Source organism: Methylocapsa sp. S129 (genome assembly GCF_009765995.1).
Classification (GTDB): Bacteria; Pseudomonadota; Alphaproteobacteria; order Rhizobiales; family Beijerinckiaceae; genus Roseiarcus.
In genome coordinates, this window is the sequence record NZ_LMUI01000016.1 from 336838 (window position 1) to 393529 (window position 56692).

The 56692-nt window shown below is 64.0% G+C and carries 52 protein-coding genes and 1 pseudogene (2 of these 53 running past the window's edge); 35 read left to right on the forward strand and 18 right to left on the reverse strand.

The genetic code is table 11. The features are described 5' to 3' along the window. From GSQ90_RS10870 to GSQ90_RS10900, 7 genes are all read left to right on the forward strand, one after another. Positions 1-298: the 3' portion of a MocE family 2Fe-2S type ferredoxin gene (locus tag GSQ90_RS10870; protein ID WP_158814838.1), read on the forward strand. 20 nt of this gene lie to the left of the window's left edge; the window shows 298 of its 318 coding nt (coding positions 21-318); its start codon lies off the left edge, out of view; it ends in the stop codon at positions 296-298. Between the two features lie 12 nt (positions 299-310). Then, the gene (locus GSQ90_RS10875) at positions 311-1543 is read left to right on the forward strand and encodes an NAD(P)/FAD-dependent oxidoreductase (protein WP_158814839.1); all 1233 of its coding nucleotides are present in this window, start codon (positions 311-313) and stop codon (positions 1541-1543) included. 120 nt (positions 1544-1663) lie between these two features. Continuing rightward, positions 1664-2215: a hypothetical protein gene (locus tag GSQ90_RS10880; protein WP_158814947.1), complete on the forward strand. Its 552-nt coding sequence runs from the start codon at positions 1664-1666 to the stop codon at positions 2213-2215. After that, on the forward strand, positions 2216-2521 hold the full coding sequence (locus GSQ90_RS10885; protein WP_158814840.1) for a transcriptional regulator: 306 nt from the start codon (positions 2216-2218) through the stop codon (positions 2519-2521). A 227-nt stretch (positions 2522-2748) separates the two neighbouring features. Next, the gene (locus tag GSQ90_RS10890; RefSeq protein WP_158814841.1) at positions 2749-3045 is read left to right on the forward strand and encodes a hypothetical protein; all 297 of its coding nucleotides are present in this window, start codon (positions 2749-2751) and stop codon (positions 3043-3045) included. Then, positions 3042-3443 (forward strand): hypothetical protein, encoded by a 402-nt coding sequence (locus GSQ90_RS10895; protein WP_158814842.1) that lies wholly within the window; start codon positions 3042-3044, stop codon positions 3441-3443. The genes GSQ90_RS10890 and GSQ90_RS10895 overlap by 4 nt, the downstream gene beginning before the upstream one ends. Before the next feature lie 107 nt (positions 3444-3550). Further along, positions 3551-5500 carry a caspase family protein gene (locus GSQ90_RS10900; RefSeq protein ID WP_158814843.1) on the forward strand — a complete coding sequence of 650 codons (1950 nt, stop codon included), beginning with the start codon at positions 3551-3553 and terminating at the stop codon, positions 5498-5500. A gap of 17 nt (positions 5501-5517) precedes the next feature. Here GSQ90_RS10900 and GSQ90_RS10905 read toward each other — a convergent pair whose 3' ends face one another. Beyond that, positions 5518-6393, reverse strand: coding sequence for a LysR family transcriptional regulator (locus tag GSQ90_RS10905; protein WP_158814844.1), 876 nt, complete (start codon positions 6391-6393; stop codon positions 5518-5520). Between the two features lie 101 nt (positions 6394-6494). Between GSQ90_RS10905 and GSQ90_RS10910 the strand changes: the two genes are divergently transcribed. Beyond that, positions 6495-6692, forward strand: coding sequence for a hypothetical protein (locus tag GSQ90_RS10910; protein ID WP_158814845.1), 198 nt, complete (start codon positions 6495-6497; stop codon positions 6690-6692). 251 nt (positions 6693-6943) lie between these two features. Then, positions 6944-7177, forward strand: a pseudogene (locus GSQ90_RS32830) (hypothetical protein); the annotation flags it as partial. Positions 7178-7215: 38 nt separating this feature from the next. Here the strand turns inward: GSQ90_RS32830 and GSQ90_RS10920 are convergent. Together GSQ90_RS10920 and GSQ90_RS10925 are read right to left on the reverse strand one after the other, a co-directional pair. Next, positions 7216-8304, reverse strand: coding sequence for a hypothetical protein (locus GSQ90_RS10920; RefSeq protein ID WP_158814846.1), 1089 nt, complete (start codon positions 8302-8304; stop codon positions 7216-7218). Continuing rightward, positions 8301-9173, reverse strand: a complete 873-nt coding sequence (locus GSQ90_RS10925) for a DUF6502 family protein (RefSeq protein ID WP_158814847.1) — start codon at positions 9171-9173, stop codon at positions 8301-8303. The genes GSQ90_RS10920 and GSQ90_RS10925 overlap by 4 nt, the downstream gene beginning before the upstream one ends. A 115-nt stretch (positions 9174-9288) precedes the next feature. On the opposite strand from GSQ90_RS10925, the gene GSQ90_RS10930 reads away from it, so the two are divergent. The 4 genes from GSQ90_RS10930 (at position 9289) to GSQ90_RS10945 (ending at position 14201) form a co-directional block, all read left to right on the forward strand. After that, positions 9289-11334: a glycosyltransferase gene (locus GSQ90_RS10930; RefSeq protein WP_246731528.1), complete on the forward strand. Its 2046-nt coding sequence runs from the start codon at positions 9289-9291 to the stop codon at positions 11332-11334. A 3-nt stretch (positions 11335-11337) separates the two neighbouring features. Further along, positions 11338-12075, forward strand: coding sequence for an ABC transporter ATP-binding protein (locus GSQ90_RS10935; RefSeq protein WP_158814848.1), 738 nt, complete (start codon positions 11338-11340; stop codon positions 12073-12075). Next, positions 12072-13481 (forward strand): glycosyltransferase family 1 protein, encoded by a 1410-nt coding sequence (locus GSQ90_RS10940; protein ID WP_158814849.1) that lies wholly within the window; start codon positions 12072-12074, stop codon positions 13479-13481. Before GSQ90_RS10935 ends, GSQ90_RS10940 begins: the two co-directional genes overlap by 4 nt. A gap of 297 nt (positions 13482-13778) precedes the next feature. Then, entirely contained in the window at positions 13779-14201 is a 423-nt protein-coding gene (locus GSQ90_RS10945; protein WP_158814850.1) for a MerR family transcriptional regulator, read from the forward strand. 209 nt (positions 14202-14410) lie between these two features. On the opposite strand, the gene GSQ90_RS10950 is transcribed toward GSQ90_RS10945, so the two are convergent. After that, a complete protein-coding gene (locus GSQ90_RS10950) occupies positions 14411-14686 on the reverse strand; it encodes a hypothetical protein (protein WP_158814851.1) in 276 nt (91 codons plus the stop codon). A gap of 282 nt (positions 14687-14968) precedes the next feature. On the opposite strand from GSQ90_RS10950, the gene GSQ90_RS10955 reads away from it, so the two are divergent. After that, positions 14969-16171 (forward strand): hypothetical protein, encoded by a 1203-nt coding sequence (locus GSQ90_RS10955; protein WP_158814852.1) that lies wholly within the window; start codon positions 14969-14971, stop codon positions 16169-16171. A 22-nt stretch (positions 16172-16193) separates the two neighbouring features. Here GSQ90_RS10955 and GSQ90_RS10960 read toward each other — a convergent pair whose 3' ends face one another. After that, positions 16194-16610: a RidA family protein gene (locus tag GSQ90_RS10960; protein ID WP_158814853.1), complete on the reverse strand. Its 417-nt coding sequence runs from the start codon at positions 16608-16610 to the stop codon at positions 16194-16196. A 163-nt stretch (positions 16611-16773) separates the two neighbouring features. Here GSQ90_RS10960 and GSQ90_RS10965 point away from each other — a divergent pair, with 163 nt between their 5' ends. Further along, on the forward strand, positions 16774-17151 hold the full coding sequence (locus GSQ90_RS10965) for a hypothetical protein (protein WP_158814854.1): 378 nt from the start codon (positions 16774-16776) through the stop codon (positions 17149-17151). A 13-nt stretch (positions 17152-17164) separates the two neighbouring features. Here GSQ90_RS10965 and GSQ90_RS10970 read toward each other — a convergent pair whose 3' ends face one another. From GSQ90_RS10970 to GSQ90_RS10985, 4 genes are read right to left on the reverse strand one after another with little or no spacing between them, the layout of a single operon-like run. Further along, a complete protein-coding gene (locus GSQ90_RS10970; RefSeq protein ID WP_158814855.1) occupies positions 17165-18127 on the reverse strand; it encodes a hypothetical protein in 963 nt (320 codons plus the stop codon). A 40-nt stretch (positions 18128-18167) separates the two neighbouring features. After that, the gene (locus GSQ90_RS10975) at positions 18168-19523 is read right to left on the reverse strand and encodes a hypothetical protein (RefSeq protein WP_158814856.1); all 1356 of its coding nucleotides are present in this window, start codon (positions 19521-19523) and stop codon (positions 18168-18170) included. Beyond that, positions 19520-19960 carry a hypothetical protein gene (locus GSQ90_RS10980; RefSeq protein WP_158814857.1) on the reverse strand — a complete coding sequence of 147 codons (441 nt, stop codon included), beginning with the start codon at positions 19958-19960 and terminating at the stop codon, positions 19520-19522. Before GSQ90_RS10980 ends, GSQ90_RS10975 begins: the two co-directional genes overlap by 4 nt. A gap of 57 nt (positions 19961-20017) precedes the next feature. Then, positions 20018-21094, reverse strand: a complete 1077-nt coding sequence (locus GSQ90_RS10985; RefSeq protein WP_158814858.1) for a hypothetical protein — start codon at positions 21092-21094, stop codon at positions 20018-20020. A gap of 281 nt (positions 21095-21375) precedes the next feature. On the opposite strand from GSQ90_RS10985, the gene GSQ90_RS10990 reads away from it, so the two are divergent. Beyond that, the gene (locus GSQ90_RS10990) at positions 21376-22221 is read left to right on the forward strand and encodes a nucleotidyltransferase domain-containing protein (protein ID WP_158814859.1); all 846 of its coding nucleotides are present in this window, start codon (positions 21376-21378) and stop codon (positions 22219-22221) included. 115 nt (positions 22222-22336) lie between these two features. Here GSQ90_RS10990 and GSQ90_RS10995 read toward each other — a convergent pair whose 3' ends face one another. Then, positions 22337-22576, reverse strand: a complete 240-nt coding sequence (locus GSQ90_RS10995; RefSeq protein WP_158814860.1) for a hypothetical protein — start codon at positions 22574-22576, stop codon at positions 22337-22339. Positions 22577-24375: 1799 nt separating this feature from the next. On the opposite strand from GSQ90_RS10995, the gene GSQ90_RS11000 reads away from it, so the two are divergent. The 10 genes from GSQ90_RS11000 to GSQ90_RS11045 all read left to right on the forward strand — a co-directional run bounded on the left by GSQ90_RS11000 (position 24376) and on the right by GSQ90_RS11045 (position 35672). Next, positions 24376-24660, forward strand: a complete 285-nt coding sequence (locus GSQ90_RS11000; protein ID WP_246731534.1) for a heavy metal-binding domain-containing protein — start codon at positions 24376-24378, stop codon at positions 24658-24660. Between the two features lie 380 nt (positions 24661-25040). After that, complete coding sequence (locus GSQ90_RS11005; RefSeq protein WP_210254878.1) at positions 25041-25283, forward strand: hypothetical protein; 243 nt, start codon at positions 25041-25043, stop codon at positions 25281-25283. Positions 25284-25546: 263 nt separating this feature from the next. Then, a complete protein-coding gene (locus tag GSQ90_RS11010) occupies positions 25547-25780 on the forward strand; it encodes a potassium-transporting ATPase subunit KdpA (RefSeq protein WP_158814862.1) in 234 nt (77 codons plus the stop codon). Between the two features lie 251 nt (positions 25781-26031). Next, a complete protein-coding gene (kdpF, locus tag GSQ90_RS32835; RefSeq protein ID WP_158814949.1) occupies positions 26032-26118 on the forward strand; it encodes a K(+)-transporting ATPase subunit F in 87 nt (28 codons plus the stop codon). Positions 26119-26152: 34 nt separating this feature from the next. After that, complete coding sequence (gene kdpA / locus GSQ90_RS11020; protein WP_158814863.1) at positions 26153-27862, forward strand: potassium-transporting ATPase subunit KdpA; 1710 nt, start codon at positions 26153-26155, stop codon at positions 27860-27862. Between the two features lie 29 nt (positions 27863-27891). Next, a complete protein-coding gene (gene kdpB, locus GSQ90_RS11025; RefSeq protein WP_158814864.1) occupies positions 27892-30006 on the forward strand; it encodes a potassium-transporting ATPase subunit KdpB in 2115 nt (704 codons plus the stop codon). A gap of 11 nt (positions 30007-30017) precedes the next feature. Next, positions 30018-30632, forward strand: coding sequence for a potassium-transporting ATPase subunit KdpC (gene kdpC / locus GSQ90_RS11030; RefSeq protein ID WP_158814865.1), 615 nt, complete (start codon positions 30018-30020; stop codon positions 30630-30632). Positions 30633-30696: 64 nt separating this feature from the next. Then, a complete protein-coding gene (locus GSQ90_RS11035; RefSeq protein WP_158814866.1) occupies positions 30697-33399 on the forward strand; it encodes a sensor histidine kinase KdpD in 2703 nt (900 codons plus the stop codon). Then, entirely contained in the window at positions 33396-34082 is a 687-nt protein-coding gene (locus GSQ90_RS11040) for a response regulator (RefSeq protein ID WP_158814867.1), read from the forward strand. The genes GSQ90_RS11035 and GSQ90_RS11040 overlap by 4 nt, the downstream gene beginning before the upstream one ends. Positions 34083-34268: 186 nt before the next feature. Beyond that, complete coding sequence (locus GSQ90_RS11045) at positions 34269-35672, forward strand: adenylate/guanylate cyclase domain-containing protein (protein WP_158814868.1); 1404 nt, start codon at positions 34269-34271, stop codon at positions 35670-35672. A 73-nt stretch (positions 35673-35745) separates the two neighbouring features. Here the strand turns inward: GSQ90_RS11045 and GSQ90_RS11050 are convergent, their stop codons facing one another. From GSQ90_RS11050 to GSQ90_RS11060, 3 genes are all read right to left on the reverse strand, one after another. After that, positions 35746-35973 carry a hypothetical protein gene (locus GSQ90_RS11050; protein WP_158814869.1) on the reverse strand — a complete coding sequence of 76 codons (228 nt, stop codon included), beginning with the start codon at positions 35971-35973 and terminating at the stop codon, positions 35746-35748. A 248-nt stretch (positions 35974-36221) separates the two neighbouring features. Next, on the reverse strand, positions 36222-37943 hold the full coding sequence (locus tag GSQ90_RS11055; RefSeq protein WP_158814870.1) for a SulP family inorganic anion transporter: 1722 nt from the start codon (positions 37941-37943) through the stop codon (positions 36222-36224). After that, positions 37940-38230 (reverse strand): helix-turn-helix domain-containing protein, encoded by a 291-nt coding sequence (locus tag GSQ90_RS11060; RefSeq protein WP_158814871.1) that lies wholly within the window; start codon positions 38228-38230, stop codon positions 37940-37942. The genes GSQ90_RS11055 and GSQ90_RS11060 overlap by 4 nt, the downstream gene beginning before the upstream one ends. A gap of 198 nt (positions 38231-38428) precedes the next feature. Here GSQ90_RS11060 and GSQ90_RS11065 point away from each other — a divergent pair, with 198 nt between their 5' ends. After that, positions 38429-39241, forward strand: coding sequence for an RMD1 family protein (locus GSQ90_RS11065; RefSeq protein ID WP_158814872.1), 813 nt, complete (start codon positions 38429-38431; stop codon positions 39239-39241). 418 nt (positions 39242-39659) lie between these two features. On the opposite strand, the gene GSQ90_RS11070 is transcribed toward GSQ90_RS11065, so the two are convergent. Continuing rightward, positions 39660-41171 carry a hypothetical protein gene (locus tag GSQ90_RS11070; RefSeq protein WP_158814873.1) on the reverse strand — a complete coding sequence of 504 codons (1512 nt, stop codon included), beginning with the start codon at positions 41169-41171 and terminating at the stop codon, positions 39660-39662. A 736-nt stretch (positions 41172-41907) separates the two neighbouring features. Here GSQ90_RS11070 and carB point away from each other — a divergent pair. The 6 genes from carB to GSQ90_RS11100 all read left to right on the forward strand — a co-directional run bounded on the left by carB (position 41908) and on the right by GSQ90_RS11100 (position 50139). Further along, positions 41908-45231, forward strand: a complete 3324-nt coding sequence (carB, locus tag GSQ90_RS11075) for a carbamoyl-phosphate synthase large subunit (protein WP_158814874.1) — start codon at positions 41908-41910, stop codon at positions 45229-45231. Positions 45232-45309: 78 nt separating this feature from the next. Beyond that, positions 45310-45783: a transcription elongation factor GreA gene (gene greA, locus GSQ90_RS11080; protein WP_158814875.1), complete on the forward strand. Its 474-nt coding sequence runs from the start codon at positions 45310-45312 to the stop codon at positions 45781-45783. A gap of 230 nt (positions 45784-46013) precedes the next feature. Beyond that, positions 46014-47018, forward strand: a complete 1005-nt coding sequence (locus tag GSQ90_RS11085) for a mitochondrial fission ELM1 family protein (RefSeq protein WP_246731529.1) — start codon at positions 46014-46016, stop codon at positions 47016-47018. Positions 47019-47042: 24 nt separating this feature from the next. Next, complete coding sequence (locus tag GSQ90_RS11090; RefSeq protein WP_158814876.1) at positions 47043-47870, forward strand: RNA methyltransferase; 828 nt, start codon at positions 47043-47045, stop codon at positions 47868-47870. 200 nt (positions 47871-48070) lie between these two features. Next, positions 48071-48385 carry a hypothetical protein gene (locus GSQ90_RS11095; protein WP_158814877.1) on the forward strand — a complete coding sequence of 105 codons (315 nt, stop codon included), beginning with the start codon at positions 48071-48073 and terminating at the stop codon, positions 48383-48385. Between the two features lie 11 nt (positions 48386-48396). Continuing rightward, positions 48397-50139, forward strand: coding sequence for an NAD+ synthase (locus GSQ90_RS11100; protein ID WP_158814878.1), 1743 nt, complete (start codon positions 48397-48399; stop codon positions 50137-50139). 2 nt (positions 50140-50141) lie between these two features. Here GSQ90_RS11100 and GSQ90_RS11105 read toward each other — a convergent pair whose 3' ends face one another. From GSQ90_RS11105 to GSQ90_RS11115, 3 genes are all read right to left on the reverse strand, one after another. Further along, positions 50142-50645 (reverse strand): GNAT family N-acetyltransferase, encoded by a 504-nt coding sequence (locus GSQ90_RS11105; protein WP_158814951.1) that lies wholly within the window; start codon positions 50643-50645, stop codon positions 50142-50144. Next, positions 50642-50980 carry a DUF1778 domain-containing protein gene (locus tag GSQ90_RS11110; protein ID WP_158814879.1) on the reverse strand — a complete coding sequence of 113 codons (339 nt, stop codon included), beginning with the start codon at positions 50978-50980 and terminating at the stop codon, positions 50642-50644. The genes GSQ90_RS11105 and GSQ90_RS11110 overlap by 4 nt, the downstream gene beginning before the upstream one ends. Before the next feature lie 358 nt (positions 50981-51338). Next, positions 51339-52481, reverse strand: coding sequence for a ceramide glucosyltransferase (locus tag GSQ90_RS11115; RefSeq protein ID WP_158814880.1), 1143 nt, complete (start codon positions 52479-52481; stop codon positions 51339-51341). A gap of 76 nt (positions 52482-52557) precedes the next feature. Between GSQ90_RS11115 and GSQ90_RS11120 the strand changes: the two genes are divergently transcribed. Then, complete coding sequence (locus tag GSQ90_RS11120) at positions 52558-53907, forward strand: glutamate--tRNA ligase (protein WP_158814881.1); 1350 nt, start codon at positions 52558-52560, stop codon at positions 53905-53907. On the opposite strand, the gene GSQ90_RS11125 is transcribed toward GSQ90_RS11120, so the two are convergent. Then, a complete protein-coding gene (locus GSQ90_RS11125; protein ID WP_158814882.1) occupies positions 53870-55054 on the reverse strand; it encodes a DUF2865 domain-containing protein in 1185 nt (394 codons plus the stop codon). The two genes, GSQ90_RS11120 and GSQ90_RS11125, sit on opposite strands and share 38 nt — an antisense overlap. A gap of 204 nt (positions 55055-55258) precedes the next feature. On the opposite strand from GSQ90_RS11125, the gene xseA reads away from it, so the two are divergent. After that, on the forward strand, positions 55259-56692 hold the 5' portion of the coding sequence (gene xseA, locus GSQ90_RS11130) for an exodeoxyribonuclease VII large subunit (protein ID WP_158814883.1). Its footprint extends 168 nt past the window's final position; 1434 of the gene's 1602 nt are visible here — the first part of the coding sequence; the start codon lies at positions 55259-55261; its stop codon lies off the right edge, out of view.

Genomic DNA, 56692 nt, shown 5'->3' on the forward strand with positions numbered 1-56692 from the left:
CGCCTGCGCGGCGGACGACATCGACGAGGAGGACGTGATCCGCTTCGATCACGGCGCCAGGACCTTCGCGATCTACCGGACCGACGACAACGTTTATTTCGCGACCGACGGCCTTTGCACGCATGAACAGGTTCATCTGGCCGATGGCCTGGTGATGGGTTCGATTATCGAATGCCCCAAACACAACGGCCGATTTGATTTTCGCACCGGCGCGGCCAAGGGCGCGCCGGTTTGCGTCGATCTGGCGACCTATCCGGTCAAGGTCGAAGGCGGGCGCGTCTTTTTGAACCTCGGTTGAAGGAATGCGGGGGTGACAAAAGCCGGAATCGTCATTGTCGGGGCAGGGGAGGCGGGCGCGCGCGCCGCGATCACGCTGCGCGCCGAGGGTTATGACGCTCCGCTCACGCTGATTGGCGACGAGCGGCATGCGCCTTACGAGCGCCCGCCGCTGTCAAAGGCGACGATCGTCAGCGAGGCCGCGCCCGCCATTCCGACGATCGGCGACGCCGCCGGGCTTGTCGGCTCGAATATCGACCACCTGACGAGCGTCTGCGTCGTATCGATCGACCGTTCCGCGCGCAATGTCGCGCTCTCCAATGGCCGCGCGCTTGCCTATGACAAGCTGCTGCTCGCGACCGGGGCGAAGCCGCGCCGGCTCGCGATCAAGGGCGCCGACGCGGCGGTCTATCTCCGCAACTTCGACGATTCTCTCGCATTGCGCGGCCATATGAAGGCAGGCCGGCGCATTGCGATCATTGGCGGCGGCTTCATCGGCCTCGAATTGGCGTCCAGCGCCTGCGCGCTGGGTTGCGAGGTCATGGTGATCGAGGCGGCGCCGCGCATTCTGATGCGCGGCGTGCCGTCGGCGATCGCCGATATCGTCGCATCGCGGCACCGCGCGGCGGGCGTTGAACTCGCGACCGGCGCGACGATCGCCGGCGTCAGCCGCACGGGCGATCATCATATCGTCACGCTCGCGAACGGGCGCAAAATCGAGGCCGATTGCCTCATCGCCGGCATCGGCGCCGCGCCCGACATCGCGCTTGCCGAGGCGGCCGCCTTGTCGATCGACAATGGGATCGCGGTCGACGGGCGATTGCGCACGTCCGATCCGCATATCTACGCGGCGGGCGATTGCGCGAGCTTTCCACATCCCCTTTACAACGGCCGCCGGATCAGGCTCGAAGCCTGGCGCAATGCGTTTGATCAGGGCGCCTTCGCCGCCAAAAGCATGCTTGGGGCGGCCGAGGAATATCAGGCCGTTCCATGGTTCTGGTCGGACCAGCATGACCTCAACCTGCAAATCGCCGGGCTGGTCGATGAGGGGCGCGAGACGGTCGCGCGCGATCTTGGCGAAGGCGCGCTTCTGTTGTTTCACTTGACGGACGACGGCCGGCTGGCGGCGGCGAGCGCGGTCGGACCGCTCGGCAAAATCGCAAGGGAAGTGCGGCTCGCCGAAATGCTCATCGCCAGACGCGCGCGGCCGGATCGCCAGGCTTTGGCCTCGCCGGACGTCAAGCTGAAGTCGCTGCTTGCCGCGTGACGTTCGCAGCCGAACAATCGGCTGTCGGTTGCTTTGTCGCCTATTCCCGGCATATTCGTGGCGCGCATCTCGCGAGCGCCGCGGCCCTCCGCGAAATAACAAGCAAAGCCCTTGTCGATGATTCTGCAAAGCAAGGAAGCCGCCTCTGCGCTCGACGAGATCGACGCGATAAGCCGCAAGGTGCGTCAGTCGATCGTTTACCAGCGCGCAAGCTTCAGTCTGATTCTGTGGGGCGTCCTGGTTTTCATCGGCTATCTCGTGACCTTCTTCGCGCCCCGTCATTCCTTTTATGCATGGATCGCCGTCTACGTTTTGGGCGTCGCGGGAAGCGTGGCGATTGGCGTCTTCGACCGTTTGGAACAGGTACGAAAATCTTTCGACTGGCGCCTCTTGTCCGCTCTCCTGCTCTTCTTCGGCTTCGGCTTTCTGTGCACGCTGACGCTCGGCGATTTCGCGCCGCGCGCGTTGAGCGCCTTCTGGCCGATCTATTTCATGCTGCCCTTTGCGATCGTCGGCCTTTGGGCGGCGCGGGCCTTCGTCTTTATCGGCGTCAGCGTCATGGTCTTGACGCTGATCGGCTTCTTCTTCGCCGGGCCATGGTTCAATCTGTGGATGGCCTTCGTCAATGGCGGCGGGCTCCTGCTCGCCGGTCTGTGGATGAGGCGCGCCTGAATGGTCGAGCCGTTCGATGAGATCATTCACCAGCCGCTCAGGCTCAGGATCATGGCGGCGCTCAACGCCATGCCCGCCAAGACGGGCCTGGAATTCACGCGCCTCAAGAGCCTGACCGGCGCCACCGACGGCAATCTGGGCGCCCATATCGAGACCCTGTCCAAAGCCGGCTATGTCGCGGTCGAAAAGGCGTTCGTCGCCAAGCGTCCGCAGACAACGGTCATCCAGACGTCGGCGGGCCGCGCCGCCTTCGCGCGCCATGTCGCGCATTTGCGAGAAATTATCGATCGCGCCGAAGGCGGTTGAGCGGACCGCGGCCAGGAGAAGCCGAGGGATTGCCTCCACGGCGGCGCTCTGTAACACTCGTGCGCCAGGGTTGAGCGCTGGGGGCCGACAAATCGGAAGCGCTTTTCTTAAAGCTGGCGTTCTCTGGCGGCCAAACTGCGGCTGGGCCGGCCCCGATAGCGCTCGGCGCTCCGCCGGACCGTAAACGGTCTGGACGCCGCGAGGCCTGGGGCCGCCTTGCCACGGTTTTGGAGGCTTTATGCATTCGTCTCATTTGCGCTTCGTCTTTCGCATCGCGCTCGCCGCTTTGCTTTATGGGGGCGTCGTCACTCATTGCCTGGCCCAGGCGGCTCCTGGCGGACCCGGCGGCGGCGGAGCCGCCGCGGGAGGAGGCGGAGCCGCTGCTGGAGGAGGCGGAGCCGCTGCTGGAGGTGGCGGAGCCGCCGCTGGTGGAGGCGGAGCGGCTGCGGGCGGCGGCGGGGCCGCTGGTGGGGGAGGCGGCGGCAGTTCTGGCGGGAACTCAGGCGGCGGGCATACGATTGTGAGCCCGGTAGGCGCTTCCGACCCCGTCAGCGCGGTCGAAGCCTTGTCTCACGCGACCGAGCAGGCCGTCGACGCCTGCGATGTCCATACGCTGCGCTGCGTCGCCGACGCCCTCGACGATTATGCGACCGGCCTGCGCGCGCTGGCGCCGCAATTGCCTCGGGAATTCCAGGACCTGCCCGTCATTGTCGAGAGGGCCGCGACAAGGGTGCGCACGGCCAGGACGAAGAAGGAGGCGATCCGGGCCGTCACGAATGCGATCGCCGAGGTCCACAAGCGGATCGCCTTGCTCAGGGCCGACGACCCGATTACGCTCAAGGCCGAAACGCGCGAAGGCTCGTTCGTCGTCGAGACTTTGCAAGTTGCCGACGATAGGCTCGAAAAGGCGGTCGGCCTATAGCGTGCGGTCGGGGCCGGGGATTTGATCCTTCGTCCGGCCCCGCGACAGCGCGAAGAGTGAGACCCTTGTCGCCATTCGATCGATGCCGATCGCGCTCCAGAGCGCCGATGCGCCGAATAAACTGGCTCGGCCTCGCGCTTTTGGCTTCCCTGCTGATTGGGTTGACGGTTGGCGCCGCGATCGCCCGCGCCGAGACGCGCGTCGCTCTGGTGATCGGCAATGGCGCCTATCGCGAAGTGGCGACCCTCGCCAATCCGCCCAACGACGCCGTCGATGTCGCCGCGGAACTCAAGACCCTGGGTTTCAAGGTCACGACCGGCGTCAATCTCGATCAGGCGGGCATGGAGCGGGCGATCGCCGAATTCGCGCTCGCCGCCGCTTCCGCCGACGTTTCGCTTTTCTATTACGGCGGCCACGGCTTGCAGGTCGCGTCCCATAATTATCTCATTCCGGTGGACGCCCAATTGCACAGCGAAGAGGACATCTACAAACACAGCGTGAATTTCGACGAAGTCCTCAAGGCGCAAGAGGGCGAGGGCATCCATCTGGTCTTTCTGGACGCCTGCCGCACCAATCCGCTGAAGGATGCGCCGGCTTCCGCGCATGCCGAGGGTCTGGCGCGGGTCGGCAACGCCGCCGGCTTTCTGATCGCCTTCGCGACGCAACCCGACAATGTCGCCTTCGACGGCGCCGGCCGCAACAGTCCCTTCGCCCAATCCCTGCTCGGCCATCTCGCCGCCGTCGGCCAGAACATATCCAGCATGATGATCGAGGTCCGCAAGGACGTCATCGCGGCGACGGGCGGCGCGCAGATCCCATGGGAGAATTCGTCGCTCACCCGGCAGTTCTATTTTGCGCCGGGCGAGGCGCCCAGCGGTTCGCCGGACACCTTGCTGTGGCAACTGGCGGGCGGACAGAGAGACGTCAGCCTTCTGCATATCTATCTCGACCGCTACCCCGAAGGCTCGCATGTCGGCGACGTCAAGGCGTTGCTCGCGGAGGTCGGCAAGACGGGCAAAGGCGCAGCAGACGCGCCGCCCGCGCCGGCCAAGGAAAACGTCGAAGAACTGCTATGGAAACTGGCGAGAAATGGGCGACAGAAGCCGCTCGTCGATCTCTATCTGGCGCGCTACCCCTCGGGCGCGCATGTCCAGGAGGCGACGGGTCTGCTCGCCAGCCTGCAACAGACGCAAGGCTCGGACGCGCCGCCCGGAATTGTCTGCGAAAGACTAGCGACCCATCCGCGCGATTCCACTGCGAATAATTCAGGCGTCGATCTCGATACGCTTGCCAAAAACGCCGAGCCCGCGATCGCCGCCTGCCGCGCGGCGGTCGACCAGAATCCGAATGTTTCCCATTATCTCGCCCTTCTGGCGCGCGCGACCGCCGCGGCGGGGCGACGCGATGACGCGATCGGTCTCTACCGCAAGGCGGCGGAGGCGGGCGACGTGCGCGCGATGGTCAGCCTCGGCCTCTTGCTGGAATCGGGCGACGGCGTCGCCAAGGATATTGCCGCCGCCAACGCGCTCTACGAAAAAGCGGCGGCGCGCGGCAGCGCCGACGGCGCGATCAATCTGGCGGTCGCGCTGATGAGCGGAAAAGGAGTCGAGAAAAACGCATCGCGCGCTGCGGCGCTGCTGCGGACCGCCTCGCAGGGCGGTTCGGCCATCGCGACGTACGATCTAGGCGTTCTGGCGCAGGAGGGCGCCGCGGGCAATCCCGCCGAGGCGCTCGATTTCTTTCAGCAATCGTCAAGCCTTGGCGACCCGCGCGGCTATCTCGCATCGGCCATTCTGCTCGACGAAGGACGCGGCGTGCCCAAAGATCCGGCCGGCGCGGCCGAGGAGCTGTTGCGCGGCGTCGCCGGCGACGACGGATCGGCCTTCAATCAATTGACGGCCAAAGCGTCGTCTTGGTCGCATGACACGATCAGGGCCGTGCAGGTCCGGCTGAAGGAGGCGGGCTATTATGCCGGCCTCGTCGACGGCAAGGGCGGGGCGACGCTCGCGCCCGCGCTCAAGCAATGGCGCCTGCTAGGTCCGCCGCAGAAAGGCTGAAGCCGGCTTGACGTCCGCTACGCCGCCATCAAGCGCCGCCGCCCGAGAAAACCGTCGCGGATATGGCGCGCCAGGCCCTGGGCGATCGGGTTGGCGTCGGTGCGCGGGAGATGGAGGTTGATGGCGAAACTGGCCAACTCCGGCAATCCCGAATCCGCCCCCAGCACATCGAGGCCATACGGAACCGTCGAGGCGAGGGACGCGGTCACGGCAAGATCGGTCATCACCGTCGCGGTAATCGCCTCGACGCTGCCATTGGCGTAGACGGATCGCCACGCGAGGCCCTGGCGGCGCAGTGCGTCGAACACGACGGGGCGGAATGCGCAGGTGTCGCTGACGATCGAGATCGGCAGCGGACGCTTCATATAGGCTTCGCCGCCCTTGCAGCCGACCCAGACCAGGCGCTCGATCGACAGGCATTCGCCATTGGATCGACCGACCGGCTCCTCGATCACCGCCAGATCGATTTCGCCAGCGGCCAGGGCTTCGGCGAGCATCGGCGAGGTTAAGCAGACGAGAGAAATCTCAACTTGCGGAAAGGCTTGCGCGTAAGTCTTCAGAACGGGCGGCAGGTAAGTCGTGACGAGATCATAGGGCAGGCCGAGCTTGATCTCTCCCGTGAAGGCCGGCGTCGTCAACTCGGCCCAGATCTCATCGTTGAGCCCCAGGAGACGCCTCGCCTTGCCGAGCAGCCGCTCGCCGGCGTTCGTGAGCTTGAGCCCGCGCCGGTCGCGCTCGAACAAGGCGCATTCGAACGTCTCCTCCAGGCGCTTGATCTGCTGGCTGATCGCGCCCTGGGTCAGATGCAACGCATTGGCCGCCGCCGTCATGCTGGCGGTTTCGGCGACCGTCACGAAGCTGCGAATGAGGGCGGTGTCGAGATTGCGGTTCATGGCGTTCCATTAGTATTCGTAATTCAAGACATCATAAACATTCGCTTTAATAATACAAGCGGCGATCCTATCTAGGGGGCGAACCCTCACTGGAGGCGATCATGTCTTCGCTCATTCATCATTCCGCCGCGCCGACTGGCGGCCCATTCCACGACCTCGCCGGACTTTTGCTCAAGCTGCATCGCGAATGGCGCGTGCGGCGACAGCTCGCCTGCGCCCAGATGCTCGATGGCGCCTCGCTGCGCGACATCGGCCTCGCGTCAAGCGGCATTGAGAGCGCTATCCGTCACGGCCGCTGAGCCGGCTGACGCGGTCGTATTGGCGAATCTGCCCGACGCCGCCCCGCGATCCCCGGGGTTGCGGCGCGGCGGCGGCCCGGCACGCTTCAAACCCGGATTTCGGAAGGTTTCGCGATGACGAATGGAATGCGCGGAACCGCCGAGATGACCGCGGCGATGGCGATTTCCGGAACGATCGGGTGGTTCGTCGTTTCCTCCGGCGAGCCGATCATCGACGTCGTGTTCTGGCGCTGCGTTTTCGCAGCGGCGACGTTCTGCTTTATGGCGCCATTCAGAAGCTGCCGACCAATGTGATCGGATCGCTCTCCTTCATTTATCCGGTTGTCGCGATTTTCGTGGATATCATCGCGTTCGGCCATCGATTGCAGCTTCTTCAGATCGCAGGGGCGGCCGCTATTCTGTTGTCGGCGGCCGGCATGACGCTCGGCTGGTCTCCCTTTAGGCGTCGCATCCCCAATCTGGCGATCGATTCATCCGCCAAATAGCGGCGTGGCCGGCGCCATCTATGAACAATCAAGCGCTGTCAGTGGCCCATCCCAGGGCCGTGTCCGCCGCCGGCCGCCCCCGAACCGGGACCGCCGGGCGATCCTGAGCCCGGCCCCGCGCCGCCGGGTCCGCTCCCAGGGCCGGGGCCTGGCCCCGGCGCGCCCGGCGCCGGACCGGCAGGCCCTGAAGCGCCCGCCGGGCCGCCGGCGAAGCGGATCGCTTCGATACGGGTCTGACCGTCGCTGTCGACCACAGCGTCGACAAACGCTCTCGCTTCTTCGTTCTCGGGAATTTGCGAGGCGGCGGGCGAGTCGTGAATCAACAGGCCAGATCCCAGGCGAAGATCCGCGCCGACGCGACGGACAAAGGATTCAAGCGACAGACGATCGATCCGCCCGCCGAACGGCGCGTCGTCGGCCCGGCCGCCGATGACGCGAAAGCCGTCTTTGGCCCTATGTCCGACCAGCGCGGCGCGTTTTCCGATCAGGCCCGCATCGAGGTCCACAAGCTTCAGATCGCCGATGAAGGATGAGCCGCCGTCATTCTCGATCTCGCCGACCACCTGATCGAGGCCGTCTCCGCGCAGTTCGACGGCGCTGGCGACGATCGCCCCGTCAATCCGGCGCAATCCGCTGACGGCGACGCGCGCGCCCTTGCGCCGCCATGGCGCGGGTTCAAGTCCGGCGAGAATGATGCTTTGCCCGAGCACATCCATCGTCTCGTCGGACAGGTTGTCGATCCGTCCGACGACTTCGCTGACAATAGCGATCCGGTGGGTTGAAAGGGCGCCTTCACGGGAATGGGCGACGGCGCGCACGATCTGTCCGATGCGAAGATCGCGCGCGGTTCGCGCCGCGCCGTCGATGTCGACATTCACATCCTGCCGATAGCCGATCCTTGAATCATTGACGATGATGCTGCCAAAGCGCTGGATGGCGCCGACGAAGCCGGTTCCGCCGATGCCGCGATCCTGCTCCTCGGCGGGTCCCGGCGCGAAACCCGTCCCGCCGATGCCGCGGTCGCGCGGCTTTTTGCTGGCTCCGGCGGCGGGAACCGCCGAAGAAGCCGCCGCGCCGCCGATGAGGCCAAGCAGGCGCCTGCGATTGATGTTCCAGGCGCTGCTCACGAGAGGGGCGACCCGGATGGCGCGTCGGGCGCCGCGGCGTCGGAGGGCGCTCCATCCTCGCGATAGACATAGACGCCAAAATTCCAGCGGCTATCGCCGCCCGCATCCGCCGCGAGCGATGCATGCGCCTCGCGATTGGCGGTCTGCAGCGCTTCCAGCGCGATTTCGCGCGCGCGGTCGGCGAGGCGACGCGCCAGCGCCGGAGACAGGCCGTCGTAATGCACCGCGCGCTCCAGGAATGGTGGCTCGGTCGAGAGGATATTGGCGACCGCCGCGGCGAAATGATCGTGCAGGTTGCGGCCGAAATAATAGAATTTGCGGTCGTCCTCGCCGCGCGGAATGAAGGCGGCCTCGGCCAGAACCACCCGGTCCTGCGCATCGCTCGTCACCAGCTTCCGGTCGAGCCATTCGTCGAGAACGGCGCGCGGCCGCACGTCCCGCGTCACCGACGCGACCAGGGATTCAAAGGACGGATCGCCGGCGCGCGATGTGCGCGGCAACGGCAACGGCAGCCCTGAGGAATCGGTGAATTCGGGCGCCGCGAGCCAGCGGGCGACGATCGCGCTGGTGCGCGACACCGCCGCGTTCACGACATTGACCGGCGCGCCGGCGCCGCGCAGGCGGCTGACTTCCTTGCGATGGATGCCGGTGAGCAGGCTCACGCGGCTGTCGGTCTGTTCCTTGTCAACGAGCGCGAATTCATGTTCGGCGACATTGACATAGAGCTGGCGCAAAAGCTGGACGAGGGCGGGAAACGTCATGCCGCTGCGAATGCAGAGATGGACCAGCGGCCTCAGCAGACGCGCCAGCGGCGTCCGTAATTGCTCCGCTCCGGGCGACGCGGTTGGCTGCGAGAAAAGTGGCGTCATCGCACCATGATAGCCGTAGGGACCGTGGGATACAATCCCACAAAAAGCGTCAACTGGATTGACGTGGGTAATTTTCCCACATAATAGGTGGGAAGATATCCCACGGAGTCAATCGATGATCGCGTCTCTGCATCCTCCAGCCCACGCGCTGGAGCTTCTCGAGCCTGTCGCAGAATCGCACGGCGCACCCAGTCCCCACAGCGGTTCGGCCATGAGCGCGGCCTTTCATTCGCCGAGCCGGCGCAAGCCGTCGGTCCTGCACATCTTCAAGATTTATTATCCGGACCTCTTTGGGGGAACGCTGACCGTGATCCATCGCATCTGCGCGGATCTGCGCGAGAGTTTCAGTTTCTCCGCTCTGGTCTGCACCGCGTTGGGCGGCGCCAGAACGATTGACGTCGACGGCGTCCCGGTCGAGCGCGTGCGCTCTCTGGGCGATTTCCTGTCGCTGCCGATGGCGCCCACCTATCCTTTCCGCCTCTGGCGGCGCATGCCGCGTCACGATTTATGCGTGATGCACGCGCCGTTTCCGCTCGCCGATCTGGTGCTCGGTTTCGGCTTTGGGCGCCGCCAACCTTTTGTCGTTCACTGGCACGCCGACATCACGACGCGGAGCGCTTTGCGCCCGATCGTCCAGCCCTTCATCCGCCGTACCTTGCGTCGGGCGAGCGCGATCATCGTGGCGGACGAAGTGCTGGCGCGGGAGACGCCCATTCTTCGGGAATTCGCCGACAAATGCCGCGTCGTGCCTTTCGGCATCGACGTCGAGAAATATATTATTCCCGAAGCGGAGCGCGCCGCGATCGCGACCGCCAAGCGCCAGAATCCGGGCGTCGTTCTCGCCTGCGGCCGCCTCGTTCCCTATAAAGGCTTCGATGTTCTGATCCATGCGGCGGCGCTCGGCGACTTCACCGTGTGGATCGTGGGGGCAGGGCGCGAGCAAAGCTATCTTGAAGAATTGGCCGCCGAACTTGGCGTTCAAGATCGCATCCGCCTGCTCGGCGCGGTGTCCGACGAGCACCTCGTCCGTCTCCTGCACCTGGCCGAAGTTTTCGTCCTCCCCTCGGTGACGGACGCGGAAACCTTCGGCCTTGCGCAGCTTGAAGCGATGGCGGCGGGTTGCGCGATCGTCAACACGGCGCTCAACACCGCCGTTCCGATGGTCGCCCGCCACGGCATTGAAGCTTACACCGTCCCGCCGCGCGATCCCGTCGCTCTGGCGGATGCCGTGACGGCTCTCCTTGGCGATTCCGAAACGCGCCAGCGTTTCGGCGAGGCCGGCCAGCAGCGCGCCGCGGCGTGCTTTTCGTCGCAAATGTTCAAGTCCAAGATCGAGGATATCTATTTCGAATCCGCTTCGCCGGTGCCGAGCCGCGTTGAGGAGCCGGCGCGGGCGCAAGAGCGCGGGCTCTCCATCGCCGGCATGGCGCGGCTCGCCGCGGTTCTCGCCTGGTCCGATGTGCGCCATCGCTATGTCCGCTCGATTCTCGGGCCGTTCTGGATGTCGCTGCAACTCCTGGTGACCGTCGGGGTTCTCGGCGCCTTCACCAGTCAGATGACGCGGACCGAGCCGTTCGGCGTGCTGCCGACGCTCGCCGTCAGCCTGACCGTCTGGAGCTTTCTGAACGGCGTCGTTCTCGACGCGATGAACGCGCTGCCGAATGCGGCGAATCTGATCAAGGATCGCGCCGTGCCGCCGCCGGTGTTTCTGATGCAGTGCTTTTTCCGGCAGGCCTTGTTCGCGCTGCATAACGCGATTGTTCCGCTTGGGCTTTGGCTCGCCTTCGGCAGTTTGAGGATCGACAACGTCGTCGCCGCGTTGCCCGGTTTTCTTCTGTTTTGCGGCTGTGCGCTCGGCCTTGCGCTGACGCTCGGAGCGTTGGCGACCCGCTTCCGGGACGTCAAGCCGATCGTCGAATCCTCGCTGATGCTGGCCTTCCTTGCCTCTCCGGTGATGTGGACCGCGGCGTCGAGCAATCCGAAAGCGCTGGTGCTGAAGCTCAACCCGGTGACGCATCTGTTCAGCGTCTGGCGCCAGCCTCTTCTTGACGGGACCCTCGCGCCTGAGAGCATGGCGCTCGTCGTCGGGTTGCTGGCGTTCCTGGTCGCCGCGAGCGGGTTCGCCTTGCGCCAGATGCGCCGCGCCGCGTTCTGGATCTGACCGATGTCGCGCGTATTGCTGCAAGACATTGTCATGGATTATCCCGTCCTGGGCGCCTATGATCGCTCGCTCAAGCGGCTTCTGTTCCGTCGCGCGCTCGGCGAGAGCCGCGTCAAGGTCGTGCGCGCGCTCGATGGCGTTTCACTCGCCGCGGCTTCCGGAGACCGGATCGGTCTGCAGGGACCCAACGGTAGCGGCAAATCGACGTTGCTGCGCCTGATCGCGGGCGTCTATCCGCCGACCAGCGGCGCGCGCGACATTCGCGGTGCGGTCATGCCGCTGCTCGGCCTCGGGGTCGGCGTCAATCCCGACTTCACCGCGGAGGACAACATTCGCCTGCTGCTGCGGATCGGCGGCCATGCCTTCGATCAGGCGGTTGTCGACGAAATCTGGGACTTCACCGAACTTGACGAACGGGCGCGAAGCCTGCCGCTGCGCACATTCTCTTCCGGCATGCAGATGCGCGTTCTCTTCGGCGCCGCCACCGCCTTCCCGACGGACATCCTGCTGCTCGACGAATGGCTCAGCGTCGTCGACCAAAAATTCTCCGCCAAGGCGGAGAAGCGCCTGCGCGATCTCGTATCGCGGGCGGACGTCGTCTTTATCGCCTCGCACGATCGCGACCTGCTGAACCGCGTCTGCACGCGCATCGTCACGCTCGATCAGGGCCGCATCGCCGGCGTCGCAACCGCGGACGCACGGGGCCGCAACGAATTGAACCTGGAAAGATTGCAAGCATGAAACGCATCCTCTTTGTCAGCGAATCTCTTGGCGAACCCAATCACCAACGCGGCATTTTCCATTTCACGCGCGAGCTTGCCCGCTCGCTGAACGCCGAGGGCCACGAACTGACGCTGCTTGTGGAGCGGACGGCGCGCTTTCGCAGCTTGCGCCGCGATCAGCGCCGCGCTCGCCTGTTCCCGGAGAACGAACATTCCGTCGAACTGCTCGCGCTCTACCGATTTCTTGGCGACGTCGGCGTCAATATCGTCGACATGAGATCCAGCATGCGTAAGACTGTGGATTGGGTTCGCAGTCGCTTGCAAGCGATCCTTTCGGTAGATGTGCTGATATGCCTCGCACAAGCGTTCATCGGCCGCGCCATGCGCGGCGCGGTCATCGCCAATGCCGCCGCGGTTTTCGACTATCTGCCGGCCGAGCTCGAACATTTGAAGCTGTTCCACAAATTTCGCCTCGATTCCGGCATCTACAGCTATCAGGAGCTCTCCGCCCTCGCGCGGCTTCCGGCGCCGCGCCTCGACGTCAGCGGCTATGATCTTGTCATCGTCGACAGCCCGACGCGCATCGCTATGGCGAAGAATTCGCGCGCCCGAATCGTCGGCGTCGTTCACGACCTGCTGCCGATCACCGACATTCGGCTGTCGGATGTCGCCACTCACCTGTTCTTGTTCCGACTGACAACGACATTGCGAAATGCGACGGAGCTTCTGTTCGTGTCGGAATATACGCGCGACCGGTTCCGCCAGCTCCTGCCGAAATTCGCCGATCTGCCGGGCAAGGTCGTCTTTCCGCGCACCCGGTTCCCCGCGCAATTGCCGCGCCGCGAGCCGGTCTCCCGTCCGACATTCGTCGTGATCGTTTCCTATGAATATCGAAAGAACCTGCCGACGCTGATCCGCGCTTTCGCCAAACTCCCTCAGGCTCAGCTTGTCATCATCGGCTCGCTTGGCCGCGCCTCCATCGTCCGGCGCCTGCCCGAGAACGTCACCTATACCGGCTTTGTCGACGATCAGGAAAAGCAGGCGCTGATGGGCGACGCCACCGCTCTGATCATGCCAAGCCTTGCTGAAGGATTCGGGGTTCCTATCATCGAGGCCTTCGCCGCGAATGTTCCGGTCCTGTGTTCCGACATTGCCGTATTTCGCGAAGTCGCCGGCGACCTGGCGATCTATTTCGATCCGCTTTCGTCGGCCTCGATGCGGGACGCCATTGTCGAGGCGATCGCGACGGAACGGGCTTTGCGCGACCGGATCGCCGGGCGGCGCGACGAACTGATCCACCGCTTTGGCACGCTCACCCATGCGCGCGACATTCTGGCGCCCTGTCCGCCGCGCGGCGAGAGCCCCGTCGAGCTGCATTTCGCCCCTTCCCAGGGGCGCCCAAACCCTGCCGTCGGCGCGTTGTAGCGCCCGACACAGCCCACGCGCCGGCCCTGATCGCATGCGACATCGGCGGCGATGGGCCGGGATGTCGGAGCTTGTCAAGCCAGCTTTGATTTTCGCGCGTCAATTTCGAAACGAAAATGGCGCCGCGCCGTCATGCCGCACAGCGCGGAGCGCCGCGTCGCCGCCACGACCCATATTATGCAATCTTAAAATGAACAATTAATAATTGCATTATATGGTGATTCGAGACAGGCTGACATTGTTGGAGATGAATCTGTCCGGTCCTTGTGATCGAGAACGTGGGCGAAGGGAGAGGCCATGAGCGGGTTGTCGTCGTTAGGGTCCGTCGCGAGCCAACCGTATCGCTATAATGATCGCGAGGAATTCACCATCGGCGAGATGGCGCGTGAATTCGGCCTCAGCCTGCGGACTCTGCGCTTCTATGAAGACAGGCGCATGATTCACCCGCGCCGTGAGGGCGGCTCCCGATTTTATAGCGGCCAGGAGCGGCTTCGATTGCAAATGATCCTCAGGGGCAAACAGCTTGGCTTCACTCTGAGTGAAATAGGCGATCTGATTGGCTCACAGGGCGGCGCGCCCAATTCGGAATTCGAGGAAAAGCTGCATTCCGATCGAATCCTCAACCAGATCAGCCATCTTGAACGCCAGCGCGCCGAGATCGAAGACGCGATCGCGCAATTGCGCGCGACGCAGATGCGGCGTGCGGAGCGGAGCGCATAGGGCGATGTCCGGAGGACACGTCCGGTAAGCGGACGATTTTTGCGCGTCGGGGATATCGTCCGAGCGAAAGGCCGCCGGCGATCGACGCATGCGGCCGAGTCATCACAATCGCAACGCGGATAGCCGCCGATCGATGAACGCGAGCCCGCGGTGGCGCATGGCGTCGGCGGGAGGGCGGAGGGCCGCGCCTGGCCCTCCGGTGGAAGCGCTTAGTTGCAGCCGCAGCCGTGCGAACCGCCGCCGAGAAGACCGCTGAGAACGCTGACGTTCTTGACGACCGCCGTGATTGGCGCGACGGCGGACACGTTGGTCTTGTTGTTGCTCAGCACGCTCACGTTGTTAAGCGCGGTGATGTTGAGCGCCGAGACCGAGGTCGTGATCGGAGCCAGGATGTTGCCGATCAGCGAGGTTGACTTATGCGAAGCGCCGGCGAAGGCCGGAGAAGCGATGAGAGCGGCAAGAGACACGGCAATAAGATATTTCATGACTTCCTCCATTGATGTTCAGGCAAGTGATCATCGAATGCCCGATGAAATAACTATTGCTGAATTATTATAATAAGCAACAATGTGTATATATTTACACTAAAATTTAATATTAACCCTATACTTACCTTACGTAAACCGCGATACATTACGCTACGTAAGCAAAAACTGTACTTATTTCTGATATATACGCTGTAACAATTGGATGTAGTTTGCAATAGACCACAAAATTTACCGACTGTTATCCTTAATTCCTCATCCTGCGCGTCGGAGACCTCGCGCATGATCCGTCGGAAGCTCTTTGCGGTCCTTGTCGTTCCGTGGCTTGCGACGCCTGCGGCCCTGGCGCAAACCGCTACGCCGGCGCCCGATACATTGGCCACGGGATCGATCGGTCTGCGCGGCGGATTTGATTCCAACCCCACTGACAGCGAGGGCGGTCGCGGCAGCGCCTTCGAGACGCAGACTTTCTCATTCGACTATCTGCGCGGCGCCGAACAAGAGGGGATCGGCGTCAAGCTTGCGGGGTCGAACACGCTTTACGATCCGCGCGTCGCGGCCCCGAGCACGAGCGTCGTCGCCGCGCTGACCGCGGCGCTGCGGCCGGCGCCGAACCTCACGCTGCGCACCAGCCTGACGACGACAGTCGACGACAGTTGGTCGCGCCGTTCGCAAGCGGAGCAATGGCATAACCGCATCGAATACGAAACGTCGCAATTTCGCGTTTTCGCCAATCTTGACGCGACGGTGACAGCGCTCAACGAACGCAACATCTTCGCCAATGGCGGATTCTTGCCTTCCGACGAAAACTTTGTGACCGTCACGGCTCTGTCAGGCGCGGCCTACAAGACCGGCTTTGGAGAATTTGGCGCGTCGGTCGCCGCTTCACGCGTCGACTATCTCGAAGACAGCGATTATCTCGGACTCGACCGCAGTCATGACACGCTGCAGCCGAACGCGTTCTTCTCGGCAAACTTGCGCGGCGCGGAGCTGGAAGGGTCGGTGTCGCCGTTCGCGGCCAATTTCGATACGAGTGATTTCGATCCCGTCCGGCAATTGCTTTACACGGCCAAGGCTAAAATTCCGCTCGGCGCGTGGACGTTGGGTCTTGGGTCGACGCGGACGGTGCAGGACACGACGCTGCCCTTTTCCGCCATCGACTTGACGCAGGCGCACGAGGCCTCGGTCAGCTACAAGTTCGACGCCCACAACGCCGTGAACTTCACGGCGCGCTTCAAGCGCGACGACTATCTCGGCCTCGGCGCGTGGAGCACGACCTTGCTCGGCGGCGTCGATTTCGCCCATGATTTCGGCGGCGGGCTGCTGGGCACCGCCACCGCGTCCGTCCGCCAGGTGAAACAACCCGGAGAGACGTTGCCCTGGTCGTTGAATCTGCAAATAGGTCTGCAGAAACAATTCGATTTCGGGGGAGGGCAGAAAGCGGCCGCCGATAACGCCGCCGGCGCCAAGCCTCCCGCGTCTTAATGAGCGGAACGGCGGAATCCTGTCAGGCCGCTGCTATCGCTTCGATTTCAATCAGGAAGTCCGGACCGTAGAGCCGCGACACTTCAACCAAAGTGACCGCGGGCGCGGCGGCCGGCGCAGTCGTCGCGAAAAAACGATTCCGCGCTTCTCGATAGGCGGAGAGATTATCCATGTCCCGGAGGAAGACTGTCAGCTTGACGAGATTGGCCGCCGTGCAACCGACCGATTGGAGGGCGAGCCCCAAGTTTTGGAATACCTGCGTCGCTTGCGCGGCAAAATCATCCTTGCCGACCAGTTCGCCCTCGCGGTCAAGCGCCGTCTGCCCCGCGATGAAGATGATCCGACCGGCGCGCATTTCGACGACCTGCGAATAGCCGGGCGGGGCGCCGAGTTCGGGCGGGTTTATGCGCCGGATTGACGCCGATGCATCCTCGCTCATTTTGAGTTTTTCGCTTGCCGCCATGCCCGCTCGCGCCTCCAAAAAGCCGCGCTGTTCAATAAACCTTGATTTGGACGCCGCCCGTCATAGGTGGAATGCTTTCGTAAGCGCCCGGGCCATTGCACCAGACGCGTCAGTAGCGCCGCTCCAATGAGGGAATAGCATGGGAAGCCTTCACCGAAAATCGTTCGCTGTTGTCGCGCCGTTTGTCGGCGCGGCGTTGATAGCGGGGGCGGTCTGCGCCCAGACGGCGGCGCCGCCAGCCGCTGCGAAACCGCACAAGAATGCGACGCCATCGGCCCTGGTCGTGGTCACCAATTCGCGCGCCGTCGCGCTCACCGAGCTGGACGCCACGCCGACGGGGACGTTCATACCGAGGAAAATCGCCGCCAATATCGCCCCCGGCAAAAAAGCTTCGGTGAGCGTCGCGACCGACAAAGACTGCGTGTTCGACCTGCATGGCGTCTACGCCGACGGATCGAACACCGATTCGGAGAGCGTCGATTTGTGCAAGGACAAGAGCGTCAATCTCGTGAACTGACAGGCCCCGCCGCTTACGGCGCAGCGCTCTGCGCCCGCGTCAGCGAGAAAATGCAGGTCTCCATCAATTCGCCCGCGTGCGGATCATCGGCGCGGGCGACGACATTGGGTTTGGGCTGCCGGCCGGTCTCATCCTTGGCGACCACCATATTGGGCGTCACAAGCTGGATATTGGCGCCGATGCCGCGCCCTTTTCCGAGCAGATTTTCGCGCAGTGCATATTCCTTGCCCAGATCCCGTCTTTGCCCGGCGCTCGTCGCGAGCGCCGTTCTGATTCCCTCCAGGAACGGCGCGGGATGGCGCGCCATCGCCAGCAGGATGGTTTCGCCGCCTGGACCGATCGCGACGGGAATATTGACGTCGGGAGCGCTGGCGAGGTCGCGGATGGCGCCGGGCTGCGTTTCGTCGAAGGCGTAAAGTTTGGATTGCAAAAGCCCGGTATAGCCGACCCGGAACGTCGCATCCGCGCCGACCGGCAATTTGTCATTCGGCGCGAGCGGCACGCTGACGCCGGCCGCCGCCAGGGACGGGAAGCTCGGGTCGGACACCAGGACCTGCCAACTGCAGGCAGGGCCGCCCTGGGCCAGTCCGGCCTGCGGAATCATCCAGGCGATCGGAATGCTGGCGCCCGGCGCAACCTCGGGATTTTCGGCGAAGGTCTGCGCCTTCACGCGCGCCAGCAGCGTGCGATCATCGGGCAAAAGATGAAGGCCGATATTGGCCACCAGCGCTTCCGCATCGGCTTTGGTCGTAGCGGCGACAACCCAACGCACGCGGCTCGCGCCCGCAAAGGCTTTTACGCGTTGGGCGAAGGCGGTTATGTCGGAATCATTGGCGAGGATCGCCGGCGCGCCGAAAGCTGCGCCGCTTGCAAAGCTTGCCGCCACGATCGCCGCCGCGCCGGCCAGGGCGCGTAGCGCGCGCCGGATCGGCTTGCCTTTGCCGGCGCTCTCGCGCGCTCGTTTTCGATCGATCATGGCTTCCTCGCCGTTCTCCGGAGGAGTTCTGGCCGGCGCTTCAGGCCGGGCACAGGCTCCGGTCGTTCGTCACCTTGAATTGATATTCGATCTCGGCGCCCAGACGGTCCTGCAGAAAGCTCTCCGTCGTCGTCAGCACCGCGGCGCCGGACAGGCCTTGCAGGTGCTTGCGCAGATCGGCCTGGAGCGCCGACAGTTCGATGCTGGGATCGCGCGTCGCCACCACGAACAATCGCACCTCGTCCTCCACAGGTTCGATCGGAATGGCGGTCATCAGGTCGAGCGTCGCATCGGAGGCAGGCGCCGCGCTCTGCGGGTGAAAATGATCAGCGTCGAGAATAACCGGGTCAGCCGCCCGCGACACGGCGGCGATGAAAATGCGAGGCGGGCGCAGCTTGCTCGCAAAAGGCAGGCCGTCGCGCGCCGTCACTCGCATGAGCAGCGTCTCGCCGCCGATGACCAGGGGCTGCCGCTGTTCGTCGAAACAATCGCTCAGCAATTGCAGCTTATCGGTTGCGGAATCGTAGCGGGCGCGCTGCGGTTCCGTGTCTCCGGCGTCGACCTGGATGCCGCGGGTCTGGGCCGCCGCCGCCGTCACGGGCGCCCAGGCCAATTCGATGGGAGCATGGGCAAGCGCCGTCCATGCGGTAAAAAGCAGCGCGAGCGCGCAAACCGCGGCGCCAAGCCCGATCGCCCGCTTCGGCGTGACGATCTCGTGCATGGCGAAAGGACCGAGCGCCTCTTCGACGCCGTCCAGCGTATCGGCGAAGACGAAATCGAGCGCCGCACCCGCATCGCTGGCTTCGGTTTTCAGGCGCTGAAGGGTCGACGCCTCGGCGGCGGCGAGCGAGCGGCCGTCGGGCGTCGTCGAAGGCAGGACCACCGTCATCCGCGCGCCGGCGAGCGCCTTACGATGCTGAACGATGTAATCGCCCACCAGCATCAGCTTGCCGCGCAGGCCATCCACGGGACCGACCGCGACGACGGGCGCGCCGGGGCCGCCCGGCAGCTTGATTTCTCCCGTCGCGAAAACCACGCCGGGATCGCGTCCAAACGCCTGGCAGATCGCCGCCAGCGCCAGGCCGAGCCCCGCCGAGCGGGCGTTTTCGTCGGAAAGGCGGCCGATCTGGAGATCGGATATGCGCAGGTTCCACGGATTGACGCGTCCGTTGCGCCGCCCGAGCCATAATTTGGCGCGGCGGGCGTCGACGAAGCGCGACACCGCCTCACGAACCGTCTGGCCGATGCCGTAAAGGCCAAAGTCGAAAAGTTCGGAAATCTGCGGCAATAAGCGGGCGGGATGGGCTTCGGGGGCGATATCGCCGGCGATCGCCTCGAACACTTGAGCAGACTCGCCGTTCGCACCCACAAGAGGCACGAACACGCGAGCGATCACAGCGCGCCATCCAGCAACTGGAGTTCAAAAGCCGACAGGTCAGCATCGCTGATCGCCGCTTCCTCGAACACCAGATGGAGCCGGCCGTCGCGATCGAAGACGCCGTCGGCGGCCAGATTGGCGCCAAAACGAACCCGCGCCGTGCGATTGGCGTAGGCCGACAGGCCGGTGAGGCCCTGGGCCTGAAGCTCCATGACATGGGCGCCGCCCGTCTCGCGCGACAGTTTGGCCAGGACCAGCCCGTCCGAACTCATCAGGCCCGCGTCCGGGAAGCGCCATTCGCCGGGCCCTTTGGCCGCAAGCGCCTGGAAGGCGGTGGTCGCCCGGCCAAGGCTGCGTCCGCGCCTTAGATCCTCTTGAGCAAGCGCTGTTTGCGTCGTGACGCGAAGCGTCCGCAGGAAGCGGGCGGCCTCACGGCTATCGAATTGGTTTGTCATGGAAATCTCCTTAACCGGCATCTTGCGCCATGCTGGCCCCCGATCACCGGTTTTTGATTACGGTCTGGAGGAATCCGTCTTCCACACAAACTGGGCGGTCCGGCTTGAAAGATCGTCGATATAGGCCTCAAGATCATTGTCGAAATCGGCTTTAAGACGTCGGCGCAGGTAGAGATTGGAGCCCATGACGTCGGCCAAGGACCGTCCAGCCATGATCGAGGCCAGCAGGCTCATTTCCTGGGCGTCGATGACGCCGGCGGCCACGGCGCCTTCCAGGAAGGGCGCGGCTTCCTCGGCGTCCATCAGCGGTTCGGCCGGCTCGTCTGCCAGCGCCTCGCTTTGCGTCGCCTCCATTACATCAAAGGATAGGAGGAACGTCTGATCCTGTCCGGCCAGGCGCGTCAGGATCGCCGATCCGAGCAGGCTGGCCGTGAAAGCCTTGGCGTCCTTATAGCCGGGGATCGGCGCCGAAAAGAAGGCCACGTCGAGTTCCCGCTGGTCCGGGCGGCGGCCAAACTGGCCGTTCATTTCCGCCTTCAGGATCTTGAGGAAGGCGTTAGCGGCCTTCAGCGTGTTGACCCCGACCGCATCGTCGCCGACCAGCCATTCCTTGGGACAAAGGCCGAGCCGCAGCACCTCGGCATAGGGACGATTGGCGGCGTCGAGGCATTTCAGGATGCGGTTGGAGAGTTCGAACAGGTCGCGCTTGTCGTTGAACCGGCGCATTTTCGGCTCTCCGCCCATCAGCGCCTTCCAGATCGACAGGGCGCCTGCGGCGCGAACTGCGCGCGGACCGATCGCATGCGAGCCGATCAAAGCGGCAAGGTTATCGGCTGAGGATGGCCCGTCGCCGCGGGCGCCGATGGGCCGGTCGAGAACATTGTCGAAGTAGAAGTCAGCGGCGTCCTCGGCGTTGTTGGGCGGCGGATAGGCCCAGGCGCCGACAAGGATGTCGGAATATTTGCGGTTTGACACCAGGCTGCGGTGGACGCGCTCGAATAGCGAGAACGGCTTGATCGCAACGACCTCGTCGCTGTCGCTCAAACTGTCGTTGCCATTGACCAGATTGGCCAGATGGCCGGCGAAATAGGCGACAATGTCGCGGCCGCCTTTGGGCGCGCTGGCCGGGCTCATGGGTGACGCTCTCGCTGCAATGCTTTCTCCAGTTCGACGAATCATCGTCACAGCGGCGGGGGGAGTAGATTCCCGCGCAGCCCGAATTTCCCCAGCGGTTACTATATCATAGTCGAAGGGCGTTGTTTGCTTTTACAGATGGCGATATTGGCTTAATCTTCGGTTTATTCCAAGCGTCGCGAAGGCGGCGCCCCGTAGACTGGCCGCCGCGGCGCTTCTTGTCGGAGGCGGCGGCCTTCCGCCGAGCTGGCGGATAAAATTAGACGCGTGGCGCCCATTCGATGACCGACCGTTCGCCGGACCAACTCCTGGAGCGCTTGATACCCGCACTTGCCGATGTCCCGGGCGTCGTCGCTATTGTGCTCGGGGGATCGCGGGCCAGAGGAACGGCGACCGCCAGTTCCGACTACGATCTCGGGCTCTATTATGGCCCGCGAGCGCAACTGGATACGGATCGCCTCCTCGATGTGGCGAAGGGTCTGGTCGACGATCCCCGCGCAGCCGCCGTGACTCCTGTTGGCGAGTGGGGACCATGGATCGTTGGCGGCGGTTGGCTGTCCATCGGCGGTCGAAAGGTGGACCTTCTCTATCGTAACGGCGAGGCGGTGACGCAGGTCATCCACGCCTGCACGGCTGGTCGCATCAATATGGACTATCAGCCAGGGCATCCGCATGGTTTCTGCTCGGCGATATGGATGGGGGAGGTCGCGCTTTGCCTGCCGTTGCACGATCCGCAGGCGATGATCGCTGAGTTGAAGGCGATGACGTCGCCCTATCCGGAGGCGTTGCGGGAGGCGCTCGTTCGCCGATTTCTGTGGGAGGTTCTGTTCAGCATCGAGAACGGGGAGATTGCGATCCCCCGTGGCGAGCAGACGCATATTGCGGGATGCGCCTATCGGGCGCTGTGCTGCATCGGTCAGGTGTTGTTCGCCCTCAACCGGCGCTATCTCATCAATGAGAAAGGCGCTCTGGATGAGGCGGCGGCGTTTCCGCTCACCATTGCAGAATTGTCGGGGCAGGCGGCGGCGGTCTGGCGGGCGATCGGCTGCGGCGAATTCGGCGACGCGTTCACGACGCTGCGGGCTTGCGAGCATGAACTGAAGGCGCTGGCCGCGGCGACCAGCTAGGCCGCTTTCAGCCCAAAGCCGCCCCATCAATGGGCCGCCATACGCGATCCCCACGCTTTCCTTGCCTCAGACGGCGGACAATCCAGCTTCGCATTCGCCGACGCCAGGGCTCCGCTCACTGTTCGGCAAATCCTGAATCCGTCAGCCGGATCATGTTGAGATCGAGTCTCAACCAATGGCGATCGATCGCATAATCCAACCCTGCCTCGTAATCGGGTTGCCTGCCCATATTCCTGGTCAGGAATTCAATTTTGACTTGCCCGGCCCTCAGGGTTTCGCCCGGACGAATTTGGTTGGCGTGGAAGATGCTTAGAACGGATTTTGCATAGTCTTCGTCTGCCGGAAGCGTAGCCATCTCGTCTTCCTCCCGCGGTGCTGAACCTGAAGATGTTGGGCCAGCATTTCTCCATATATGTAGCGCTGAGCGCATAAGGTATCCATGCGGAAGTCGGACTGCCGGCACAAACCCGATGTCAATCTCCTGCCGCCAAGCCGCTGATCGACAATCCGGATTGTGTCAGGGCCACGGTGGAGGAGAAGACGCCAGGACGCACGGCGCATACGCCGGAAAACTCTGACCTCTGGCGGCCCAAAGAAGAAGGAGCGGAGCGCTCGCGACGGCGTGCGACACTAAAAAATTGTCGCAGAGATATCTACCTGTCGCGACAGTGCGGCTCGCGCGACTGGTCTGGCGGCCCTACGTCGATCGAACGATCGCAGGGCAAGCTTCTTTATGACTCGCTTACGCGACTCCCCAACGAAGCGAATTGTAACTTTATGATCATTCGCTGTAGTCGGCTCTGTGCGGGTCGCGAGACTGACACGGCGCGCCGAAGCGCGCCGTGGTTCGGTTCAGGCATTCGTGGCGACTGCGCCTCATGTCTCGCCGCCTCCTATTGCCCCCGGAGTAATTTCGGTGACTGCGATGATGCGTTCCGCCTCGGCTTCTCTCCAGCGATCTGAATTCGACGACTTTTTATTCGCGCCGATTGGCGATGAGAGAAACGGAATGTTGCTCAGCGTCATTTCGGCGCTGGCGCGACTGGACCTGGATCCTTGGCTGGAGGCCGCCAGTTTAGCTCGGATGCCGAGGGAAACCGCGACCGAAAGAATGGCCGCATTGATCTTGGCGCTACCTGACCCGACATCGGCGCACCGGGATCCCGAGGCTATCGCCACCCGCTTGATCGCGCTCTTGCCGCGCCCGGGCGCCTCGAGCCTTCCGCAGCGGGAGGCTTTGCTCGCCCGCAGCGCGGCGACCAGAACTCGGGTCATCGTATTCGCGATCCTGATGACCCTTCTGTTGACGACTCAATTCCTGATGAGAAGTCGTCAACCGTCGGCGCAGGCCGACAGCGATCATGCGCCGGCGTCCAGCATGGTTTCACCGCCGGGTTCTAATCCCTAGCGATCGGGAGCGCCGCTGTTCGTGCTCGCCGCCGACGCCGAACGGCGAGCGCTTCGCATCGCCGGCAGCCGCATCGTCAAGCCGATGGAGAATGTCTGGGTAAAGGCCCCTTATGAAATCCTTATGCCGGAGGCCGTCATTCGATATGGCGTTCTTGCGGCGTTCGGCGCTAGCAAGACGGCCCAATCGATGCGGCCTTGTTCAGGAGATTGCCGTGTTTGAGAACACTCTCGGGGCCAGAGTCGCTGCAAGAGCGTCGGCCCACGGGGCGAATTACCGCCCTCTGTCGCTGACGGATTTTGCTCACATTCTGCTGGCGATTTTCTCCATCGGCGCCGCCGTCTTGTTCTTTGGGTGGTTGATGCTTTTAAATCCGCTCCGACCGGCGAATTCAGGCTTGGGCGCGGAGTCGGATTGCACCAGTTTGGGCAGGGGCGGCGTCTATTGCGCCAAGCCTCTTTCAGCCAACGGTCAATCCAATATTGGCTCAGGTCAGGAAAATGGTTGCGCCAGTTTGGGCAAGGGAGGCCGTGTCTGCGCCGAGCATCCCTGAATGAGAACCATCCCAATTGATCGGCAGAAGTGATGTCGATCTCAAAGAGCCCATTGCGATTCGGCTCTCAGTCAAATCAAACGCTGCATAACGCCCGCGAACGCGCGTCGTAACGACGCGTGCGAGCGAGCGGCGCTCGCTATTGTTGGACGCAAGTCGGGCCGGCGCAAAAAAGAAGCAAACGGTGGAAGTCATGCAAGTCAGTTACACCAACAGCCTCGAAGGCGGCCGGCGTCATCATTCAATCGGCCGCGTCAAGGCGTCCTCCGGCTGGCGCGCTGTCAACGCCCCCGCCGTCGAGGCCGACCGTTCGGCGGCCGTGCGCGCGTTGATCCGCGAAGCGGAAGAATATGACGCCGACGCGATTATCGGTCTCGATTTCGAAGTTGACAGCATCAACGGCGCCGATATTGGCGGCGCCCCGCTGCAGCGCGTCGCCGCGACCGGCATTGCGGTCAAGTTTGACGAAGCGGCCTGATCGGCGGCGTGGCCTCCACATGAGATGCAACCTCAAGCAATATCAAGCGACGATACTCTTCCAGCGTTCATCCCAACATGAACCGGAGACCCGCCCTTATGGGCTTCTTATGCGCGTGGCCGTACTTCGATATCGACCCTTTACGCAGTTCAGGTGCAATGTTCTCAGCGCGGCGAGCCAACTGAGCCGCGTTTGGAAGGAGATCATGCGGAGCGCACTCTCTGGTGAGCGCGCTGTCGAAAGGTGGCCCTTTTGCTCCGACTGGCGGGTCGGCGCACCGGACCGTTCATGATCTTCGATGTGGCGCAGGTCCCTCGCGATCGTCGTTTAATCGCCTGATTCCGCCCCGGACCGTCGCGCCCGTAACGATGGAGAGTTTGTTGTTCAATACGAGCGTCGAAGAAAAAGAAGCTCCTCCGGAGCCCCTCAGTCCTGAACCCCTCAGTTTTGTATTGGGCCGCGATCTTGGCGGCCACTGGATCGTCCAGGAAACACACGGACTTTGCGGCGGATTGTTCGCCAGCAAAGACGCTGCAATCAGCTACGCCAGATTCGAGAGCGCCGACCGCAAAAGCGTGATCCGCCTCGCCCCCGATCCCATCGAATTAAACTGTTCGTCCTAACCGCCGCCGCCGCGCGTCGCCGCGCGTCGCCGCGCGATTTGCCGTGCTTCATTCGTGCATGAGGACGCAAAAGCGATGGACATCCCGCTTCGTGACAACGGCGTTCCGGCAGCCTGGGCGCCCGGCGGAGGGCGAAGATCGCCGCCGACGGCTGAACTCGCTTGCGCGGAGGCGGCGGCGGCGGCCCTGCGGGAGGCGCTCGCGTTCCGATGCGCGGCGCGGCGCAAGGACAAGGCGTCCGGACGCGCGCCGGGGGAGGGGGCATGACCTTCGGCGGCTGGCTGCAAATCATCCTGATTCTCGTCCTTGTGGTCGGCTTTGCCGGGCCGCTCGCACGTTTCATCGCGAGGCTGTTCGAGGGTGGACGCACCTTCCTGTCGCCCGTCTTGGCGCCGATCGAGCGCGGGCTCTATCGGCTCGCGGGAATAGATCCCGAGACCGAGCAGGACTGGCCCGATTTCGTTCAACGGCGATGCGCCGGCAGCCGTTTGGCATAAGTCAGCGGGCTCAGCGATCATTCCCGTCAAAGTTGCGTTTGTACGCGCTCGTCCTCCCCATCTTTACGTTTTCCTTATGCCCTGCCGCCCAATGCCGAATGGATCGCTTACGTATTTCAATCGTAACAGCAGGGCTCAAATCTGGAGGCGCCTTGCTATGGCCGATCTTGTCTACGTCGTTCTCGGACTTTTGTTCTTCGGGCTGATGGCGGTCTACGCCAACGCCTGCAGCCGGCTGTGAGGGGAACGCCATGATCGAACCCATCATCGGCCTGATCGTCGGCGTCAGCCTCGGAATCTACCTGCTGTACACGCTGATCTATCCCGAAAAATTCTGAACTTGCAAAAAAATCTGACCTTGAAGGTGACGCCATGACATTCGTCGGCTGGTTGCAAATTGCGATCGTCCTCGCCCTCGTGCTCGCAACCGCCATACCTCTGAGCGGCTATATCGCGGGCATATATGCGGGCAAAGACAACTTCCTCTCGCCGGTTTTGCGGCCTGTCGAGCGCGGCTTCTATTGGCTCGCCGGCGTCGATGAGACGCGCGAGCAAAGCTCATTCCTTTACGCGATCGCCCTGATCGCCTTCTCGATCGCCGGCTTCGTCTCGCTCTACGCCTTGCAGCGGTTCCAGAATGTCTTGCCGCTCAACCCGCAGGGTTTCGACGCGGTTGGCGCCGATCTGGCGTTCAACACGTCGATCAGCTTCATCACCAACACCAATTGGCAGAACTACGGCGGCGAGACGACGATGAGCCATCTCACTCAGATGCTCGGCCTCACCGTTCACAATTTCCTGTCGGCGGCGACTGGCCTGGCGATCGCCTTTGCGTTCGTTCGCGCTTTCGCGCGCTCATCGGCGGCCACGGTCGGCAATTTCTGGGTCGATGTAACGCGCGTCTCGCTCTATATCCTGCTGCCGATCGCGATCGTTCTCGCGCTTGTCTTCGTTGCGCTCGGCGTGCCGCAGACGCTGGCGGGCTCGGTCGATGTGACGACGCTGGAGGGCGCCAAGCAGACGATCTCGATGGGGCCCATGGCCAGCCAGGAAGCGATCAAGCAGCTTGGCACCAACGGCGGCGGATTCTTCAACGCCAATTCGGCGCATCCGTTCGAGAACCCCAACGCCTGGACCAATATCCTCCAGATCTGGGCTTTGTTGCTGATTCCGGTCGCTTCGGTGATCGCCTTCGGCAGGGCCGTTGGCGATTTGCGGCAGGGGCGCGCGATCCTGATCACGATGGCGATTCTGTTGATCGTCGGCGTCGGCGTCATCTATTGGGCGGAAAGCGCCGGGACTTTGGGTCTGACCGCTCTCGGGCTCGATCCGTCGGCCGGCAATCTCGAAGGCAAGGAAATTCGCTTCGGGCAAGCGATGAGCGCTCTGTTCACGTCGGCGACGACGGGCACCGGCACCGGCGCCGTCATTACGATGCACGATTCGCTGACGCCGCTCGGCGGTCTCGTGCCGCTGTTTAACATCCTGGCCGGCTGTATCTGGCCGGGCGGCGTTGGCGCGGGGCTCTATGGCTTTCTCGTCGTCGCCATCGTCGCCGTCTTCGTCGCCGGCCTGATGGTTGGGCGCACGCCCGAATATCTCGGCAAGAAGATCGAATCGCGCGAGATGAAGCTCGCGATGTTCGCGGTGCTGATCTATCCGATGGTTGTGCTTGGCTTTTCCGGCGCCTCCGTCCTGCTGAAGACCGCGCTCGACAGCCTCAACAATGCGGGCCCGCACGGGCTTTCGGAAATCATCTACGCCTATGCTTCGACTAACGCCAATAACGGCTCGGCTTTCGCCGGACTGAACGGCGCGACGCCCTGGTTCAATACGACGCTGGGCCTCGCCATGCTGTTTGGCCGCTTCGCCTATGCGATTCCGGTGCTGGCGCTGGCCGGTGGGCTGGCGGCCAAGAAGAAAGCGCCGGCTTCGGCGGGAACTTTCCCGACCACCGGACCGCTGTTCGTCGGCCTGCTGCTCGGCGTCATCGTCATTCTCTATCTGCTGCAATATTTCCCCGCGCTCGCGCTGGGACCAGTCGTCGAGCATTTCCTGATGCTCAGCGGCAAGGCGTTTTGACAGCAAGTTTTCTTTGATCGGAGTTATCCATGTCCACGAATGCGAAGGCTCAAGGGCTTTTCGATCCGAAGATCATCCGCGCGGCTGCTCTCGACGCCTTGCGCAAGCTCGATCCGCGCAAGCTGGCGAAGAATCCGGTGATTTTCGTCACCGAAGCGGTCTCGCTTGTCGTCACCGGCTTCTTCATCCGCGATCTCATCACGCATGAAAGCTCGCCGTTGTTCTCCGGTCAGATCGCCTTCTGGCTGTGGTTCACGGTGCTGTTCGCCAATTTCGCCGAAGCGGTGGCGGAGGGACGCGGCAAGGCGCAGGCCGACGCTTTGCGCAAGACGCGCAGCGACACGCGCGCCAAGCGCTATGTCGACTCGAAAAACCTGAGCGAAGTCATTCAGCCTGTGAACGCCCAGGACCTGCGGGTCGGCGATGTCGTTCTCGTTGAGGCGGGCGACATCATCCCTGGCGATGGCGAAATCATCGAAGGCGTCGCTTCGGTCAACGAATCGGCCATCACCGGCGAGTCCGCGCCGGTGATCCGCGAAGCCGGCGGCGATCGTTCCGCTGTAACGGGCGGCACCACGGTTCTCTCCGATCACATCAAGGTGCGCATCACGGCTGCGCAGGGCTCGACCTTCATCGATCGGATGATCGCGCTCGTCGAGGGCGCCGAGCGTCAGAAGACGCCGAACGAACTCGCTTTGTCGATCCTGCTGTCCGGCCTGACGCTGATCTTCCTGATCGTCTGCGTCACGCTCTGGCCGATCGCCGCCTATTCCGGCACGGTTCTCTCGGTGACGGTGCTGATCGCCCTGCTGGTCTGCCTGATCCCGACGACGATCGGCGGCCTGCTGTCGGCGATTGGCGTCGCGGGCATGGATCGCCTGATCCGCTTCAACGTGATCGCGACTTCAGGCCGCGCGGTGGAGGCGGCGGGCGACGTCGACACCCTGCTGCTCGACAAGACCGGCACGATCACCTTCGGCAATCGCATGGCCGATGAATTCATCCCGGTCGCCGGCGTCACCGAGCGTGCGCTCGCCGAGGCGGCGCTGATCGCCAGCCTCGCCGACGAGACGCCGGAAGGTCGTTCGATCGTCGCGCTCGCCAAGAGCCGTTATGAGATCGCGGCGCCCTCGCTGCCGCCGGAAGCGACCGTGGTCGAATTCACCGCCCAGACGCGAATCTCCGGCCTCGATATGCCGGGGCGCGTCTTGCGCAAAGGGGCGGTGGACGCGATTCTTGCGCAGTCTGCGACGACCGGCACGGCCGCGCCGATGCGCAATAGCGGCGGCGCTGGAGTGCTTGTTCGTCAGGCGACGATTGGCGACCTGGCGCCGGCCGATTTCCGTCAAGCGGTCGATCGCATTTCGCGCTCGGGCGGCACGCCGCTCGCGGTCTCCGACAGCGGCCGGTTGCTCGGGGTGATCCATCTCAAGGATATCGTCAAGCCCGACATTCGCCCACGTTTTGCGGAGTTGCGCGCGATGGGCATCAAAACGGTGATGGTGACGGGCGACAATCCGATCACCGCCGCGGCGATCGCCTCGGAAGCGGGCGTCGACGATTTCCTCGCGCAAGCGACGCCGGAAGACAAGCTCGCCTATATCCGGCGCGAGCAGCAGGGCGGCCGCCTGATCGCCATGTGCGGCGACGGCACCAATGACGCGCCGGCTCTCGCGCAAGCCGATGTCGGCGTCGCGATGCAGACCGGCACGCAAGCGGCGCGGGAAGCTGGCAATATGGTGGATCTCGATTCCGATCCGACCAAGCTCATCGAAATCGTCGGCATCGGCAAACAATTGCTGATGACGCGCGGTTCGCTGACCACCTTCTCGATCGCCAATGATGTCGCCAAATATTTCGCGATCATCCCGGCTTTGTTCGTCACGACCTATCCCGAGCTTGGCGCGCTCAACATCATGGGGTTGAGTTCCGACAAATCGGCCATTCTGTCCGCCGTCATCTTCAACGCGCTGATCATTATCGCGCTGATCCCGCTCGCGCTGAAAGGCGTCGCCTATCGTCCCGTCGGCGCGGCCTCGCTGCTTCGCCGCAACCTGCTCATCTACGGCCTGGGCGGCGTCATCGTTCCCTTCATCGGCATCAAGATCATCGACGTCTTGATTTCCGCCTTGCATCTGGCTTGAGGAAAAAAGTCATGTTAAGCCAAATTCGTCCCGCCATCGTCCTGCTGGTCCTGTTCACCGCCTTGACCGGCCTCGCCTATCCCCTGGCGATCACCGGCATCGCCCAGGCGGTCATGCCCAACCAGGCCAATGGCAGCCTGCTCACGACCAGCGCCGGCCCGGTTGGCTCGGCGCTGATCGGCCAGAACTTTGCGACAGACAAATATTTCCACTCCCGTCCGTCGGCGACCCAGGCGCAGGATCCCGCCCATCCCGACGATTCCTCGAAGACGATCGACGCGCCCTATAACGCCGCCAATTCGACCGGCTCGAACCTTGGCCCAACCTCGCAGAAGCTGCTTGATCGCGTGAAGGCGGATGTCGACGCCAGGCGCGCCGCGGGCGCGACCGGCGTCATCCCGGCCGACGCCGTGACGACTTCGGCTTCGGGTCTCGACCCGCATATATCGCCTGAAAATGCCCTCGCGCAGGTCGCCGCCGTCGCCAAGGCGCGCAATCTGCCCGAAGACAAGGTTCGCGCTGTGGTCGAGGCCAATATCGAGGGCCGCGCGCTGGGGCTGATCGGCGAGCCCCGGGTCAATGTCCTGCGCCTGAATATGGCGCTGGACGCCCTGACGTCGTCCTGAAATTGCGCGACGTTGAGGCCAAGGGGCGCTATCATCGTCGAGACCTGACTCGACGCTGAGGCCTATGGTGCAAGAACGAGATCTGGACCGCCGGCCCGACCCCGACGCGCTGCTCGCGCTGGCGGGCAAGGAGACGCGCGGCCGGCTCTGGGTTTTCCTCGGCGCCGCGCCCGGCGTCGGGAAAACCTATGCGATGCTCGCGCGCGCCCGCGCGCTGAAGCGGGACGGCGTCGATGTCGTGGTCGGCCTCGTCGAGACGCATGGACGCGCCGAGACCGCGGCGCTGATAGAAGGCCTCGAAGTTCTGCCGCGCCGCGCGATCGAATATCGCGGCCAGACGATTGAGGAATTCGACATCGACGCCGCGCTGGCGCGCAGGCCCAAGCTCATCATCGTCGACGAACTCGCCCATACCAACGCCCCGGACAGCCGCCATCCCAAACGCTGGCAGGATGTCGAGGAATTGCTCGACGCGCATATCGACGTCTGGACCGCGCTTAATATCCAGCACATCGAGAGTCTCGCCGATGTCGTCTCGCGCATCACGGGCGTGGCCGTGCGCGAAACCGTGCCCGACACGGTCCTGCGCGACGCAGCCGATATCGTGCTCGTCGACATTACATCGGATGAACTGATCCAGCGTCTGAAAGAGGGCAAGGTCTATCTGCCCGAGACGGCGCGCCTCGCGCAGCAGAACTTCTTCACGATCGGCAATCTCACCGCCTTGCGCGAGCTTGCCTTGCGGCGGACGGCGGCGCGCGTCGACGACCAGATGGTCGATTATCTGCGCCAGCACGCGATCGAAGGCCCATGGGAGACGTCGGAACGCTTGCTCGTCTGCGTCGGCCCCGATGCGCTTTCCGAGGCCGTCGTGCGCACGGCGAGCCGTCTCGCCACCGGCCTCAACGCAAGCTGGGTGGCGGTGACGGTGCAACAGCCGGGGCGCGAAGAGACCGATCCGGCCAAGGCGAAGCGCGTTGAAGATGCGCTGCGCCTCGCCGAGCGCTTGGGCGGCGAGACGGAGCGGCTCGTCGGGCAGGACTTGCCCGCCGAAGTGCTGCAATTCGCGCAGCGCGAGAACATCACCCAGATTGTGATCGGGCGCTCGCGCGCCAGTCTGTGGGCGAAGCTGATGGGGCGTTCGCTGTCCAGCGCGATCGTGCGCCGCTCGAAAAACATCGGCGTGCATGTGGTCATCGGCGGTTCCGACAGGGATGAACCGGCGGCCCGCCAGTGGCGATGGCTCCGGCTTTCCGGTCTGCCTGTCGGCGCGCTCGCGGCGGTCGCTTCCGTCGCCGTCGCCGTCGGGCTTGGCTATGGCCTCGACGTCTGGCTGCACCTGCCCAACCTGTCGATGATCTTCCTCACCGCGGTTTTGTTCTGCGCGGTGCAATTCGGCCTGCGCTCGGCGGTGGTCGCCGCGGTCCTGTCCTTCTTCGCCTATGATTTTTTCTTCATCGACCCGCGCTATGAGTTTACGATCCAGGAGCCGCAGGAATTCTTCGCGCTGCTGATTTTTCTCGTGGTCGCGGTTTTCACCGGCCTGCTCGCCGGGCGCGCGCGCGATCAGGCGCAGAACGTGCGCGACAATGCGCGCACGACGCAATCGATCTATGAATTGTCGCGCAAACTGTCGGGCGCGGCCGCGCTCGACGACATCCTTCTGGCGGCGACCATCTATATGCACAGAACGCTCGGGGCGCGTTGCATCGTGATGATGCTGCCGGAAGATGGCGAACTGAACCTCTCGGTCGCCTGGCCGCCGATCGACGAACTCGATCCCGGGGAGACCAGCGCCGCGCGCTGGGCCTTCGACAAAGGCGAGCCCGCCGGCTGGCGGACTGGCACCTTGCCCAATGTGCGCTTCCAGTTCCGCCCGCTCGTCACGACGCGCGGGGTGGGGGGCGTTTGCGGCATCGAGCCGGCCGACCCGAACGCGACCATCTCGCCCGAACGCGAGCGCGCGCTCAATCTCATCCTTGAGCAAACCGCCATCGCGATCGACCGCTCGCTGCTGGTCAAGGATTCGGTGAAGACGGCGGCGCTGGAAGAGAACGAAAAGCTGCGCACGACGCTTCTGTCCTCGCTGTCGCACGATCTGCGCACGCCGCTCGCTTCGATCACCGGCGCCGTCACCACTTTGCGCCAGTTCGGCGAGACCATGGCGCCGGCCCAGCGCGCCGATTTGCTCGCCTCGATCGAAGAAGAGGCGGCGCGCCTCATGCGCTTTGTCGCCAATCTGCTCGATATGTCGCGCATCGAGGCGGGCGCGCTGAAGCCCAAACGCGACTATGTCGATGTCGCGGAAGTCGCACGGGCGGCGGTCGAGCGCGCGCGCAAGGTTTTCCCCGGCCAGCCGGTCACGACCAGCTTGGCGCGCGACCTGCCGCTGATACGCGGCGACGCCAATCTGCTGGAGCAGGTTCTGTTCAACCTGCTCGACAATGCGCAGAAATACGGCGGCGGGGCGGGCGTCGTGGTGCATGCGCGCCGCCTCGGCGTCGACGTCCAGATCTCGGTCACCGACGAAGGCGAGGGCGTCAAGCCGACCGATCTCGAGCGCATTTTTGAAAAATTCTATCAGGGCGGTCGCTCGGACGGCCGCAAGGCCGGCACGGGACTGGGCCTGTCGATCGCGCGCGGATTGATCGAGGCGATGGGCGGGACGATCCATGCCGAAAGCCCCGCCGCGCGCCGGCGCGGCACGCGCATCGTCATCCAATTGCCGGGCGCCGCGGCGCCCGCCGCCGCGCAGGAGAATGCATGACCGGTCTTCGCGTCCTGGTCGTCGACGACGAGCCGCAGATCCTGCGGTTTCTGCGCCCCGCGCTGGAGGCGTCGGGCTATGAGGTGCTCCATGCCGCCGCGGGGCGCGAAGCCTTGCGGCTGATCGCCAATTCGGCGCCCGACATCATCGTGCTCGATCTTGGCCTGCCCGACATGGATGGCAAGGAGGTGCTGGTCGAGGCGCGCAAATTCACGGCGGCGCCGATCCTTGTTCTGTCGGCGAGGGACCGGGAGGCCGAGAAGATCGCCGCGCTCGATCTGGGCGCCGACGATTATGTCGAAAAACCCTTCGCCATCGGCGAGCTTCTCGCGCGCCTGCGCTCGGCGTTGCGCCACCGCGGCGGCGGCGAAGCGCAGCCCATGCATGTCGAAGTCGACGGCCTCGCCATCGATATGGACAAACGGCGCGTGACGAAGAGCGGCGCGGCGGTGAAGCTGACGCCGAAGGAATATGATCTCCTTTGCATCCTCGCGCGCCACGCGGGCCGGGTCGTGACGCACGGGCAGATCCTCACTTCCGTCTGGGGCCCGGCGCATAAGGACGACACGCAATATCTACGCGTGTTCATCGGCCAGTTGCGCGCGAAGATTGAGAGCGACCCGGCCGCGCCGACCATCATCCGCACGGAGGCGGGGATCGGCTATCGGTTCAGCGAGGAATAGGGGAGGGGGCTGGCAAGTTCATGGCGCCAGCGTGATTTGTCGGCAGACCGACTCCTCCCGGCCGGCGGGGCCTTGACGCGGTGCGCCTCAATGCAGTCTGCTCGGCGCCGACGGAGTGAGATGACGGGACATTGATCGATCCCCGCTGGCGGCCGGACCGGCGAGGATTCTTGCGGGAGACGTGCGATGCGATCGTCTAGCGAAACCCAAGCCCTGTTCGACATCCTCAGACAATCGACGACGCCGGCGGCGGCGGGCGCGATCGAAGCTTTGGTGCGGGAGGGGAGCGACCGCGCCCTCTGCCGCGTCAATGCGCTCGACTTCGCGGCGACGCGGGGCCTCAACGAAGAGGAGGCGATCGCGGCCTTTCTCCACGCGGCCCGGCTCGGCCTCTTCGAACTCGCCTGGAACGTGCTCTGTCCGGGATGCGGCGGCGTGCTCGACACGGGCGCGACGCTGAAAAACGTGGATCGCGAAGAATATACCTGCACGCTTTGCGCCGCCGGCTACGAGCCGACGCTCGACGAAATGGTCGAGGTGACGTTTACGGTCAGTCCCAATGTGCGCCGCATCGCCGCGCATGATCCGCACACCCTGCCGGTGATGGAATTCTATCGCCAGGTTTTCTGGGGTTCGGGCATCGATCTTCCCGACGATGAAACGCTCGCCCGGGACTTTGAAGAGATCACGCTCGACTCGCTTGAGCTGCCGCCCGGCGAAAAGGCCAGCATGTCGCTGCAGGCGCCGGAGGCGTTCCTCATCGTCATCGATCCTGTCGTGCATCTCGCCCAGTTCATCGAAGTGACGGGCGAGCCGACGCGCGAGCGCCAGACGCTGAGCGCGGTGCTGACCATGGAATCGCCGGGCAGCCGGGTGACGATCCGGCCCGGCCCGCTTCGCATCCTCTTCGAGAACCGCACCAGCCTGCGCACATTGCCCAGCGTATGGATCGGCGGCGACAAACTGCATGGGCTCATGAGCAAACGCCGACCGTTCCTCACAGCCAAGCGGCTTCTCACCAATCAGACCTTCCGCGATCTCTATCGCACCGATACGCTTGACGTCGACCAACGACTGAAGATCACCAGCCTGACCTTCCTGTTCACCGATCTGAAAGGCTCCACCGAACTCTACGACCGGGTCGGCGATCTCGTCGCTTACGATCTGGTGAAGGCTCATTTTCGCGCGCTGCATGAGATCGTCGCCGCGGAGGGCGGCGCCGTGGTGAAGACGATCGGCGATGCCGTGATGGCCACCTTTCCGTCGCCCGATCGCGCCGTCGCCGCCGCGTTGCGCATGCGCGCCGCCATGCGCGACCTCGGCGCCGATCTCATTTTGAAGATCGGCATCCACGAAGGCCCGTGCCTGGCGGTGATGCTCAACGAACGACAGGATTATTTTGGCCAGACCGTCAACATCGCCTCGCGCGTGCAGGGCCTGGCGACATCCCCATCGATCTTCGCCACCGGTCCGGTGGTCAGCAACAGCCGATCGGCGGAGATACTTGAAGAGGCGGGAATCATACCTTCGCCCAAGGAGCATTCATTGCGCGGCATTGCGGAAAAGATGGCCGTGTTCGAAATTCCTTGAGCATGGCGGACATCCTTGTCTTGCCTGCTTTGTAACGACCCCGCGGCCGCCTCCGTGGATTGCCGGGGCCTTACTATTGCCGCAGGTGCACGCGCCGCTTCGCCGGGCTGTGAGGGGTGCGGGCCGGGCTGGCTTCGGTCGGCGGTGTCGCAATCTCAGTCGGCGTCACGGTTTGCGGCTCCAGGATCGCGTAGGGCGATTCGCTGGGCGCGAGGTTGCCGCTGCCTCCCATGGCATGGGCGTTCCCTGCGCCGAAGGCCAGAACGGCGAGCGTTGTTCCCAGAAGGAAGATATTGCGCATAGGTTTTTCCTCTTCGTTGCCCCAGAACGCATGGGAAAGGCCGCAAAGGTCACCCTTCGGTAGCAGGCTGCCGAGCTGCGACGGTCCTCGCGTGGCTTGTCTATAGGCCCGCGCCGTTCCCGATGATGTGGCGCTGGCTACATCGCGCGCTTGCGCCTCCGTCATTGCGAGCGGCGCCTACGCTCGCGCGTGACAGCGCGCCAGCAAAGCGCTTGGATGGATTGGGTTCTCTTACCGACCGTTCCGGCCTATCGGGCGACGCCAAGAACAAGTTCGGTTGTTGCGTGGCTCGCCTGCGCGCGCTCGCGCGCTTCGGACAGGGTATCGACATAGGCGACTTCCGTCTCGCGCAATCCCGCCGTCATCAGCGCGCGGCGAACCCCGGGCCGCGCTTGCGCGATAAATACGCTTGTGTTCGCGCGCCGCAGCTTAAGCACGAAGGCCCTGAGCGCCTTGGCCGCCGTCGTGTCGATCAGCGGCACATCGGCGAAATCGAACGCGAAGTCGCGTGGATATTTCCCGATGCCGTCGAGCGCGGCGTTGACGGCCGCCGTGGCGCCGAAGAAGAATGCGCCGCTGATTTTGTAGACCATGAAATCGGCGCTGCTCGCCGCATCGGAATCGTAAGTTGCGCGTTCGCTGGAATCGGCCTGGTCGTCTCCGGTCGACGGCGCCCCCTCGCGGATTTCGATCGCTCCGGCCATGCGGTGCAGAAAAAGGAACGCGCCCAGCGTCACGCCGACCGCGATGCCGAGCGTCAAACTCTCGAAAATCGTCAGAAGAAACGTCGCCAGCAGCACCAGGGCGTCGCCGCCAAAGCCGCGGACTAGGGCGATGAATTCTTCCCGCTCCGCCATGCTCCATGCGACGACGGTCAATATGGCGCCGAGCGAAGCAAGAGGAATGTAGGCGGCGAGCGGCGCGGCGACCAGCATGAACAGCAGGACATAGAGGGCGTGCAGCATGCCGGAGACCGGCCCCTTCGCGCCCGCGCGGACATTGGTCGCGGTGCGCGCGATCGTGCCGGTGACCGGCATCCCGCCAAAGATCGGCGCGACAATATTGGCCACGCCCTGCGCGACGAGTTCGCAATTCGAACGGTGTCGCCGCCCGCTCATGCCGTCGGCGACGACGGCCGAAAGCAGAGACTCGATCGAGCCGAGCAGCGCGATGGAGAAAGCGTCCGGCAGCAGCGTCCACATCCTGGCCAGATCGAAAGGCGGCAGCGCGGGCGAGGGCAGGGCGCGCGGCACGCCGCCAAAGCGCGAGCCGATCGTCGCCACGTCGAGATGCAGGAGGCCCGTGAGCGCGCTGCATAAAGCCACCGCGATCAATATGGCGGGCCAATTGGGGCGCAGCCGTCGCAGCACGAGGATGACGGCGATCGCCAGCACTGACAAAGCGACGGTCGGGGCTTGAATCGTTCCGATCGCGCCCGCCAGCGCGAACAATTTGGGGACGAGGGCGGCCGGCTCCCTGGCGAGGTCGAGCCCCAGCAGTTCCTTGAGCTGGCTGGCGAAGATGATCACAGCGATCGCCGCTGTGAAACCGACCGTCACCGGATAAGGAATATATTTGATATAGGCGCCCCAGCGCATGAAGCCGACGATCATCATGATCGCGCCCGCCATCATCGTCGCGAGCACAAGGCCCTCATAGCCCTGGCGTTCGACAATCGAGAAGATGAGGACGATGAAGGCGCCGGCGGGACCGCCGATCTGAAAGCGACTGCCGCCTAAAGCCGACACCAGAAAGCCGCCGACGATCGCGGTGTAGAGACCCCGGTCCGGACTGAGACCGCAGGCGATGGCGATCGCCATCGACAGCGGCAATGCGACGATCGCTACGGTGAGGCCGGCGATCGCGTCCGCCTGGAACCCGCGCAGGCCATAGCCCTCGCCAAGCACCGTCGCCAGCTTCGGCGTGTACAATTCCCGGAAGGTCGGCTTGCGGATCGCCTGATCGTTCATGGCGCGCTCCCTTCGGCCGCAGGCGGCAGCTTGAGCGTCGCCGGCTGGCGCAGACGGACTCCCCGGCCGCCGCCGTCGCTGCGCATGTTTTCACCGATCAGTTCGACGCCCGCCGCCTCCAGCGCCCCGACGATTTTCATCAGGCTGTCGACCACGCCGCGCACATTGCCCTCGCTCGCCTCCATTCTCTGAATCGTCGCCAGCGAGACGTCGGATAGTTTGGACAGTTCTCGTTGATCGATTCCGAGCAAGGCGCGCGCGGCGCGCAATTGGGGGGCGGTCAACATTTTCGGCCTGCGTTCAAAAAGATCGACGAGTTGTGTATCATAGTGCGGTAGTGACGTATAGAACATCACTATCACATCTTATTACCGCATCGCCTGCGAAGACCTTGCCGTTCGCCAATTTCCGCAATTGGGGCCGCCTGTCGGACGTTCCGCCCCTGCGCTCTGGCGCATGACAGCCCGCCAGCGTAATTTGCCGGCATGAACGACGCTCCTCCACCTGCCGCCCCCACGCGCCTCACCGCCCGCGCCCTCATCATCGGCGAGCGCATCGAGACCGCCGGGCTTGAGCGGCCCGACATGATCTCCGCGCTGCCGCTGGCGTTCCGGGTGGGGACATCGGGCATGGTCGCGCTGTTCCGCTTTGGCGTCGCGGTACTGGTCGGCCTGTCGCCGCTGGAGGAGGAGGACGTTCTCGCCAAGCTCAAGCAGCGCAGCTCGGGCGCCCGGGCCCGGGTCGATGACGAGACGGCGATCCTTGAAATCGCGCCCGAATTCGACGATCTCGCGCCGCCCGGCGGTCCGATCCAGATGAAGAATCTGTCGCCGCAGCGCTTTCTCGTCGTCGCCGACGCTCTGGCCAAGACGGTGGCGCTGGGGCGCGACGAGCGCGAGGTCAACGCCGTCTTCGACGTGATCGAGCCCTTCGCCGCCACGCTCGCCAAAACCGGCCGCCCGCCGTTCCGCCGCCGCGCGATGCTGCGGCTGATCGGCCAGGCCCTGCTCGCCCAGCATCGCGTCTCGGGCCGTGTGGCGGTCGAGGAAAAGCCGGATGTCCTGTGGGACCGGCCCGATCTCGAGCGCCTCTATGCGCGCCTTGAAGACGAATATGAGCTGAAGGAGCGCGCCAGCGCCTTAAAGCGCAAACTCGACGTTATCGTCGAAACGGCGCACGCCCTGACCGACATTATCGACGCCGACCGCGCGACAAGGCTGGAGGCGACGATCGTCATCCTGATCGTCGCGGAGATTTTGCTGACGCTGTATCAGCTTTATGCGGCGGGGCGGCACTGACAGGACGCCGCCTTCCCCCAAGGGGGAAGATGTCATGCGTAGCATGACGCGGACGAACGCTACGCGTTCGCCTTGGGAAGGGGAGTCGAGCGAAGAGCGATGGCTTTGAACTGATGGGCGCGGCCCCGGCGCCATACCTGCGCAGAGGTCGTGGGTCAGTTTGAATTTCCGCTTCCGACCCGAAGTAGACGTTCACGTTCGCTGCGCGCCGAGCGCCCAACCACGTCGTTCAATCCCAATTGATTGCCTCCGAAACCTGCCATTCTTGGCTCCCCTTGCGGCGCCAAGACGCCTGCCAAAGGCCGAATTGCTGAGTATTAAACGCACGCGTTTCTGCGCCCCGATGATGGTGAAGCGGACATGCGAGACGCCACGGACGCGGCCTGTTAGCGCCGCTGCACGCGATAACCATTTCTTCTCAAGGACTCCGTTTCAGCTTCGCTAGCGCGGCCGCCATGGTCTCGCGCTCGGGCGAAGGCTGATAGGCGGCGATGACTTCCTGAGCCGCGCCCAATTGCGCGTTCGCATCGCAGCCGTGGCCGGCCAGCCATTGCAACGCCACGAGAGGCTCGCCGGCGCCGAGGCGTTCGCCGAGCTCACTGTAGGGCAACGGATTGTCGGCGGTTGGCCGATAGACCTCGGCAAGACTCTCTCCGATCTCGCTCAGGGCCGCGGCGCAGAGCGCCGGCGTCGTATCGAGATCGAGTTGCGGCAAGAAGTGCAGCAGCACGAAGGTGTCCGAAGCCGCAGGAACTTCTTGCAGCCAAGCCACCGCGTCGGCGTTGCGATGGTCGAGCGCGCGGGCGCCGGCCAACAATCTCGGCCGATCGGCCGGATCGCTTTTATACAGCCCGTAGGCGAAATTCAGCCATGCGCGCAGCGTTGTTTTCGAGGTGAGCATCGAGACTTTGGGAGGATAATAAATGAGTTTCCAGCCTAAATTCTTGGGGTCGCGCGCCTCCACCAAATCCAACACATCGATATCAGACTTGCCATAGCTCCGCCCCAACGCCTCCCATTCCAGGGCTTGGGCGTCGCTTGCGCAGCCAAGGCTGATGAGCCATGGGATCGCGACCTTCGCGCCATAGAATTCGGCGGCGATTTTGTTGAAGTCCGGCTTCTCGCCCGGCTTCAAGGCGAGAGCTGCGGCGCGGCGCGACAGCAAGGCTTGCGCGTTCTGGCAAAGCACGGGCGTCGCATCGAGGTCGAATTGGTTCAACTCGCCGAGCGGAAACTCGTCGCGCGCCAGCATCGCCTCGGCGTCGCGTTGCCGGCTCGGCAGCGCCATGATTTTGGCGCGCGCCGTCTCCTCGACCGAATAAACGCCGCTATTCAGCAATGGAATCCACTGCGACAGATTAGCGTCGTCTGGCATTGCGGCGACCTTGGCCTCCAAAGCCGCTATCCCCGCCGCCACGGCGGCGTCGCCGTGAGTGCGCATCGCCTCCAGCGGAAAAATCGCCGCGCAGACCAAGCCGAGCGCGCCCAAAAGCCCGAAACCGGCGACCCGCTCCGGCACACGGGCTCGCAAAGGCGCAATCAAAGCCCAGAGGCAATAGGCGACGATGAGCGTTGGCGCCGCGGCGGGGACTGCCAATGCCCATAGGCCGGGAGAAACGCTGGGCTTGTCGAACAGGTCGGATGCCCTGAACATCGCGACAAAGGCGACAGGCGCGAGCAGCAATATCGCGATGCGCCCCGAAGCCGGCAACGCCCCGCCCACGACAGCCGTCAGCACAAGGGCGGCGAGCAAGAGGCAAAGCACGAAAAGGCCGACGACCGTAAAGGCCTGCGCTATGCCAGCGTGGTCGCTGCCGGCGCTGTGGGACAACCATGTGCTCAGAAGGAGGGTGAAGAACAGGCAAAGGAAGGCCAGCAACAGCCCAGCGACGAAAGCGGCGGTGGAAATGCGCAAAGGGGACGTGGTCAATCGCTCGCCTCCCGCTTGCCGCCACAAGCCAACGTTCTCCGAATGGCCGCCGGTCAGGCCAACAGATTGCGCAATTCCAGTGGCCGCTACAACCCGAAGCTCGGCTTTTGGAGCATTCCTTCCATTGCGCGGGATGCGGCGAGCAACCCCCACCGGGTCGGCTTCGGCCGTGCCACATCAGCGACCAAAGTCTATTGTGGCCCCTCGTTCATCCAGAACCGGCTAGTCCGTTCCCCACCCAAAGCGGAAATTCAAACTGACCCACTCCCGCGCGGACAATTCATTGACCAGTGGCGGCGGGTCATGAGATGCTGCGGGTGTTTTCCCAACGGAGAGCGGTCGTTGCGCAAAAAAAACGACGGTCGGAAGGAAAATCGGGCTTAAGCCATTGAAATCACACGATCGGCGACCCGATCTCGCCCTTCCGCGGCGCAGGATATCAAGGACTTAGCGCCGATTGGGCGCTTCCTTTTGCGTCCGTTCGGCTTCAATTGGCGGTTTTGGGAAGCAAAAGGCGTCATCGGCGCCGCCGCGCCCGCGCTGGCGCGCCTCTTCCCCCTTGCGCGATTCTGGGCTAGGGAGGGAACCGCTTTCCGGCGGGCGCCGTCCAGGCGCTTCCCGCCGCTTTACGTGAGGACGCTTCACGGCGCCGGGCGCCTGCGGAGCGGCCTTTTTTTGTGTGCCGGACATATCGGCTAGAATTCCTTGTCCGCCTCGCGGGCAAGCGCGGGGACCCATGCCGAAGCGGACAGATATTGCGACGATCCTCATCATCGGCGCCGGCCCGATCATCATCGGCCAGGCGTGCGAGTTCGATTATTCGGGGACGCAGGCCTGCAAGGCCTTGCGCGCCGAGGGCTATCGCATCGTCCTGATCAATTCCAATCCCGCCACCATCATGACCGACCCGGATATGGCGGACCGCACCTATATCGAGCCGATCACGCCGGAGATCGTCGCCAAGATCATCGCCAAGGAGCGCTACGCGGTTCCGGGCGGCTTCGCGCTGCTGCCGACCATGGGGGGGCAGACCGCGCTGAATTGCGCCTTGTCGCTCAAGAAAATGGGCGTGCTCGAACAATATGACGTCGAGATGATCGGCGCGACGGCGGCCTCGATCGACAAGGCCGAGGACCGCGAATTGTTCCGCGAGGCGATGACCCGAATCGGCCTCGAAACCCCGCGCTCGCATCATATCAAGACCTTGTCGCAGGCGCTTGTCGCGCTCGACGACATCGGCCTGCCCGCGATCATCCGCCCCTCCTTCACCATGGGCGGCACGGGCGGCGGCATCGCTTATAACAAGGGCGAATTCATCGAGATCGTCGAGCGCGGCATCGACGCTTCGCCGACCAATGAAGTGCTGATCGAAGAAAGCGTGCTCGGCTGGAAGGAATTCGAGATGGAGGTTGTCCGCGACAAGGCGGACAATTGCATCATCGTCTGCTCGATCGAGAACATCGATCCGATGGGCGTCCATACCGGCGATTCGATCACGGTCGCGCCGGCGCTGACGCTGACCGACAAGGAATATCAGATCATGCGCGACGCCTCTTTGGCGGTGCTGCGCGAGATCGGCGTCGAGACCGGCGGGTCCAACGTCCAGTTCGCGGTCAATCCGGCGGACGGCCGGATGATCGTGATCGAGATGAACCCGCGCGTTTCGCGCTCGTCGGCGCTGGCCTCGAAAGCGACCGGCTTTCCGATCGCCAAAGTGGCCGCGAAACTGGCGGTCGGCTATCTCCTCGATGAAATCGCCAACGACATTACGGGGGGCGCGACGCCGGCCTCGTTCGAGCCGACGATCGATTATATCGTCACCAAGATCCCGCGCTTCGCGTTCGAAAAATTCCCCGGCGCCGATCCTGTCCTGACCACTGCGATGAAGTCGGTCGGCGAAGCGATGGCGATCGGGCGCACCTTCGCCGAATCGCTGCAAAAGGCCCTGCGCTCGCTGGAGACGGGCCTCACCGGCCTCGACGAGATCGAGATCGAGGGCCTCGGCAAAGGCGACGATCACAACGCCCTGCGCGCCGCGATCGGCAAGCCGACGCCTGATCGCCTGCTCAATGTCGCGCAGGCGATGCGCGCGGGCATGAGCGTCGAGGAAATCCATGATGTCTGCAAGATCGATCCGTGGTTCTTGCAGCGCATCGCCGAGATCGTCGCGCTGGAGCAAAAAGTCCGTCGGCACGGCCTGCCCAAGGACGCGGCCAATCTGCGCAGCCTGAAGGCGGCCGGTTTCTCCGATTCGCGTCTGGCGGCGCTGACGGGCGTGGCGGAAGCGGATGTCTTGCAGGCGCGCCGCGCGCTTGGCGTGGCGCCGGTTTACAAACGCATCGACACTTGCGCGGCGGAATTCGCTTCGCCTACCCCTTATATGTATTCGACCTATGAAGCGCCTTTCGCGGGCCAGGCCGCCTGTGAGGCGCGGCCGACACAACGCGACAAGATCGTCATTCTGGGCGGCGGACCCAATCGCATCGGGCAGGGCATCGAATTCGACTATTGCTGTTGTCACGCCTGTTTCGCATTGAGCGAAGCGGGTTTCGAAACCATCATGATCAATTGCAATCCCGAGACGGTGTCGACCGATTACGACACGTCGGACCGGCTCTATTTCGAGCCGCTGACCGCCGAGGATGTCCTCGCCATTCTCGAAAAGGAGCGCGAACAAGGCACGCTCAAAGGCGTGATCGTGCAGTTCGGCGGCCAGACGCCGCTGAAACTGGCGCGCGCCATTGAACTTTCCGGCGCGCCGATTCTGGGCACTTCGGTCGATTCGATCGACCTTGCCGAAGACCGCGACCGGTTCAAACGTCTGCTCGACAAACTGGGCCTGAAGCAGCCCAAGAACGGCATCGCCTATTCGGTCGAACAGTCGCGCCTCATCGCCGCCGAGCTTGGTCTGCCGCTCGTCGTGCGCCCGTCCTATGTGCTGGGCGGCCGGGCGATGGCGATCATTCGCGACGAGACCGCCTTCGACAATTACCTTCTCGACACGCTGCCGGGCCTCGTGCCTTCCGATGTGAAGGCGCGCTATCCCAATGACAAGACCGGCCAGATCAATACGGTGCTTGGCAAGAACCCGCTGTTGTTCGACCGCTATCTCTCCGACGCGACCGAGATCGATGTCGACGCGCTTTGCGACGGCAAGGATGTCGTCGTCGCCGGGATCATGGAGCATATCGAGGAAGCGGGCATTCATTCGGGCGACAGCGCCTGTTCGTTGCCGCCGCGCTCGCTCAGCCCCGAGACCATTGAAAAGCTCGAGGCGCAAACGCGCAAAATGGCGCTGGCGCTCGATGTCGGCGGCTTGATGAATGTCCAATACGCCTTGAAGGACGGCGAGATCTATGTCCTCGAAGTCAATCCGCGGGCCTCGCGCACCGTGCCTTTCGTCGCCAAGGTGATCGGCCGCCCGATCGCCAAAATCGCCGCCCGGCTGATGGCGGGCGAAAAACTGGCGTCCTTCGAATTCAAGCTCGATGCGATCGACCATGTCGGGGTCAAGGAAGCGGTGTTTCCTTTCGCCCGCTTCCCCGGCGTCGATACGGTGCTTGGCCCCGAAATGCGCTCGACGGGCGAGGTCATGGGCCTCGACCGGTCGTTCGACATCGCCTTCGCCAAAAGCCAGCTTGGCGGCGGCACGAAAGTGCCGCGATCGGGGACATTGTTCGTCTCGGTGCGCGACGTCGACAAGCCGCGCATTCTGGCGACGGTCAAACAGCTTCTCGCGCTCGGCTTCAAGATTCAATCGACGGGCGGTACGACGCGCTATCTCCAAGCGAACGACGTTCCCGCAGTGAAAATCAACAAGGTTTCGGAAGGACGGCCGCATATCGTCGATGCGATCAAGAACGGATCCATTCAACTTGTTTTCAACACGACGGAAGGCGCTCAGGCCCTGGCCGATTCCAAGCCGCTGCGCCGCGCCGCCCTCTTGCATAAAACGCCCTACTATACCACTCTAGCCGGCTCGATAGCCGCGGCTCAGGGCATCAAGGCCTATATCGACGGCGACCTTGAAGTGCGGGCGCTGCAGGATTATTTTAGTTGACCATCGGCGCGAGATTTAGCGCGCTTTGATTGTAAAATCTCGACACTGCGAGTAGAGAGGACCGGGTAAGGATACGCCATGGACAAGTTTCCTATTACGATCTCCGGGCATGCCGCGCTTGAAGCGGAATTCATGCGGCTCCAGCAGGTGGAGCGCCCGCGCATTATCGAAGCGATCGCGGAGGCGCGTTCGCACGGAGATTTGTCCGAAAACGCCGAATATCATTCCGCCAAGGAAGCCCAATCGCATAATGAAGGGCGCATCGCCGAGCTTGAAGACAAGCTGCAGCGCGCCGAGGTTATCGACGTCTCGAAATTGTCGGGCGCGACGATCAAATTCGGCGCGACGGTGACGTTGATCGACGAGGACACCGAGGCCAAGAAGATTTTCCAGATCGTCGGCGAAAGCGAGGCCGATGTGAAATCCGGCCGTGTCTCGATCACCTCGCCGACGGCGCGCGCGCTGATCGGCAAGAAAGTCGGGGATAGCGTTGAGGTGAATACGCCGGGCGGCGGCAAGAGCTACGAAATATTGAAGGTCGCCTACGTCTGAACCGACTCGGGGGTCCGCATCGCCGCGCGATGCGATTCCCGGCCCGGGCTGCCGAGCTCGCCAGCAGCTTCGCGCAACGGCTGTCTGGGCGGATGGGGCTCTAGAGCGCGCGGCGAAAAAGTGGATGCCGGTTTTTCGCAAATCGCGCACGTTTTCAAGGAATCTAGAGCCTGTTGCGATTCAATTGAATCGCAACAGGCTCTGGAAAGCAGGGATGTCGGACTTGTTTCTTGCAAAGTGAAACGCTGCTCGCCAAGGGCGCGCGAGTCCTCGTCCTGAGTTCCGGCAAAGCCGGCCATGAGGCCAATAGCCTGGGCGTCGCCGATGCGCTCGGCGCGCCCTATGCGGTGCGCAACGTGGCGCCGCGCGCCTTGTTCGCCAGTCTCTCGCCCTATGGCCCGGTCGATCCCAGGGATCGGCCGGGCAGGGCGGGCTCCGTCTTCGCGCGACCCTTCCCGCATATCGTCATCGCCAGCGGCCGGGTGACCGTACCCTATATCCGCGCCATCAAGCGCGCCGCCGGGGACAAGGTTTTCACGGTCTTTCTGCAGGACCCGCGGTACTCCCGCGCGAACATGGATCTGATCTGGGCGCCCGAGCACGACGGCCTTGCCGGGCGCAACGTCATTTCCACTTTGACTTCGCCCCATCCCTTCTCGGCGGCCAGGCTCGCCGCGGCCAGAGCCGAGCCCGATCCGCGCGTCGCGATTCTGCCTAGCCCCCGCGCGGCGATCATCCTGGGCGGTCCTAGCGGCGCGCATGACTTTGCGCCGGCGGATGTCGCCAGATTGACGGCGGCGGCCGCGGCGATCGCCGCGGCGGGCTATAGCGTGATGGCGACGCCCTCGCGGCGCACGCCGCCTGAACTCGTCGAGGCGGTGCGTCAGGGCCTCGGCGCGGCGCCGGCCTTTGTGTGGGACGGGACGGGCGCCAATCCTTATGCGCAGATGCTCGCCCATGCCGACGCGATCCTGGTGACGGGCGACAGCGTCAATATGGTCGGCGAGGCGGCGGCGACCGGCGCGCCCGTCCATGTTTTGGAACCCTCGGGCGGGGGCGGCGGCAAGATCGCTAGGTATATCGATGCGCTGGAGCGGATCGGCGCGGTGCGCCGCTTTGCCGGGCGCATCGAGCGCTTTTCTTACGAGCCGATCGATTCCAGCCTGACGATCGCACGCGAGATCGCGCGGCGGTTTGCGGCGTCGGGGGCGGCGCCGCTATTGTCCGCCTCTTAGAGCGCGGCGAAAACAGGAAAAGCCATGGTCGGGGCGGGAACGGATCGCACCAAGGCCGCCGTCGCCGGCGGGCCCGCTATCGTGCTGGTGCGCCCGCAATTGGCCGTCAATATCGGCATGTGCGCGCGCGCCATGGCCAATTTCGGTCTTGACGATCTGAGATTGGTGAGCCCGAGAGAAGGCTGGCCGCGCACCGGCGCCAGGCGCAAGGGCGCCTATGCGGCGGCGGCCGGCGCCGTCTATCTCCTGGAATCGGCGCGCGTTTTCGACAGCGTCGAGGCGGCGATCGCCGATCTGCATTTTGTTTACGCGACGACGGCGCGCGAGCGCGGTCAATTGAAGCGCGTCGCCGCGCCCGCCGAGGCCATGGCCGAGAGCGCGGCGGCCTATGGGGCGCGCCAGAAGCACGGCATTCTGTTCGGCCCCGAGCGCACCGGCCTCGACAATCGCGAGGTCTCGCTCGCCGACGCGATCATTACCTTTCCGGTCAATCCCGCCTATGCCTCGCTCAATCTTGCGCAGGCCGTTTTGCTATGCGGCTATGAGTGGTTCAAGGCGGCGCATGGCGGGGCGCCGCCGCTTGCGGCACCCGAGCGGTCGGGGCCGGCGACGCGCGAAATGGTTCTCGCGTTTTTCGATTTTTTCGAGACCAAGCTGGACGAGCGCGGCTTCTTCCGCCCGGCCGGCAAGAAGCCGGTGATGCAGCGGAACCTGCGAAACATATTCCACCGCATCGGCCTGACCGAACAGGATGTGCGCACGCTGTGGGGCGCCATCGTCAGGCTGGTCGAGGGGCCGCGCGCCAAGGTGCAGACACGCAAACGCGTGCGGCAGAAGAAGCCGGAGGGCTGAGGGCGGGGCGAGTCAATGTTTCCGGCGGGGCAGCTATTCATCCGCTTTGAAGTCGGCGCATCGGTTAGTCAGTCTTCCGCACGCGCCTCCGCTGCTCTGCGTCAAGATGACTCGGTCGGTTCGCAGCCGCCGAAATCGTATTCGTCGAATACGGTTTCCACGACCGCGTACGGAGGCCCATCATAATTGCTGGGGTCAGATTGATCGAGTTTGATCGCGATTATCGTCCGAGTGCCGATATCCGTTACGCGCCAACGACCCGCGCCTGTCAGGAACTCCATGCCAATCCGAAAATCGGAATGTTCCATTTCACCTCGCAAAACGTAGCACAGCCTTGGAACGCCCGATATGCGTCTCCCTGCGAACCGGATCCGAATAATACGACCGATCCAGTGCTTTTCGACTTTCACGTCGCCCATCATCGGATTATCCCGCCTTTTGTCTCCGCTCAACTCGGCGGCGAAGCGGGCGTGAGAAACGATGTGTGGATTGCCCGCCGCCCGCCGCCGCGCTAAATGCTTGGCCCATGCCCGCTCCCGCCGATCGCCTCGTCATCGCCCTCGCTCAGCTCGCCGCCATCGTCGGCGATATCGAGGGCAATCTTTCGCGCCTACGCGCCGCCCGAGCAGAAGCGGCGGCGTTCGGCGCCGATATCGTCATGTCGTCCGAGTTATTTCTATCGGGCTACCCACCCGAGGATCTTGTTCTCAAACCAGCCTTCCAGGAAGCCTGCCGCACCGCCTGCGAGACTTTGGCGCGTGAGACGGGCGATGGCGGCCCCGCCGTGCTGGTCGGGCTGCCCTGGGTCGAGAATGGCGCGCTTTACAACGCCTACGCCTTGCTCGACGGCGGGCGGATCGAGGCGGTGCGCTTCAAGGTCGACCTGCCCAATTATGGCGTGTTCGACGAAAAGCGCGTGTTCACGCCCGGGCCGGCGCCGGGGCCGATTTCATTTCGCGGCGTTCGCATCGGCATCCCCATCTGCGAGGATATCTGGGGGCCCGATCCCGTCGAATGCATCACGGAGACGGGCGGCGAAATTCTCCTGGTGCCCAACGCCTCGCCCTATGAGCGCGGCAAAGTCGCGACGCGGCAGAATATCGCGGTGGCGCGGATCGTCGAGAGCGGTCTGCCGCTCATCTATCTCAATCAGGTCGGCGGCCAGGACGAGCTGGTTTTCGAAGGCGCCTCTTTCGCGCTCAACGCCGATCGCTCGTTGGCCGTCCAATTGCCCGCCTTCCGGCAGATCGTTGCGCGCACCGTCTGGGAGCGGGACGAAAAGGGCTGGCGCTGCGTGGAAGGCCAGCGCGAGATTGTCGAAGAGGGCGACGAGGCCGATTACGCGGCCTGCGTGCTGGGCCTGCGCGATTATGTCGAGAACAACCGCTTCCCCGGAATCGTGCTGGGGCTGTCGGGCGGCGTCGACTCCGCGCTTTGCGCGGCGATGGCGGTCGACGCGCTGGGCGCCGCGCGCGTTCACGCCATCATGTTGCCCTACCGTTTCACTTCGATGGAATCGCTCAAAGACGCCGCCGATTGCGCGAAGGCCTTGGGCCTGCGCTACGACATCGTGCCGATCGCCGAGCCGGTCGAGGGGGTGGAGCATGCGCTCAATGAGCTATTCGCCGGGCGCCCGCGCGATATTACGGAAGAGAACATCCAGAGCCGCGCGCGCGGCTTGATCCTGATGTCGATCTCCAACAAGTTCGGGCCGATGGTGGTCACCACCGGCAACAAGTCGGAAATGTCGGTCGGCTACGCCACGCTCTATGGCGACATGAACGGCGGCTTCAATCCGATCAAGGATCTCTACAAGATGGAAGTGTTCCGCCTCTCCGCCTTGCGCAACCGCTGGAAGCCGGCGGGCGCGCTGGGGCCGGACGGCGAGGTGATCCCGACCAACATCATCGTCAAGCCGCCGAGCGCGGAGCTGCGCGAGAACCAGAAGGACGAGGATTCGCTGCCGCCCTATCCCGTTCTCGACGCCATCCTGCAGGGCCTCGTCGAAAAGGAAATGCGGCTCGCCGACATTATCGCGCAAGGACACGATCCCGCGACGGTCCATAAGATCGAGCGGCTGCTGTATCTGGCTGAATACAAGCGCCGCCAATCGGCGCCGGGCGTGAAAGTGACGGCCAAGAATTTCGGCCGCGACCGCCGCTACCCCATTGTCAATCGCTTCCGCGATTCGGGCGCGCCGCTGCTAGCTCCCGATGCCGCGATCGCGCCGCGCGGGCAGACGGGGACGAGCGAGCGGTTCGAGGAATAGGTTCAGGCATTCCCGCCAAGCGCGGCATTGATGTCGGCGAGCGTGATCATGAGCGTCATCGGTTCCAGCGGCGAGGGGTCGAAACCGAGCGCGAGATAGAACGCCTTGGCATCCTCCGATACGGCATGGACGAGGACGCCGCGAATGCCGATGATTTCGGCCGCGTTGGACAAGCGAAGCGCCGCGTCGCGAAACAAGGCGCGCCCAATGCCCTTGCCTTGCCAGCGCCGATCCACAGCGAGGCGGCCGAGTACGGCGACCGGGATCGGGTCGGGCATGTTGCGGCGGAAACGACCGGTCGCAGCCGAGACATTCACGCCGCCCGAGGCAAGAGCATAGTAACCAATCACTTGGTCGCCCTCGCAGACGACGAAGGTGCGCGATGCGCCGTTCACTTGATTGGCGCGTGCGCGGCGCTTCAGCCAGTCGTCAAGCGCTGCGACATTGGAGGCGAAGGAGGATAAGTCGTGGCGATTGGTGAGCGGCGTCGGCGCCGTCAGCGTCACGGCGTGTCCCACGGCGCCTTCGTCGCCAGCGTGCGACGCAACCGATCGTTCGGCTGCGGCGGCGCGTCGAGCCGTGCAAGGAATTGCGCATATACCGCCGGATTCGCCGAGAAGACTGTGCGTTCGAGCAAAGCGTCTTCGGCGGCGCGACGCGCTGCTTCAAGCATGAAGTCGGTGCGCGTTTTGCCGAGCGCTTGCGCGGCGCGGTCAATCAGGCCCCGTTCTTCGGCCTTGATCCGAATATTGAGCGTATCGCGAGCTGTGGCGCTCGGCTTAAGCAAAGCTTGCTTGGCCTTGGTCCTCTCCGTCGGGCCCTTGGTGGCTGTCCGCGGCATGAATTCTCCTGTCGTCCATCGATCATAACAGAAGGTATAGACATTGTCATTACGGATTGGATGGTCGAACGATCATGTTCCCTCGCCCGCGCAAAAGAGAAGGGCCGCCCGAGGGCGGCCCTTCCATTGTCGCGACCACGCAGAGATCGCTCAGGGTTTTCCGTCTGGGCGCCTGCTATGCGCGGTCTTTCTCCGCACGGACAATAACCCAGGCCCTGCAAATCACTCGTGGCGATAGACAATGAGACACTGGATCACCTCCTTTCAGTTCGTTGACGACACGATGAAGATACGATGATTCGAGGGTTTGGGAAGCCCCCATCGGCGCCTGCGACAATTTGGACGCCGCCCGCGGCTTTCATCGTCCGGCGGCCACTCCCGCGTCGTCTTCGGCGACAGTCATCGCATTGCCGCGCCACACGAAATTGTTGCTGGCCCACGCTTGCGTCCATAGCCAGGGCAAAGCGAGGTCGCGCGCCATCCAGGCTGGAACGGACCAAAGGCTGAGCCGCCAACCGGCTGCCCAGGCCAGCGCCGCCTCCGACCCGTACCAGGCTATCGCGGCCAACGCGACCGCGGCCCAAGGATCAAGCCCGAGTTCCGACGCCCCCCAAAAAGCGGCGATGAAGGCGAAGAGGCCCGACGTCAGAAGCTCCGGCGCAAAATACAACGGGAAGGTCGCGCGCCGCAGCCGCGCCCAACGCACCTGCCGCGCCCAGACCTCGCCCCATTTGCGCGGCCCCAACGGCTGCTCGAAGGGCGCATCGACCAGATGAGCGCTCAAGCCCGCCTCATGAATCAGCTTGGTCGCGGCGGCGTCTTCGGCGATCTCGGCCCCCAGGGCTTCGATGCCGCCGCCCGCTTCCAATATCGAGCGCCGCCATAGCATGGTCTTGCCTTGGGCAAAGCCCAGACCGAACGCCTCGCCGGCATATTGCCAGCGCGCCTGATAGGTGTTGAGAAAAGCGCATTCGATTTCCGCCGCGAAAGAGCCTGGCGCCGCGCCGATCGGCGGCGCGCAGACGATCCCCGTATTGGCGCGCCAGCGCGCCGTCAGCCTTTGGATGTAATCGGCCGGCATCAGCACATTGGAATCGGCGATGACGATCCATTGATGCGCCGCCGCCTTCCAGCCCTTGACGACATTGTTGAGCTTGGGATTGCTGCTCGGCCGATCGTCGCCAATCAGAAGGCGCGAGGGGATGTGTGGATGCGCCTCCATCAGGCGGCGCACGATCGGCGCTACGGGATCGTCGCCATCGGCCAGGCAGAAGAGGATTTCGTAGGCGGGATAGTCGAGTTCGAAAGTCGAAGCCAGCGTCTCCCTGCCGAAGGGATCGATCCCGCAAAGCGGCCGCACGATGCTCACCGCCGGGGCGCCTGCGCGGGGCGGCATGGGCGCCGCGCGTTTGGCGCATCGGGAAATCGCGATCAAAGCGCTCAGCATCTGGATCGATACGGCGGCGAGGCCAAAGGTCGCCGCCAATTGAGTTCCGGTCATTGCATTCCCTGGATTTTGTCGCCGACTCGCTCCCCATCCATGTTGCAGGGCTTGCGCGACGCTTCTATGAAGGCGCATGTCTAATGGCCCCATTGTCCGCTTTGCGCCGTCGCCCACCGGGCGCATCCATATTGGCAACGCCCGCACAGCTTTGCTCAATTGGCTCTTTGCGATGCGCGAGCGCGGGCTCTTCATCCTGCGTTTCGACGATACCGATCGCGAGCGTTCACGCGCCGAATATGCCGATTCGATCGAGACCGATCTCGCCTGGCTCGGGATCATTCCCGGTTTCCAGTGCCGCCAGTCCGAGCGCATGGCGCTCTATGATTCCGCGGCGACGAAACTACGCGAGATCGGGCGGCTTTATCCCGCCTATGAGACGGCCGAGGAACTCGATCGACGGCGCAAGCGTCAGCAGGCGCTTGGGCGGCCGCCGATTTACGATCGCGCCGCGCTTCGCTTGAGCGCTGAGGAGAGAGCGGCGCTGGAGGCGCAAGGGCGGCGCCCGCATTGGCGCTTCCGCCTCGAGCCCGCGACCGTCCATTGGGAGGATATGGTTCGCGGCCCCAGCCATATCGACTGTTCGTCGCTTTCCGATCCCGTCCTGGTGCGCGAAGACGGCTCCTATCTCTACACATTGCCCTCCGTCGCCGATGATATCGACCTGCGCGTGAGCCATGTCATTCGCGGCGAGGACCACGTCACCAATACGGCGGTGCAGATTCAGATTTTCGAAGCTTTGGCGGGCAAGGCGCCGTCGTTCGGCCACCACAATCTGTTGACCGACGCGAGCGGCGAAGGGCTGTCCAAGCGCACCGGCGCGCTGTCCATATCGTCCCTGCGTGAGGGTGGCGTCGAAGCTTTGGCGGTTGCGGCGTTGGCGGTGCTGGTCGGTTCGGCCGAGGCGGTGCGGCCTGTGGGCTCGCTGAGCGAACTGGCGGCCGCTGTCGATCTCACGCATCTCTCGCATGGCGCGGCGCGATTTGACGAGGCGGAGCTGCGGGCGCTCTCGGCGCGCACCTTGCACGCTTTGCCCTATGAAGCGATGCGCGAACGCCTTGCCGCGCTCGAAATCGTCGGGGCCGACGCCGAGCCGTTCTGGAGCGCGGTGCGCGGCAATCTCGCGCAACTTGGCGAAGCCAGAGACTGGTGGCGCGTAACCCAGGGCGAGATCGAGCCGGTCGTCGAGGAGCCGGCGTTTTTGGCGCAGGCGGCCGCCTGCCTGCCGCCCGCGCCATGGGACTTGACGACCTGGGGCGTTTGGACAAGCGCCCTCAAAGCGTCAAGCGGACGCAAGGGCAAGGCGCTGTTTCACCCTTTGCGCCTGGCGTTGACGGGCCGCGAATCGGGGCCGGAACTGGCGGCCTTGCTGCCGCTGATCGGCAGGATCAAAGCGTTGGGTCGATTATCCGCACACGCCGCTTGACGCCATCGGAGCCCGTGACTTCCTGCGTCTGCCCCTGGCCCTTGGTGTAGAGCGGGCCGGTCGTCGCATCGCCCGTCGCTATGCCGGAGGATTCACGGCTGACGGTCGCCGCCTGTTGGCTGAGCAATGGGTCGATCGGAGCCGTCTGGTCCTGGGCCGACGCCTTGGGGTCGGGCGTGGGCGCGGGCGCTTTTGGCGCCTCTAGCGGCGATTTGATCGGCTTGGCTTTCGGATCCGGCTTTGGCCGCGACAGCTCAGCCGATTTTTCCGGCGTCACCATAATGTCGGTCTTGCCCATGCCGCCGAGTCTTTGCTCGGCGCCCGCCAATGCGTCAGCCCAGCTTTGCCCGCGCCTTCTGCATGAACAGGTATTGTCGAGGCTCTTGCGATATTTGAGGGCGGTCGGCGAATCCATATAGCGCGCGCCCGTGATCGACACCGCCGTCTCGATATCGGCGGAAGGCGAGTAGGTATAGAGGCTGACATCGGCATTGGGGCACAACGCCCGGCACATGTCCTGGAGGTCGTCGAGCCGGCTGCCGCCCGCCGAATAAGAGACCGGGAAAAAACTGCCGTCGCAGGAGCGCACGCAAACCGCCTTGGATCCCGCGCGCGCTTCCTTCCCCTCGCCGTCGAGCGGCTGCTGGTCGGGGTTGGCGTTGGGATCCGGCACGAGGGGCACGGTCTGCACGTCAGGCGATTGGTCGCGCGGGTTGCCAAACAGCGCATCGAAAATGCCATGCGGCTGGGAGCCGCCGGGGTTCATGCATTGGGAGTTATAGCGGGCGATAAGCTCGCCGCGCCCGCCGTCCGAGCCTCCCGCGCGCGATTGCAGGTCGGAAAGATTCGCCTGCATTCGAGATATCTGGGCGTTGATCTGATCGCATTGCGGAGGCGGGCCGCTGCCGAAGAACAGGAACTTGCGATTTTCACATCCGATCGACCGGGCGTAGGCGACGGTCCTGTCGATCTCGCCGCGCTGTTTTTGCGCCGCCGCTTCAAATTGCGCGCCTTGACCATTGCCGCCGCGACCGGCCGTGGCGATCGCTTGTTGCAATCGCACGCACTCGGCGCTTTGCGCCCGCGCCGAACCGACCGCCGTCGCGCTGACGAGAAACGCCATCGCCAATCCAAAGATCAATCGCATCAAATCCCCTGAAGGGTTCCAGCGCCACATGGCCAGCCAGTTGGCTCATCAATCGGGCGCAAACATGGCGAGCTAGCCGCAGTCAAAATTTCCTCTCGAAATATATCGGATTTCTAGGTGATTTTCCTGATCAGGGCCAGACTTTTATAGAACCGCCCGCGCCGCGCTCTGGTCCGCGCCGGCCCGATGGGGCATAGAAGCGCCATGGCCGAATCCTCGCCCACGACCAATGCGCCTGAGCTTTCCGTCACCGAGCTTTCGAGCGCGCTCAAGCGCACGATCGAGGATCGTTTCGGTTATGTGCGCGTGCGCGGCGAAGTCTCGAATTATCGCGGGCCCCATTCGTCAGGCCATGCCTATTTCTCGCTTAAAGACCAGGGCGCCCGGATCGATGCGGTGGTCTGGAAGGGCGTTTTCGCACGCTTGCGCGTACGTCCCGAGGAAGGGATGGAAGTGATCGCCACCGGCAAGATCACCACTTTTCCCGGCAAATCGGCTTATCAGATCGTCATTGAGGCGATGGAGCCAGCGGGGATCGGCGCCTTGATGGCGCTGCTTGAGGCGCGGCGGGTCAAGCTCGCCGCTGAGGGACTGTTCGACGCGGGCCGCAAGCAGTTGCTCCCCTATTTGCCCAGCGTGATCGGCGTCGTGACGTCGCCGACGGGGGCCGTCATTCGCGACATTCTACATCGGTTGGCGGACCGCTTTCCCGTTCATGTGCTAGTCTGGCCAGTGCGCGTGCAGGGCGAGACTTCGGCGGCGGAAGTCGCCAACGCCATCGCCGGCTTCAATGCGCTGGAGCCGGACGGCGCCATCCCGCGCCCTGATGTGCTCATCATCGCGCGCGGCGGCGGCTCGCTGGAGGACCTCTGGAGCTTCAATGAAGAGATTGTCGCGCGCGCGGCGGCCGAAAGTCTGATCCCGCTTGTCTCGGCGATCGGCCATGAGACGGATTGGACGCTGATCGACCATATCGCCGATGTACGCGCGCCGACGCCGACCGCCGCCGCGGAGCTCAGCGTGCCGGTGCGCGCCGAGCTTCTCGCCAATCTCGCCGATCTTGATGCGCGCCGGCGCGGCGCCATTTTGCGGGTCGCCGAGCGCGCGCGTGCGAGTCTGCGCGCCAGCGCTCGCGCGCTGCCTTCGGGCGAGGCGATCCTCGCCGTGCCGCGCCAGAGGCTCGATCGCGCCAGCGCCGCTCTGGCCGCGAGCGCGCGTGCGGGTTTCGACAGGCGCGCGATCGCGCTGGAGCGCTTGTCGCGCAGACTCGTGGCGCGCTCCCCGCAAGCGTTGCTCGCCAGCGCGGTTGCACGCCAGAAGGGCGCCGCGCGGAGTTTTGCGCGCGCGGTTGCGCTCGATCGCGAACGACGGCGTGAACAGCTCGCCCGGGTCGCGGCGCGCCTGACGGCTGCGCTCGCGGCGCGCAGCCGATTCGACGTCCAGCAATTGGCGCGTACGGCGCAGGCGCAAATCCGGCTGCGACGCGCCTTGCAGGGCGCGATCACGCAGCGACGCGCGCGACTGGCCGCCGCCGCCCAATTCCTCAATGCGGTGAGCTATCGCAATGTGCTCAAACGAGGGTTTGCTCTTGTGCGCGATGGCGAAGGGACGCCTCTGCGCAATGCGGCGGCGATCGGC

Bases quoted from the DNA above. Each gene is read 5' to 3' on its own strand.
- GSQ90_RS10980 (WP_158814857.1), bottom strand. From the start codon at position 19,960: ATGACAAACCAATTCGATAGCCGTGAGGCCGCCCGCTTCCTGCGGACG.
- GSQ90_RS10990 (WP_158814859.1), top strand. From the start codon at position 21,376: ATGACCGACCGTTCGCCGGACCAACTCCTGGAGCGCTTGATACCCGCA.
- GSQ90_RS11120 (WP_158814881.1), top strand. From the start codon at position 52,558: ATGTCTAATGGCCCCATTGTCCGCTTTGCGCCGTCGCCCACCGGGCGC.
- greA (WP_158814875.1), top strand. From the start codon at position 45,310: ATGGACAAGTTTCCTATTACGATCTCCGGGCATGCCGCGCTTGAAGCG.
- GSQ90_RS10965 (WP_158814854.1), top strand. From the start codon at position 16,774: ATGGGAAGCCTTCACCGAAAATCGTTCGCTGTTGTCGCGCCGTTTGTC.
- GSQ90_RS10950 (WP_158814851.1), bottom strand. From the start codon at position 14,686: ATGAAATATCTTATTGCCGTGTCTCTTGCCGCTCTCATCGCTTCTCCG.
- GSQ90_RS11090 (WP_158814876.1), top strand. From the start codon at position 47,043: ATGGTCGGGGCGGGAACGGATCGCACCAAGGCCGCCGTCGCCGGCGGG.
- GSQ90_RS11060 (WP_158814871.1), bottom strand. From the start codon at position 38,230: ATGTTGACCGCCCCCCAATTGCGCGCCGCGCGCGCCTTGCTCGGAATC.
- GSQ90_RS10955 (WP_158814852.1), top strand. From the start codon at position 14,969: ATGATCCGTCGGAAGCTCTTTGCGGTCCTTGTCGTTCCGTGGCTTGCG.
- GSQ90_RS10910 (WP_158814845.1), top strand. From the start codon at position 6,495: ATGTCTTCGCTCATTCATCATTCCGCCGCGCCGACTGGCGGCCCATTC.
- GSQ90_RS11010 (WP_158814862.1), top strand. From the start codon at position 25,547: ATGACCTTCGGCGGCTGGCTGCAAATCATCCTGATTCTCGTCCTTGTG.
- GSQ90_RS10960 (WP_158814853.1), bottom strand. From the start codon at position 16,610: ATGAGCGAGGATGCATCGGCGTCAATCCGGCGCATAAACCCGCCCGAA.
- GSQ90_RS11000 (WP_246731534.1), top strand. From the start codon at position 24,376: ATGCAAGTCAGTTACACCAACAGCCTCGAAGGCGGCCGGCGTCATCAT.
- GSQ90_RS10970 (WP_158814855.1), bottom strand. From the start codon at position 18,127: ATGATCGATCGAAAACGAGCGCGCGAGAGCGCCGGCAAAGGCAAGCCG.
- GSQ90_RS11110 (WP_158814879.1), bottom strand. From the start codon at position 50,980: ATGCCGCGGACAGCCACCAAGGGCCCGACGGAGAGGACCAAGGCCAAG.
- kdpA (WP_158814863.1), top strand. From the start codon at position 26,153: ATGACATTCGTCGGCTGGTTGCAAATTGCGATCGTCCTCGCCCTCGTG.
- GSQ90_RS10905 (WP_158814844.1), bottom strand. From the start codon at position 6,393: ATGAACCGCAATCTCGACACCGCCCTCATTCGCAGCTTCGTGACGGTC.
- kdpC (WP_158814865.1), top strand. From the start codon at position 30,018: ATGTTAAGCCAAATTCGTCCCGCCATCGTCCTGCTGGTCCTGTTCACC.
- GSQ90_RS11050 (WP_158814869.1), bottom strand. From the start codon at position 35,973: ATGCGCAATATCTTCCTTCTGGGAACAACGCTCGCCGTTCTGGCCTTC.
- GSQ90_RS10985 (WP_158814858.1), bottom strand. From the start codon at position 21,094: ATGAGCCCGGCCAGCGCGCCCAAAGGCGGCCGCGACATTGTCGCCTAT.
- GSQ90_RS10945 (WP_158814850.1), top strand. From the start codon at position 13,779: ATGAGCGGGTTGTCGTCGTTAGGGTCCGTCGCGAGCCAACCGTATCGC.
- GSQ90_RS10940 (WP_158814849.1), top strand. From the start codon at position 12,072: ATGAAACGCATCCTCTTTGTCAGCGAATCTCTTGGCGAACCCAATCAC.
- GSQ90_RS11065 (WP_158814872.1), top strand. From the start codon at position 38,429: ATGAACGACGCTCCTCCACCTGCCGCCCCCACGCGCCTCACCGCCCGC.
- GSQ90_RS10935 (WP_158814848.1), top strand. From the start codon at position 11,338: ATGTCGCGCGTATTGCTGCAAGACATTGTCATGGATTATCCCGTCCTG.
- GSQ90_RS11045 (WP_158814868.1), top strand. From the start codon at position 34,269: ATGCGATCGTCTAGCGAAACCCAAGCCCTGTTCGACATCCTCAGACAA.
- GSQ90_RS11125 (WP_158814882.1), bottom strand. From the start codon at position 55,054: ATGCGATTGATCTTTGGATTGGCGATGGCGTTTCTCGTCAGCGCGACG.
- GSQ90_RS10885 (WP_158814840.1), top strand. From the start codon at position 2,216: ATGGTCGAGCCGTTCGATGAGATCATTCACCAGCCGCTCAGGCTCAGG.
- kdpF (WP_158814949.1), top strand. From the start codon at position 26,032: ATGATCGAACCCATCATCGGCCTGATCGTCGGCGTCAGCCTCGGAATC.
- carB (WP_158814874.1), top strand. From the start codon at position 41,908: ATGCCGAAGCGGACAGATATTGCGACGATCCTCATCATCGGCGCCGGC.
- GSQ90_RS11040 (WP_158814867.1), top strand. From the start codon at position 33,396: ATGACCGGTCTTCGCGTCCTGGTCGTCGACGACGAGCCGCAGATCCTG.
- GSQ90_RS10900 (WP_158814843.1), top strand. From the start codon at position 3,551: ATGCGCCGAATAAACTGGCTCGGCCTCGCGCTTTTGGCTTCCCTGCTG.
- GSQ90_RS11115 (WP_158814880.1), bottom strand. From the start codon at position 52,481: ATGACCGGAACTCAATTGGCGGCGACCTTTGGCCTCGCCGCCGTATCG.
- GSQ90_RS10925 (WP_158814847.1), bottom strand. From the start codon at position 9,173: ATGACGCCACTTTTCTCGCAGCCAACCGCGTCGCCCGGAGCGGAGCAA.
- GSQ90_RS11055 (WP_158814870.1), bottom strand. From the start codon at position 37,943: ATGAACGATCAGGCGATCCGCAAGCCGACCTTCCGGGAATTGTACACG.
- GSQ90_RS11100 (WP_158814878.1), top strand. From the start codon at position 48,397: ATGCCCGCTCCCGCCGATCGCCTCGTCATCGCCCTCGCTCAGCTCGCC.
- kdpB (WP_158814864.1), top strand. From the start codon at position 27,892: ATGTCCACGAATGCGAAGGCTCAAGGGCTTTTCGATCCGAAGATCATC.
- GSQ90_RS10995 (WP_158814860.1), bottom strand. From the start codon at position 22,576: ATGGCTACGCTTCCGGCAGACGAAGACTATGCAAAATCCGTTCTAAGC.
- GSQ90_RS11035 (WP_158814866.1), top strand. From the start codon at position 30,697: ATGGTGCAAGAACGAGATCTGGACCGCCGGCCCGACCCCGACGCGCTG.
- GSQ90_RS10930 (WP_246731528.1), top strand. From the start codon at position 9,289: ATGATCGCGTCTCTGCATCCTCCAGCCCACGCGCTGGAGCTTCTCGAG.